Here is a 57,671-nt window from a genome sequence, read left to right as displayed (position 1 = left end):
GTAGGCGGTTGAAGACTTGCAATGACACCGCCCGTGCGGCATTTTCTGAGACACGGAAAAATACAATCTCGCGCAATTCATTAAACAGTGTCATCGACACACGCAACGCCCCATAAGCCAGCAGCAACATGATGGGCGCAAGCAGTGCCACCTGCAGTGTTGGATTGGGTGTCATGCCATCAACGATTTGTTTGAGCACAACAGGAATGCCTAAGTTGGCGACTTTCGCTAATGTGAGCGCCACGAATGCGAGCATCACGCGGTATTTGCTTTGCCAAATGTAGGGCCAAAGGCTTTTGATGGTTTGCCAGTCTGAGCGGTGGGTGGTGTTGGTCATTTTTATTTTGTGTGGTTAAACAAGAGAGACGCGAATCACCACGTCTCTCAAAATAATGAGTGGTTTAGTGTCCTGCTTGAGCCACGGCACCTTTGACAGGTTTGGCGATGAATACACAGAACATCATGATGATAAATAACCCTGCTGATAAATACAGAACATCCAGAGTGCCTTTGGTTGCTGCTTGTTGACTCACCAGCCCTTCGAGCATTTGATAGCTGGCTTCAAGACTGCTTCCGCTTGCTTTGGCATTGGCCATTAATTGATCGTACATTGGGTTGCCAGGGTGAAGCTCTTCGGTCAGTCGGGCATGGTGAAACGAGGTGCGGCGTGACCACAGTGTGACAAAAATTGCTGTACCCATCGCGCCACCCAATGTGCGAAGGAAGTTTGATAGGCCAGCAGCATTGACCAGATCGTCGCCTTCCATGCCTTGCATCATCAAACTCGATAACGGGATGAAGAAGAATGGAATGCCCAAACCAAACAGGAAGCGTCCCAACATCACGTCAGTGATGGTTGAATCGGGTGTGAGTAAACTACTGTGCCAAGCACCATAGGCAAACAGACCAAAACCGATAAAAATCAACCAACGCAAATCAACGCGGTGCATATTCATCCCAATGACGGGAGAGAAGAAAATCGCAAACAATGCCACAGGTGCTGTCGCCAAGCCAGAGTGGAACGCGTCGTAGCCCATGACGGTTTGTAACCATAGCGGAATCACCACCACATTGCCAAAGAAAATGGTGAAACCGACGGTTTGCAAAATCGTGCCGACCGTGAAATTACGGACTTTAACGAGCTTCAAGTCCACCACAGGGTGCTTGTCATACCACTCCCAAATCGCCAAGAAAGTTAAGCCCACCACTGCCGCAATCGCCAAACGGACGACGGTTGATGACTCAAACCAGCCCCAGTCATTGCCGTGTTCGAGCATGTACTGAAGTGAGCCTACACCAATGACGAGTAGTACCAAGCCGACCACGTCAATCGGCGCTTTGCTTGAAATCGCGCTTTCGCGGCCTTTGAGCAATGAACGCAGTGCCACCACGCAAAATATACCAATGGGAATGTTGATATAAAAAATCCAAGGCCATGAGTAATTCTCAGTGATGTAACCACCCAACACAGGCCCCATCACAGGTGCAATGACCACAGTCATTGCCCAAAATGCCATGGCGACACCTCGTTTCTCTGGTGGGTAATTGTTCATCATGATGGCTTGTCCGAGCGGAACCATTGGCCCTGACACCAAGCCTTGCATCAAGCGAAAAAACACCAAGGTGTTAAAGTCGGTTGCCAAGCCGCACAACACTGAAAAAAGAGTAAACAAAATGACTGAGAATGTCAGCAATCGCACTTCGCCAATGCGTCGAGCCAACCAGCCGGTGAGCGGCACAGCAATCGCCGCCGCCAATGAATAGGAGCTAATGATGGAGGTACCTTCGCGCGCTGACACGCCCATCGTGCCTGAGATCGTTGGTACGGCGACATTGGCAATCGTGGTGTCGAGCACTTCCATAAACGTGGCTAAAGCGGTTGCCACGGTGAGCATGACCAACGCACCGCCTTTGAGTGGTGCGAGTGTAGTCGTTGATTCGGCGGCTGGTTGGCTGGGTAGATCAGCGGTGGTTGCTGTGGTCATATTATTCGTTCATAAATAGCAAAAGGGAGCAGATGGCCAAACTGTCACAGTGACGATACTTAAGAAAATACGGGAAAAGTCGGGTTTACTTTTTAGAGAAACTTCGTTTTATAAAAGCTTTCTTTCCGTATTTCCTTAGGTATTTTGCAGCGCGTCTGATTCAAAGATATGCAAGCCAGATAAACCCGTTTGTGCTTTTGTGTACAGGGCTTGTGCGACTTGGCGTGCGGCGATGGGGCGGTATTTTTTGAGTGGCCCAATGAATAGAGCATTGAATAACGGCGTCAGTCGCACGCCGAGTCGTTCTAATGGGCGATGTTCTGCTCGTTCGCTCAACAGCAACGAAGGCCGGGCAAACACCGTCGTAGCCAAACCCAATGCGGCGATGAGCTGCTCTGCTTCACCTTTGACACGGTTGTAAAACACGCGTGATTCTGCGTTAGCACCCATGGCGCTGACCATCAAAAACTGCTGCGCACCAAGCCGTTGTGCCCACTGTGCGACATTGAGTGGATAAACACAATCCACTTCGCGAAAGGCTGCTTGAGAACCTGCTGCTTTAATCGTTGTGCCCAAAGCACAAAAAACATCATGAACCTGCACGGACACACCGGGTAAATGATTGAAATCGACCAGAAGTTCTGTGAGTTTCTCGTGCGTGTGTCCAGTCGCACGGCGAGTCAACACAATCACCGATGCATAGTGTGCTGATTCAAGAAGTTGGGAGAGCAGCATTTTTCCCACGAGTCCTGTTGCACCAACGAGTACAGCAGTTTTATGTGCCATGATTGATCCTGCTTATTGATTCGCATTGATGATGGCCATAGCGGCTTCTTCGGCAGCGGCGTCGTCTTGTGTGTAGACAGTCGTTTGCAAGTTGGCTGGGGCTGCTGAGCCATTCACTGAGCCAAGTACTGCGCCGTCTCGGTTGTGGGTATCGACCACCGCCTCAATTGACATGCCAACACGCAAAGGAAATTGCTTGAGTTGCTCCGCGTCAATCAAAATGCGTACGGGTACACGTTGGACGATTTTGATCCAGTTGCCCGTTGCGTTTTGGGCCGGCAATACCGAAAACGCCGAGCCAGTACCGATGGCAATGCCTTGAACTTTGCCTTTGTAGGTCACGGCATTGCCATACATATCGGCTTTGAGTTCGACATCTTGGCCGACACGTAGATTGGCTAATTGAGTTTCTTTGAAGTTCGCATCTACCCAAACTTGGTTGGCTGCCACCAAATTCATGAGGGGCAGGTTTGGCGCAACTGATTGACCGACTTGGACAAAACGTTTGGCGACAATGCCGTCCATCGGGGCGACCACGGCCAAACGTTTGTGGTTGATATAAGCTTCACGAAACGCCGCTTTGGCGCGCTCAACCGTGGGATGGTTAGCCACATCCGTACCGCTCACTTGTGCGGCTGCGGTGTTGTTCTGTGATTTGGCCACTTGCAAGGCGGCTTGGGCGCGAGCCAAGTTGTCTTTGGCGGTGGCCAATTCTTCTTTACTCACAGCACCCGTAGCGACCAGTGGTGCGCGGCGGTTAACGGCATCTTGTGCTGTTTTGACGGCGATTTGTGCTTGCTTGAGCTGGGCGCTGGTGATGCTGGTGTTGTTGAATGCCAGTTTGATTTGGCGTGCCGCATCAGCGAGCTGTGCTGAGGCTTGGGCTAATGCCACATCCGCGTCGGTTGGGGTCAGTTTAACGAGTTCTTGACCTGCTTTGACTTCTTGGTTTTCTTCAGCGAGAACGGCTTCGACAGTACCGCTGGTTTGTGCGTTGACGGCCACAATGCTACCGCCGACATAGGCGTTATCGGTTTTTTCTTCGAAACGCGCGATGAAGAAATAGTACAGCACCCAAGCGATGCCTAAAATCAAAAATACACTGGCGGCGATCAGCATTTTTTTGCGTTTGTTGCTTGCATTGGCTGCATCTTTTTCGGTTTCGATCTCGGTGATGACTGAGGTTTCTGTTTGAGCGGTCATGGTAATCTTTATTTCGTCGATGGTCTCATGGGGTGGCTGTGCCACCGTGTGGTATGGTGGAGGCGGTTTACGGCTTATTCCATAATTCGTCAAATCCTGTGCCTAAACTGGTGGCCAATTTAGCCTCTTGAACTCGGCGTGCCGCATAGGCAGCTTCAAGGCTGTCGCGTTCACGCAGTTGTGCACTTTGCATCATTAAATATTCCATTTGCGGTGAAATGCCTTGGCGATAACGTTCATTGGCCAGTTGGCTCAACTTGCTTTGGCTGGCCAGAATACGTTGTTGCTGACTTAACCGTGCACCGCTTTCGCGATGGCTGGCCAACTGTTGATGTGCGTCAGAAATGGCTTGGTAGACCGTTTGGTTGTATTGTGCGATGGTGCTGTCCAATGTGGCCTGCTTCATGAGCAAGTTGCTGTTGAGCGCTGCGCCACTGAAAATCGGTAGGCTGATCGCTGGTTCAACCGCTGCGAATTGGCTGCTTGATTTGAATAGTCTGTCCAAGCCTAAGGCTTGAAAGCCGACATTGACGTTTAAATTGATGTTGGGATAAAACTCAGCTTTGGCCGCTTTGACGTTTTGTACAGATGCTTCTATCAGATGACGTTGGGCGGCGATGTCGGCGCGCTTCCCCAATAAATCCACAGGAATGGTGCTGGGCAATGTCAGCGTGCGCCAGTCACTGCTGGCCGAAATGTTGGGTAACTGCGCAGGTGTGAGGCCAATCAGTGCGGCGAGCTGTGCACGGCCAATCTCGCGTTGGGCGTTGAGTGTTGCTTGCAGTTGCAATAGTTGGCCAATCACGATGTCGATTTGTAGACTGTTTTGTGTTGCTTGTAGTCCTGCTTGTTCGCGTTCAAGCCAGCGTTGTTTGAGCTGGTTCTGCAGAGCGATTTGTTCACTTAATGTGCTACCTCTGGTTTCTAAGCTGGATAACTGCGCATGCAGTGCGACGATGTTTGACGCAATGGCCAAACGCGCCGCCTCGTACTCAAAGCGAGCCGCGGCGGCTTGTCCCAAAGTGGCTTTGTACTGAGCCCGCTTTTTGCCCCATAAGTCCAAATCCCACGAAAAATTCGCGGCCAGTAAACCTAACTCCTGCCATGTGCCACCGAGGGTCGGTGGGTAAATGTAGTTTTCGGTGTATTGTTGACCGTTCAGAGACAGTTTGACACCACCAGTTGGGTATTGAAGTTTTTTGGTGCCGTCCGCAATGGCATCCGCACTGGCGACGCGCGTGCCAAGCACTTGTAAATTGGGAGAGCCAGTGAAGGCTTGCTCAATCAATTGGTTGAGTGTCTCATCGCTGTAATTGCGCCACCAGCCCTCTTGTGGCCAGCGTGCCAATTCAGTTGTTGATAATGTTGGCAATTCAAGCTGCTCTAAAGTCACTTGGGGTAATGGTTGGTGTCGGCTGGTGACGCTCGCGCAGCTCGATAAGGCCATCACGGCAATGGCCGCTGCGGTGAGGCGACGTGCTTTTTGAAAATGGTTGGAACTCATGTGTACTCGCATGGTTTAAAGTTGGGTGACTTTGAATGCTCGCATGGCTGCTTCGCGAGCGTCATGATTAATGGCTGCCGTGATGAATTTGCCATGTTTTTGAACATGAATCAGCCCAGCTTGTTCCAGTACTTTGACGTGGTGCGATACAGTGGGTGCGCCGATTTTGAGTTTTGCAGCGATGTCACTGATGAGGCACAGGCATTTCTGGGGTGGGACGGATAAACGGTCGTGTTCAATAATCTCTAAATACAGAGCCAGTCGATTTTCATTTGACAGAGCCTTGAGTTGGCGAGCCAGTTGCTTGAAATTATGAGGGGTCATGGGTTTTGTTTCTTCTGTGGTTTGCAGAGATTGTATGATCATAATTCGATAGTTGTCAAATTATAAAATTATCGAATTATTTTTCTTGTAGCAAAAACAACAGAAAACCCGACAAAAGTGTCGGGTTTTGCAAAGCTTAATACAAGCCTGAGTTTAGCGATTGGCTTTTAACTCGGCTTTAGACAGTTTGCCATCTTTGTCCGTGTCTAATTGTTTGAAATTATCCGCAATGTCAGACAAGCCAGCCGCTTGGGCTTCGGCAAGTGTCAACGCGCCGTCGCCGTCTTTATCAGCTTCTGTAAACGTGGCTGCGTGCGCCCCAGCACTGGCCAAAGCCAAAACGATGAGGCTGATGCGAATTTTATGTAATGCGTTCATGGTGTGCTCCAAAGTAACTGCCCTGTGTTGTCCTTAACGCGTTGCATCTGCGTTTGGTTGTCTATATTTTAAACTTTTTTGTGACAAGATGGCTGATTTTGTCGAAACTTTGTGTGTTTCTTATCCCTTATGAGTGTCTCGGTGGTTTTGTCGTCCTGATGTGGACAAAAAATACCACTACCCTGTGCTAAAATTCGTTTTTTGTCTGATTGAGTATAAATTATTATGAGTAATCATCATCCCAAACGGACACCCTTGATGGTGCCCATGCAGCCACGCTCACCCGTTGAAGTTCATCGGGCTTCGACGCCGCTGGAGCTTTTATTTGATTTGGTTTTTGTGGTGGCGGTGGCACTGGCCTCTGCGCGATTGCACCATGGTATTGTTGAAAATCATGTCGGTCATGCGATTGTCTCCTTTGTGATGGTGTTTTTCCCCATCTGGTGGGCGTGGATGAATTTTTCGTGGTTTGCATCTGCTTATGACACGGATGATGTACCGTATCGACTTTTAACGATGTTGCAACTAGCAGGGGCTTTGACACTAGCAGCTGGTGTGCCTTCAGCTTTTGAGACCCAAGATTTTCTCGTGTCTACCCTTGGTTATGTACTAATGCGTATTGCGTTGGTGCTACAGTGGTCTCGGGCATGGCGAGCAGACCCCCCTCGTCGCAAAGTTATTGCGCGTTATATCATTGGCTTGATTCTTGCTCAGTCAGGCTGGTTGGCACTGCTGGTTTTGCCGCCCTCAATCAAAATGATTGGCTTCATTACTCTTGCTACGTTGGAGTTGTTCATCCCTTACTGGGCCGAGTCGGCGGGACAATCGACACCATGGCACCCTGAGCACATCGTCGAGCGCTATGGCCTTTTTACGATCATTGTGCTGGGCGAGTCTATTTTATCCGCTTCTATGGCGATTCAGGCTGCAATGAAGGCTGGTGCATTAGATGCCAAAATGCTGTATTTGATTGCTGGTGGTGTGTTGATTGTTTTTAGTATGTGGTGGTCGTATTTTCAGCAAGTTGAACATAAAATCACTGAGTCTATGCGCAACCTGTTCTTTTGGGGGTACGGGCACTTCTTTATTTTTGCTTCGGCGGCGGCTGTTGGTGCTGGTATAGCGGCCTCAGTGGATGCGGCTTTGGGCTTGACTCAGGCTAGCCAACAAGTGACTAATGCAGCAATCGCATTGCCTGCGGCCATTTTTTCTTTGAGCTTGGGTTTGGTTCACGGTCGCTTGCGTCAGGCTGGGCCTGTGAGGAAGGCTTTTTGCTTGATGATGCTCGCTATTGTATCGACGATTTGGCTCGATTCTGCTGTTTTCTGGATTGGTGTTTCGATGGCAACTTATCTAGGATTTAAGCTGGCGGTAAACCGATCAATTACCGTTTAGCGACCAACAACTCAACGCTTGAGGTGCTGCCTTGAGCGTTTTTCTTTTTTTGTGGCTTTTTTGATTTTTTGATTGATATAGCATGAATACTGTTGCTTCTCGCCTGACTCTCGAAGGAATGACGAAGGCTTATGGCACGATGCGTGCAAATGAGGATATTTACTTATCTGTTGCGCCAGGCGAAATTCATGCGGTCCTGGGCGAGAACGGCGCTGGTAAATCGACATTAATGAAAATGATTTATGGTGTCGTGATGCCAGATGCTGGGCAAGTGTCGTGGAATGGTCAGCCTGTGCAGATCAAAAGCCCAGCCGCTGCACGTGCGTTGGGCATCGGGATGGTGTTTCAGCATTTCTCGTTGTTTGAAACACTGACCGTGGCGGAGAACATTGCGCTGTCCATGGACGAGAAATGCGCGATGGATGCGCTGAGTCGGCGCATTGAGGAAGTATCCGAGCACTATGGTTTACCGATTGCACCCCATCGTCTGGTGCATCATTTGTCGGTTGGTGAGCGTCAGCGGGTTGAAATCGTCCGTGCATTATTGCAAAAACCTCAGTTGCTGATTATGGATGAGCCGACCTCAGTTTTGACACCACAAGCGGTTGAGAAGCTGTTTGTGACCTTGCGTCAACTGGCTTCAGAGGGTTGCAGCATTTTATACATCAGCCACAAACTTGATGAGATTCAATCCCTGTGTGACGGCGCGACCGTGCTGCGTCATGGCAAAGTTTCAGGTGAGTGCAATCCGCGTGAACAAACGGTTGAGTCGTTGGCGCAGATGATGATTGGGCGATCTTTGCCGCATTATGAGCATCCCGATGCGGTGTTGGGTGAAACATGCTTGTCTGTCAATCATTTGTCTCTGGCGACCGATGATCCGTTTGGCGTTGATATTAAAGATGTCTCGTTGTCGGTGCGAGCGGGTGAAATTTTGGGCATCGCGGGTGTGTCGGGCAATGGTCAGGCCGAGCTTTTGGCGGCATTGTCTGGTGAAAGAACGGTTCAAGCCAGCATGATCAACATTTCTGGCGTACAAGCGGGACAGTTGCCTGCTGCGGCACGTCGCCAGTTGGGCATGGGTTTGTGCTTTGTGCCAGAGGAGCGCTTGGGCAAGGGTGCTGTACCGTCAATGACTTTGGCGCAAAATGCCTTGCTTACAGCGTATGGCTCGCCTGAGCTTAAATTGGTCAAAAATGGTTTGAAGCAAAAAGACGCGATGCGCGACTTCGCCAATCGCTGCATCACTGAGTTTAATGTGAAATGCGATGGTCCAGACGCGATGGCCAGTAGCTTGTCTGGCGGCAATCTGCAAAAGTTCATCATGGGGCGTGAAATTTTGCTCGCACCCAAGCTGATGGTGGTGGCGCAGCCGACGTGGGGTGTGGATGTGGGTGCGGCGGCGTTTTTGCGGCAGAAGTTATTGGATTTGGCAGGTGCAGGTGTGGCGATTTTGCTGATTTCTGAAGAGTTGGACGAAATTTTTCAGGTGGCTGACAACATTGCGGTGATTGCCGATGGCCGTCTTTCTCCTATTAAGTCTGTTGATGACACCACACCCGAAGAAATTGGTGTGTGGATGTCGGGTTTGTTCACTGAGGCGACTGTTTAATCTGTCTGTGCCATGAGTGATTGTGGCTTTTAAATCAATTTATTGAGAATCTATGCGATTACCTTTTCAATTAATCCCTAGAAGTGAACCTTCTCGCCGTATGCAATTGCTCGCGCCCGTCGTGGTGACGGTATTGACCTTGTTGGCGGGTTTGATGATTTTCATGGTGCTTGGCGTGAATGCGGCTGATGCCTTTAAGGCGTATTTCATTGAGCCTCTGTCGAGTTTAAATGGCATTTCGGAGCTGTTGCTCAAAGCGCTGCCGCTGTGCTTAATCGGGCTGGGTTTGGGGATTGCTTACCGTGCGAATGTTTGGAACATCGGCGCAGAAGGTCAACTCATCATCGGCGGGATTGCCGCGACGTGGGTGATGGCGACTTACCATGACTCAATCACAGACGCCTTAGTCCCGTTAATGCTATTGGCAGGGGTGGTTGGTGGTGCGTTGTGGGCGAGCTTGGCTGCTTGGATGCGCACGCGCTTTAACGCAAACGAGATTTTGACCACGCTGATGTTGGTTTACATTGCTCAGAGTTTATTGCAATACTTACTCGTGGGTACGGTGAATACACCTGCGTTATTGCAAGATCCACAAGGCACAGGCTTTCCTCAGTCACAGCAGTTCCCTGAAAACGCTTTGATGCTGCAAATGAATCAGTTTTTTGATGTGTTTGTCGGCACGCGTTTGCACGTGGGGATTTTTCTGTTGTTGATTGCGGTACCTTTGGCGTGGTTGTTTGTGTCTCGCTCGTTCACGGGCTTTCAGATGAAAGTTGCAGGTTTGGCGCCTTTGGCGGCGAATTATGCGGGCTTTAAAACGAATCGTTTGATTTGGCTGGCTTTGCTGGTCAGTGGTGCGCTGGCTGGACTGGCTGGGGCTCTGGAAGTGGCGGGGCCAGTCGGCCAGTTGCAAGACTCGTGGCGGCCAGGTTATGGCTTCACCGCGATTATTGTCGCGTTTTTGGGGCGTTTGCATCCTGTAGGGATTTTGCTCGGTGCGTTGCTTATGGCGCTGTTGACGCTGGGTGGTGAGGCGTTGCAATTGGCGATGTCTTTGCCGCAGTCAGTGAGTGGTTTGTTTCAGGGGCTGTTGCTGACGTTTTTATTGAGTGCTGACGTGTTGGTGAATTATCGCGTCGTGCTGCGAAAATAACGATGAATTGATTTTTTACAGGATAAAGCATGGATGCGTTTTTAAGCAGTTTGATTGCCAGCGTGATTCTGGCAGCGATTCCGCTGATTTTGGCTGGCTTGGGGGAGTTAATCACAGAGAAAGCGGGTGTGCTCAACCTCGGCGTTGAGGGCATGATGCTGCTCGGTGCGGTGGCGACTTTTATGGTGTCCTTTGAGAGTGGCAATTTATGGCTTGGGTTGTTGGTCGGTGTGCTGGTCGGTGCGGTTGCAGCGAGTGTGTTTGCCTTTTTGGTGGTGCGTTTGTTGACCAATCAGGTGGCAACGGGATTGGCTCTGACGATTTTGGGTATGGGCTTATCGGCGTTGTTGGGTGTTAAATATGTGGGACAGCCTTTGGCGGGTTTTGAGGTGGTGGCGATTCCGCTGCTTTCTGACATGCCTGTGGTCGGGGCTTTGTTTAGCCAAAGTTTGCCTGCGTATTTGAGCATTGTTTTGGCGGTTGTCTTATCTTTGTTGTTGTATCGCAGTAAGCTCGGTCTTGTCGTGCGCTCGGTCGGTGAGTCGCCTTCGGTGGCGCACAGCATTGGTTATGATGTGGTGACGGTGCGTTATGGCGCGACGATTGTCGGTGGGGCGATGTCGGGTTTGGCGGGCGCATTCACGGTGTTGGTGCAATTTAAAGCGTGGCAAGAAGGCATCACGGGCGGTGTGGGCTGGATTGCGGTCGCGCTGGTAGTGTTTGCGACTTGGCGGCCATCGCGTTTGTTTCTTGGGGCATTGTTGTTTGGTTTGATGCGCTCATTGGGGTTCGCGGCGCAAGCGGCGAGTCAGTCGATTCAGGATTGGTTGGTCAACCAAGCCGATTGGGTGAAAAGTGTGGTGCTGGTGCTGACAAATACCCAGCTGCTTAATGCGTTGCCGTATATTGCGACGATTGTGGTGTTGTGCTGGATTTCCCGCGATTGGCGCAAAATCAAGCTCAATGCACCAGCGTCATTGTCACAGCCATTTTTGCCTTAAAATGGTGCAAAAATTCTTTTAAAAAAACGTACAATATTGTTTTTTGTTGCGCCGCACAAGCGGTATTTTTAACCAAGAGGACACATCATGTTTCTGAAAAAATCATTCGGATGGACAGCAGCATTGGCCACTGCTTTGACGCTCGCCGCTTGCGGTGGTGGCGCGAAGAAGGAGGAAGCTAAACCCGCTGACACTCACCCTACTGCGGCGACATCTGCAGCCAAAGAAGTCAAAGTTGGTTTTGTGTACGTTGGCCCTGTTGGTGACGGTGGCTGGACTTTTGCACATGACAATGGCCGTAAAGCCATGATTGCCAATCTCGAAAAAGAAGGCATTAAAGTCACCACAACCCAAGTTGAGTCAGTCAAAGAAGGCGCTGACGCTGAACGTGTGATTCGTGATTTGGCCACCAAAGGCAATCAAATCATTTTCACCACTTCTTTTGGTTACATGGATCCGACCCTCAAAGTGGCGCAAAGCATGCCGAACGTCAAGTTCTACCACGCAACGGGCTATAAAAATGCCCCAAACATGGGTACTTACGAAGCACGCACTTATGAAGGCGCTTATCTCGCAGGTGTTGTCGCGGGCAAAATGACCAAAAGCAATACACTGGGCTTTGTCGGTTCTATTCAAATTCCAGAAGTCATCCGCAACATCAATGCGTTCACACTCGGTGCGAAAAGCGTGAACCCAGCGATCAAAACCAAAGTGGTATTCACTGGTTCATGGTTTGACATGACCAAAGAAAAACAAGCGGCAGAAAGCTTGATTGGCCAAGGCGCAGATGTGCTGATGCAAAACACTGATTCACCAGCGGTATTGAAAACAGCAGAAGAAAAAGGCAAGTTTGCATTTGGTTGGAACTCAGATATGAGCGCTTACGGCCCGAAAGCCCACTTGGGTTCATCCATCATCAACTGGGGTGATTACTACACTTGGGCGGTCAAAAATGCTTTGTCAGACAAATTTGACAATACCAATAAATGGAATGGCGTTGCTGATAAATGGATTGATTTGACAGCCATTGGCGGTATGGTACCTGCAGATGTGAAAACTTTGGTTGAAACCAAAAAAGCAGAATTGACCAAAGGTGGTAAAGTGTTTGTCGGTCCCTTGAAAGACCAAACAGGCAAAGAAATCGTCGCTAAAGACGCGGCCATGACGGATGAAGAGTTGCTCAAAATGTCGTGGTTGGTTGAGGGCGTTGAAGCGAAGTTGAAATAATGAGTTGTTGATTTTCAACAGCACAACAACAAGCGAGGAGTCATCCTCGCTTTTTTTGTTTATGCCAAATCCATGAGCCGCAAATCACTGTGGAAGCAATGCTCTTTTTCATCCACTGGATCAAAAAAGGCTAAAGAGCTTGCCAATAATTGCAAGGGTTGGCTCATGTTTTCTGTGCGGCCCTGAGGCAGAGGCTCTGGGTAAAGCGTATCGTTCAGTATCGGCATACCCAAACTGGCCATGTGAACGCGCAATTGGTGTTTTTGACCTGTCACAGGTTCGAGTCGATAGCGACTGAGTGCTCCTGCTGATTTGATCAACGTGATGGTAGTTTCGCTGTTCGCTTTGCCATCATGCTCATGCGTCATAAAGAAATACTCAGGATGCTCGCTCAGGCGTGAGCGGTGGGTGAGTGGATAGCTTAAATCGAGGCGTGTAGCGGCGATGGCTTCGTAGGTTTTGTGGATGCGTCGCTCGCTGAATAAGCGGTGATAAATGCTTCGGGTTTCAGGCTGTTTGGAAAACAGCACCAAGCCCGCTGTTTCGCGATCGAGTCGATGCAGTGGGGTGATGGATGGATTGTTGAATCGGTGTCGCAAACGCGTGAGCACGGTTTCGTGCAAAAAGCGTCCACTTGGGGTGACAGGCAAAAAATGCGGTTTGTCCACCACCAGTAAGTGCTCGCTTTCATAAATGATTCGCTCATTAAAGGGAATCGCAGGCTCATCATCAATCACTCGGTAATAAAACAGACACACATTGGCTGGATAATCTGCGTGAACGCCATACACTCGGCCAAACTGGTCGCGAACTTCGCCTGCTGTTAGGCGTTGACGCCATTCTTGCTCGCTGACTTGATTGAAACGATGACACAAAAAAGCCAGTAATGATGGCCACGGTTCAGCGGGCAGCCAGATGTGGCTGGCCGAAACGCCATTTTTGAGCGGAAGGGGGGAGATGGGAGGAGGCATACCGTATTTTACGGGATTATTGGCGTGTTTTGCGTTGTGGAGTGCTTTACAGAGTTTTGGGTGGTATTGGGGTGGGCGTGATACGTCATCATCCATATTGGTGCACGCTCTGGCTTAGTGCGTTGGCTTTTGCGCCTATGTGGGGCGTTTTCGGCTAAAATGGTATTTTTTTGGCACGCCTTTGGGGTGACTATGGTTGGTATACTATTGTTGGCGCACACGCCTTTAGCGGGTGCGTTTTTGGAAGCGGTCAAGCACGTCTATAAAAGCACACCACCTGCGGTGGTGTTCATAGATGTTTTGGCTGATGAGGATGTGGATGATTTGTATGGGCGTGCAATGACGGCGGTACGAGATTTAGACTCCGGCGACGGCGTTTTGGTATTGGCTGATGTATGCGGCGCAACCCCTGCAAACTGTGGTCAGCGTGTGGTTCGCGACTATCCAAATGCCCGTTTGCTGTTTGGTCTGAATTTGCCCATGCTGTTGCGTGCGATTAATTATCGAGACATGTCTCTGAGTCAGGTCGCGCAGAAGGCGGCAGACGGTGGTAAGAATTGCATTGAAACCTTTTCTAATTCACCCACAGACAACAGCAGTATCGGGGCGTAGTCACCTCATCGCTATACTCCAAGCACCTCGTTCAATCATTAAAGAAAGTCGCTCATGGTTCAAGCAGAAACCACTATTATTAATAAATTGGGTTTACACGCACGTGCTTCCGGTGTACTCACACAGACGGCGAGCAAGTTCAAATCCGAAATCTGGGTGACCAAAAATGGTCGCCGCGTCAACGCCAAGTCGATTATGGGCGTCATGATGCTGGCTGCGGGCAAAGGTTCTGTTGTCATGGTTGAGGCAGATGGTGAGGATGAACAGGCAGCATTAGATGCTGTGTTGGCACTGATCGCTACTTATTTCGGTGAGGGAGAATAGTCGCGTGACGTTTTCACTGCACGGCATCGGCGTTAGTGACAAAATCGCCATCGGCAAAGCCCACTTGCTCGCGCATGTGAGCTTGGAGGCGCAGCATTACCTCGTCGGTGTCGATGCGATTGTGTCAGAAACCGCTCGATTTGATGCCGCAGTGAAAAAAGTTCAGAATGAGTTCACAGAGCTTCGTGCAGGATTGGACTCCGATGCGCCACACGAGATGAGCGCCATGCTGGATGTGCACAGCATGATTGCTCATGATGAAATGCTCGTTCAAGCATCTCGCGATTTAATCAGTCAATATCGCTACAACGCTGAGTGGGCGTTGTCTGAGCAGGTTAATGAGCTGGTCGAGCAGTTTGAGGCGTTTGAGGACGACTACCTGCGTGAGCGCAAACAAGATGTGATGCAGGTCGGTACGCGAATCATGCGTGCATTGCGCGAAAAGCATACCCGTGTGTCTGATCAAGCCAAGCCACAAGTATTTGAGCATGACACGATTCTGGTTGCTCACGACATCGCGCCCGCTGATATGCTGCAGTTCAAAGACCGCGCATTGGCGGGTTTCATCACCGATTTGGGCGGCACCACAAGCCACACAGCCATTGTGGCGCGTGGTTTGGGCGTGCCCGCCGTGGTGGCGACAGGGCAAGCGCGCGATTTGATTCGCGAGGATGAGTGGCTTATCATTGATGGTGAAAACGGCGTGGTTTTGGTCAATCCTGATGATTTATTGATGAATCATTATCGCTTACTGCAAGTAGAACAACAAACTCAGCAAGCAGGATTGGCCAATCTCGTCGGACAAAACACCTTAACCAAAGATGGCAGAGAGATTAAACTGTATGCCAACATTGAGTTGCCCAGTGATGTAGACAAAGTGCGCGACGTTGATGCAGATGGTATTGGCTTGTTTCGCAGCGAGTTCTTATTTTTGAACCGCACGCATTTACCCGATGAAAACGAGCAGTTTGAAGCTTATAAATCTGTTGCTTTTGCGCTCAAAGGCAAACCTGTGACCATTCGAACACTTGATATTGGCGCAGACAAAAGTTTGTCCACGGATGATTACGTGGTGTCGCCCAATCCTGCGCTCGGTTTGAGAGCTGTTCGCTACAGTTTAGCGCGTCCTGATATGTTCCTCACTCAGTTGCGCGCGATTTTGCGGGCATCTGCGTATGGGCAAATCAAATTATTGCTGCCGATGATCAGTGGTGTCGAGCAATTGCGCGCAGCACTGGTTTTGATTGAGCAAGCGCGCGAGCAACTGCGCGAGGCGAATATCCCGTTTGATACACGCATGGCGATTGGTGTCATGGTTGAGATTCCATCGGCGGTGTTGGTGTTGTCATCATTGTTGCCTCTGATTGATTTCGTCTCAATCGGTACGAATGATTTGACACAGTACACGCTTGCAGTGGACAGGGCTGATGCGGATGTGGCGCATTTGTATAACGAGACGCATCCTGCGGTATTAGAGCTGATTGCCCGCACGATCATCACCGCGCGTAAAGCCAAAAAATCTGTTTCTGTTTGTGGCGAGATGGCCGGTGATACAAAGTTGACGCGTTTGTTGTTGGGCTTTGGTTTGCGTGAATTCTCGATGCAGCCAGCTCAGATTCTCGCTGTTAAATCGCGGGTCATGAATTCTTCTGCGAAAAAGATGCGTAAGCTAGCGGATGCAGTGCTTGAGTGCTCAGAGCAAGCCGAGATCCGAGCGTGCCTGAAACAAATCAATGCGCTAAATATGTGAGCGGTCAATATTGACGAGTCACAAAACGACTATTGTTCGCGATGAGTGCCGTTTTTTACAGTAGCCCCTTTCACTTTATATTTTTTTATAACCATTCCAATATCTAGTTTAAAAATCACGACATGACAGACACACACATCGAACAAGCTTCTAACTTTATCCGCCAAAAAATCGACGCAGACACAGCAGCTGCCAAATTCAAACGAGCTGGTTTGCCCAGCGTCATCACACGTTTTCCACCTGAGCCGAATGGTTACCTACACATTGGTCACGCCAAAAGTATTTGCCTTAATTTTGGCATGGCGCGTGATTACGGTGGTCGTTGCCATCTGCGTTTTGACGACACAAATCCCGAAAAAGAATCTGTCGAATACGTGAACTCAATCAAAGACACTGTCCAATGGCTGGGTTTTGATTGGCACAGCAATGGTGTCGAGCATTTGCACTATGCCTCTGACTATTTTGAGCAACTGTACCAATTCGCTGAGCGATTGATTCAAGCGGGTCACGCCTACATTGACTCCCAGGATGGCGATACGATTCGATTCCAACGTGGTCAGCTCAATAGCCCAGGTATGAATTCGCCATTTCGTGACCGCCCAGTTGATGAGTCGCTGGATATCTTCCATCGCATGCGCGCGGGCGAATTTGCCGAAGGCACGCATGTATTGCGCGCAAAAATTGACATGGCATCGAGCTTCATGGCCATGCGCGACCCTGTGATTTATCGTATTCGTTACGCGCATCACCACCGCACGGGCGACGCGTGGTGTATTTATCCACTCTATGATTTCACGCACTGTATTTCGGATGCCATAGAGCAAGTGACACACTCGCTGTGCACGCTGGAGTTTGAAAACAACCGCCCACTGTACAACTGGGTGCTCGCACGCCTCGTGGAAGTCGGCGCGCTCGCGCAACCGCTGCCTGAGCAAACTGAGTTCGCTCGTTTAAACTTGACCTACGCCATCACCAGCAAGAGAAAACTGCTTAAACTGGTCGAAGAAAACAAAGTTGATGGCTGGGACGATCCGCGCATGATGACCCTTGTCGGCATTCGTCGTCGTGGCTTCACTCCCGAATCTATTCGTTTGTTTTGTGAGCGCATTGGTGTCTCAAAAGCCGACTCATGGATTGACATGAGCACGCTTGAACAAGCTGTTCGCGATGATTTGGATGAAAAAGCGCCGCGCGCTGTCGCTGTATTAAAACCGCTCAAACTCATCATTGATAATTATCCAGACGGCCAAACCGAACCATGCAAAGCCCCTGTGCATCCGCACCATCCTGAGATGGGCGAGCGTCACTTCGTGTTTTCCAAAGAGTTATGGATTGAGCATGACGACTTTATGGTTGAGCCGATGAAAGGTTTCTTTCGACTGTTCGTCGGCAATAAAGTTCGCCTGCGTCATGGCTTCGTCATCGAATGCACCAGCTATGATAGCGATGAGCATGGTAATGTCACCGCTGTGCACGCCAATTACTACGCAGATTCAAAAAGCGGCACCGAAGGCTCAAATAACTACAAAGTCAAAGGCAACATCCATTGGCTTTCTAACGAATCTGCCGTTTCTGCAGAAATTCGTGTTTATGACCGACTGTTCAGTGACGCTCATCCCGATGCGGGCGATAAAGACTTCCTCGACGCGCTCAACGCAGACTCCAAACACATCTCGCAAGGCTACGTCGAATCAGGCATCGCCAATGTCGCCGCTGAAACGCATTTTCAGTTCGAGCGTCTCGGCTACTTTGTCACCGATCGTGTGGATTCAAAATCGGGTGCGTTGGTGTTTAATCGCATTGTCGGTTTGAAAGACGTTTGGCAGAAAAAGTGATTTAAAAAACTATTGCGGCAATCAAATAATACAATTGGGCTATGTTTATTATTCACGGTACAATCTCTCGTCAAATTTTTTAACCCAACAACAAGGAGCAATACATGAAAACAGTCGGTCAAAAATTAGACGCATTCAGCGTTGATGGCGTCAAGCCAGGCTTTAACCACCACGAAGAAAACGGCGTGTCGGCATTTGAAACCATCACGGAAGCGTCATTCGCAGGCAAATGGAAAATCATTTATTTTTATCCAAAAGACTTCACCTTCGTTTGCCCAACTGAAATCGTTGAGTTCAATAAATTAGCGAAAGACTTCGAAGACCGTGACGCAATTTTGCTCGGTGGTTCGTCTGATAATGAGTTTTGTAAACTCGCATGGCGTCGTGAGCACCCAGACTTGAACAAACTGGGTCACTGGCAGTTCGGTGATGCCAAAGGCTCATTGATTGATATGCTCGGCGTGCGTGATGAGGCTGCTGGCGTGGCTTTGCGTGCGACATTCATCGTTGATCCAGACAACACGATTCAACACGTGTCGGTTAACAACTTAAACGTTGGTCGCAACCCACAAGAAGTTTTGCGTATTTTAGATGGTTTGCAAACCGATGAATTGTGCCCTTGCAACCGAACGGTTGGCGGCGCGACATTATAATTTTTGCGAGCGTAAGCTTAGGCGGCTTGAAATAAAAAGCCCGTGCACTCGCGCGGGTTTTTTATCGCCCAACCAACATAGAGTGTGCAGCACCTGCTCTAAATGCTCGTTATTCACCTATCTGAACAAACATCACCAAAACAGGAGTCACAATTATGGAATGGCTAACAGACATCAAAAATGCAATCCCCGACTATGCCAAAGACATTCGTCTCAATCTTGATGCGACTGTCTCACGCTCCAGCTTAGAAGGCAATGACGCTGTTGGCGTTGCGCTCGCCTCTGCATTCGCCGCGAAAGCGACCAAAATCGTGCATGCCATCAGCCAAGCTCGTGCGCTCACACCGGAGGAAGAAACCGCCGCACTCACCGCCGCTTCACTCATGGGCATGAACAACGCATGGTATCCCTACGTCGAAATGGCCAATGACCCAGACCTCGCCACCCAACGCGCTGAACTGCGTATGAATGCCTACGCGAATCACGGTGGTTTAGACAAACGCCGTTTCGAGATGTACGCACTCGCCGCCTCTGTCGTTGGTAAATGCCATTTTTGCATCAAAAGCCATTATGCACTGCTCAAAGCTGAAGGTATGAGTACCCTGCAACTGCGTGACGTCGGCCGCATTGCCGCGACGATTAACGCGGTCTCGCAAGTGTTGGCGAATGAAGCGTGAGATGGATTTAAATACAAAAAAACGTGGGCAATGCCCACGTTTTTTGTTTGGTGGATTAATTCTGTTTTTTATTTAATTGCTTCATGATGACAAGCACCATGCCCGTGAGCAGCAGCACGCCGCTGATGAGGATGCCCCAGAGTGAGTAGTTCTTGCGGCTGGTGGGTTGGTCTGAGTGCTGTGCTGCGTTGATTAGTTCAGGCTGTGTGTTGAATGTAGTGGTCACGGATTCAGCAGAGATACTGGCCAGTGGGAGTTGGTTGGCGTCGCCTGTTTGGTAGCTCGGCAGTAAGCTGGCGATAGGGCGAGCAGTTGGATTGGTGTCATTTTTATAGCGCAATGTGTAAGGTGTGCTGCCGCTAGCGATGAAGCCGATGCGGTGGATGGGCAGCTCGATGCTGGCTTTGAGGTCAGAGGGAAGTTGTTGGTCTTTGGGGGGGGGAGGATGTTTTTGTTTTTGGGTACAGAGAGGTTGATTCCGCTGTTGGTGAATGTTTGACCGTTCTGTGTTAAACGAAATAAGACGGTTTGTGCGGCGGTTTCGACTGTGACACCATAGGTTTCTTGATATTTGTATCTGAAGCCGATGTTCACAGGCACATTGATGTTGTTGGTTTCGGTGCGTAGTGTGAGTTTGGAGGGGTGATGTTGCAATACAGCAGGCAGGTAGGCCGCGAGTGCACCTGAATCTGCGGAGGTTAGATGTAAATCAATTTTTTGCGTTGTGGCTTGTTGTGTGGTTTGGTTGATGAGCGTGGCATTGGTGAGCGTGACAGCGTTTGACTCAGTCCAACTAATGCGTAGGTATTGTCCGTGTACATCGGTCGCGGGGAGGTCGATACGCGTCGTGGGTGGGGTGTCGGGTAATTGCACAACGGCAGTTTCAGCGAGGGGCTGCCATTGATTTAAATCCGTGCTGCGCTCGATGGTGTGTGGCGTAACGCATCAGCACATCAACGTTTCGGTTTCACGCCACCAATATTGACCACAGGTGATGGTGTGAGTGAGAAAGACGTTTCCGCCAGTGCGGCATTTAATGCCGCTAAATCAACATCATCTCCCTCAACGACCACACGCGGTGGTAACAGTGACACCACAGCAGAAGTGACGCCAGGCACAGAGGATAACGCGGTTTGCACGCGAGCGACGCAGTGCTGGCAGGTCATACCTGCGACGGTGTAGAGTTCAGTCATGTGGGGTTTCCTTTGATGTCTGAGGATGGCTAAGTAGAGGCATTATACCGATAGCGGCACGTGTTCGGTGTCGCAGGCATGGGATAACTTGATACAATGGTGTTTTCAACCTTTTAAGCTGGTTTTTATGATGTCTTCTTTCGCCCCGTTACAAAACGACACTTTTTTACGCGCCTTGCGTCGCCAGAGCACGACGCACACGCCTGTTTGGTTGATGCGCCAAGCAGGACGGTATTTGCCTGAGTATCGCGCGACGCGGGCGCGGGCCGGCAGTTTTATGCAGTTAGCGATGAGTCCTGCGATGGCCACGGAGGTGACGTTGCAGCCGATTGACCGTTATGGGCTGGATGCGGCGATTTTATTCAGCGATATCTTGACCGTGCCTGATGCGATGGGGCTCGGTTTGCGCTTTGTTGAGGGCGAAGGTCCTGTGTTTGACCGTCCATTGCAAGACGAGATGGCGGTACAGCGTCTGGAAGTGCCCGACATGGGCAAGCTCCAGTATGTGTTTGATGCGGTGGCTAAGATTCGTACGTCGTTGCAAGGGCGCGTGCCGTTGATTGGTTTTGCGGGCAGTCCTTACACGATTGCCTGTTATATGGTTGAGGGGGGCTCGTCGAAGGAGTTTCGCACGATTAAGACCATGATGTATCGCCGCCCTGACTTATTGCATCATATTTTGATGGTCAATGCGCGTGCAACCACGGCGTATCTGAATGCCCAAATCGCTGCTGGGGCGCAAGCCGTGATGATTTTTGATACATGGGGTGGTTCGCTGTCTGGCAGCAGTTATGAGGCATTTTCGCTGGCGTATATGCGTCAGGTGATGGCGGGGTTAAACCGCGAGCACAATGGTGAACAGATTCCAGTGATTGTGTTCACCAAAGGTGGCGGTCAGTGGCTCGAGCAGATGGCTGACAGTGGTGCGGATGCTTTGGGGCTGGATTGGGCAACCGATATTGCCCAAGCGAGGGCACGGGTCGGGCACAAAGTGGCTTTACAGGGCAATTTAGACCCATCTGTTTTGTTTGGTTCAGAGAAAAATCTTCGTGCAGAGGTGCAGCGTGTGCTCGATGGTTTCGGACCGCATGTGGGGCATGTGTTTAATTTAGGTCATGGTATTTCCCAATTCACCGATCCTGAGGCAGTGAAAATTTTGGTGGACGAAGTGCACACTTACAGCCGAAGCTCGCGTGTGGCGACTCCCCTATAAGCCATGATGCTTTGCTGTGAGATTTTTTATGATTTTATGAAAAATACATCATAAAATTCATAAAAGAATGCTTGACTTACCCACAGTTTCCCGCAGGCAGCGCAACGGTGGGCTTTGGCGAGTGATGAGCCTCCTTGATGGCCGTTTTAGATTGTAAGTTATTGATAAATAAGCTTTTTCGTAATTGTGTAAAATTTGAGCACTCTAAGAAAATGCCTGATTTGACGCGGTTTACCCCACTTTTTCACGGCTTATGCACACAGTTATCCACAGGTTTTGTGGGTAACGCAAAAAGTCCTTATAAAACGGGTACTTAAGTGAATTAGTTAAATTGAGATTCAACAAGTCAGGCTAACTTGGCTGCGGTTGTCCACCACGAAATGTCACCCATCTTAAAATCCACCTCATCCCAATGGGTGCTGCAAGTCGCCCTTGATGTCCCTGTCTCTGTATCAAATACGGGCGTGTTTGATTACGCCCCTTGCGAAGTCGAGTGGTCATCTCCCGATGATTGGCTTGGCCGTGCCGTTTTGGTTTCTTTTGGCCGTCAACAGGTGGTTGGTTGGGTGGTTGGTCATGCCGCACAGACGGATGTGCCTGCTGACAAACTCAAAGCCATTAGTGCTGTTTTGGCATTCGTGCCACGTGCGGATGGTATGTGGCTGCAGTTGATACGGTTTATGGCGCGGTATTATCAGCGTGGCTTGGGTGAGGTTGCCCTGCCTGCGCTGCCGACAGCACTGCGCACAGCGAGTCAATTTCAGGAGGTTGACGGTAGATTGAGCCTTGGTGTGGGTAAGCAAGCATGGAAAAAATGGCAAGCGATGTCTGTTGCGCCTGCGCCATTGAGTTTGTCCGCAGGGTTGTTGCTCTCTGAGGAGCAAGAGCGTGTTTTGGCGCAATTGACTCAAGCGGCCCAAGCACCACGCCAATCGCCGCAACTTTTATTTGGCATTACGGGCAGTGGTAAAACTGAGATTTATTTGCAATACCTTGCGGGGGTTCTTGCCAATCATCCTGACGCACAAGTCCTTGTGCTCGTCCCTGAGATTAACCTCACGCCACAGTTTTATGCTCGATTGACGGCTCGTTTTGGTGATGATGCGGTGGTGAGTCTACACAGCAAACTCAACGAATCGACGAGGCTGGTTAATTTCTGGCGTGCCAGTAGCGGGCATGCACGGGTGATCTTGGGCACACGACTGTCGATTTTGACCCAATTACCGAATTTGGCGGCCATCGTTGTGGACGAAGAGCACGACAGCTCCTATCGTCAGCAAGAAGGGGTGCGTTATTCTGCGCGTGATGTTGCCATCTATCGTGCGCATCAGCTCAACATCCCCATCATTCTTGGCAGCGCGACGCCCTCTCTTGAAACATGGCATGCCGCACAAACAGGCAAATACGGCTTGCATATCCTACGTCAGCGCGCCATCAGCGGTGCGAAACCACCTGCGGTGCAATTGGTGGATACCAACAAAACCATCATGATGGACGGTTTATCCACAGCGCTGAGAAGCGTGATTGACAAAACCCTTGCCGCAGGAAAAACCTCTCTGTTGTTCCAAAATCGACGTGGTTACGCGCCTGTGCTTTACTGCGGCCATTGCGGTGCGGTCAATGATTGCACCGCCTGCTCCGCGCACATGGTCTATCATCAAACCACGCGTCTCCTGCACTGCCACCACTGTGGCACACAAAAGCGTGTACCGAAAGCCTGCGCCAGTTGCGGCAATGCAGATTTACTTCCCGTAGGTCAAGGCACGCAGCGTCTCGAAGAAACTGTACAAAATCACTGGAAAGCCGCTCGCGTGCGTCGCATCGACGCCGACATCACCCGCAAAAAGGGACAATTAGAAACCCAGCTTGCCGACATCGCAGCAGGTGAAGTGGACATCATCATCGGTACGCAAATGCTTGCCAAGGGGCACGACTGGCCAAACCTCACCACGGTCGGTGTCCTCGACGTCGATGGCGGCCTATTTGCCCAAGACTACCGCGCGCCTGAGCGACTTTTCGCCCAGCTGCAGCAAGTCATCGGTCGTGCAGGCCGTGGCCAACACGCAGGCCACGTCATCATCCAAACCACCTTCCCTGAGCACCCACTTTGGCGACACATTTTGGCCCACGATTATGAATCTTTTGCTGCTGACGAGCTCGCTGTGCGCGCCCAGCTTGGTTTGCCCCCATTCGCGGCCCATGCTCTCTTACAAGTGGCCGCTCCTCGTATCAAGGATGCGTTAGAGTTCGCCAACGCTGCTCGCACCGCTGCTCTTAACATCATCGATGAGCATGGGTTCGACACCCTCACCATCAACGCTGCCGTCCCCATGCAAATGATGCGAAAAAATGCCCAAGAACGCGCCCAACTCCTCATTGAATCCCCGCAACGCAGCAAACTGCAGGCTTTTTTGCCGCATTGGCAGGCTGCGTTGACACAGCTCAAAAGCCGATTAACATGGTTTGTTGAGGTTGACCCCGCTGAAATTTAAAATCCATCCATTCCAATCAAAAGGGAGGCTTTTTCCATATAAGCTAGTGTCCCGTCGTGCGTCAGTGATTGCGGTTACTGAGTTTCAGTCTCTGCATACCCATACAAGGCCAACAAGCTGATGTTTCCCCAACAAAACGCCCACCTCAATTAAGGTGGGCGTTTTATTAAAGAACAATAAGACAATTTGGTTTGATACTGCTTAAAACCCCTCATTATCACCCAAATAGCGCCACTGCCCCGTTGGTAAATCACCGAGCAAGACTTGACCGATGCGGATGCGTTTGAGGCCAACGACGTGTAATCCGACGAGTTCGCACATGCGGCGGATTTGGCGTTTTTTACCTTCGGTGAGAACGAAGCGCAGTTGATCTTCGTTTTGCCAGCTGACTTTGGCTGGGCGCAGTGGCACACCGTCGAGCAAGAGGCCGTGATTGAGTAAGCGCAGCCCTTCGTCTGATAATGAGCCTTCGACGCGCACAAGGTACTCTTTGTCCACATCGCTTTTGTCGCCGATCAGGGTTTTGGCGACGCGACCGTCTTGGGTGAGGACGAGCAGACCAACAGAATCAATATCCAGGCGTCCAGCGGGCGCTAAGCCACGTAGGTGTTTGGGTTCAAACAACAATCCGCTGCTGTCACCTGCCCAATGATTCTCGGGCGTGATGAGTGAAGCGGCAGGTGCGTAGCCGTCTTCAGCTTGGCCTGAGACAAGCCCGACGGGTTTGTTGATGAGAATGGTCACGCGTGATTCTTGGGCGCGTTGTGCTTGTTTGGCAACTTGGATTTTGTCTGTTGGTGTGATGCGCTGGCCGAGAGTGGCGCGTTGACCATTCACTGTAACCCAGCCTTTTTCAATAAACTCGTCAGCTTCTCTGCGTGAGCAAAGGCCTTGGTCTGAGAGGTGTTTGGACAGGCGGATGCCAGCGTCGGCGGGAGCCAAGCGCGGCGCAACTTTCCGAATCGGACGACCTTGTTCATCACGCATTTTGCCGTGTCGACGTGGTTCTTGAAAGCTTTTACTCGGGTTTGGGGTGCTGCTACGGCTGGTGGTAGTGCGTGTCAAAGGTGTGCCCCAAGGGGTAGTGTCGTTGGCATTGCTTTGCTGCGATTTCTCGCCAAAGTCACGTTTTGGTTTGTCATCAAAGCTGCGGCGCGGACGGTCTGAGAAGTCATGCGGTTTGCCACCATCGCGTCGAGGTGGTTTGTCGCTAAAGTTACGTTTTGGTTTGTCATCAAAGCTGCGGCGCGGACGTTCTGAGAAGTCACGCGGCTTGTCACCATCGCGCCGAGGTGGCTTGTCGCCAAAATCTCGCTTTGGCTTGTCGTCGAAGCTGCGGCGTGGACGGTCTGAGAAGTTACGTGGTTTATCACCGTCGCGTCTCGGAGGCTTGTTGCTTGTATGGCGGTTGCTTTTTTTGTGTGGTTCTGTTGGGCTGATGCGTGCGTTGGCGGCAGCTTGGTTGTTTCTGTTTTTGCCGCGCAGGGGTTGGCGAGTGGTTTGGCCGGTGCTCGGGGTGATTTTTAAGGTTTTTCTCATGGCGGCTTTTAGGCTGTTTGGGAATAGCGCCCATTATATAGAAATATAGAAGCTTGGCGTATGGTTCGTGATTGGCGGATGCTTGTGACAAAAAAAAGCCCCAAGTCCAAGGACTTGGGGAATAACGTCATTATGAATGACCACCCTGCTTAGGGAGGAAAAGCAGGGGAGGCGATACGCCTGACTTGTATTATACGCGTTTTGGTTTTAATGTCAACATTTAGTGGTAATTACTTAAGTATTGTCAATTAATCAAGCTTTTTTAGACTTAGCCGAATATGCCTGTGTGCACACCAAGCCCATTGTTCCAAACGATCGTTTACTGTGCGGCGCTGGTGCTGTCTGTGGCCGTTTCATCCTTTGGTTCTTCGAAGCTGCCGCCAGATTTGTTGGCCATGTAAACGATGGCACGTTTGATTTCTAAGTCAGATAGGTTGGGGTTGCCACCGCGAGCGGGCATTTGGTTAAAGCCTTCGGTCGCATGCTTGAATAAGGTATCAAAACCTTTGCCTATGCGTGGTGCCCAGTCGGCAGATCCAACTTTTGGTGCGCCACTGGTTCCTGTTGCGTGGCAGCTGGTGCACAGACTTTCATAGACTTGTTGACCTGTTTGTGGGCCTTTGGGTTTGGGCACGAGTACAAAGCCGCCGACTGCCTGTAAGCGCTGGGCGATGTTTTCGGGATTCATTGGGTCATCGGGGCCTGGGTTGCTGTCTGCCATTGATTTTGCCAGCAAAATTAGCAAAATCAACGGGCCTGCAGCCAAACCCAACGCCACGCCAAGCATGGTTAAGGCACTTTTTTGTGTTAGCTGCTCTGTTTCGTCATTGATAGGGGTGGTGTTTGTGTCGGTCATTTGGATTCCTGTGGTGAGGCTTGCGGACGAGCCGCATCAAAACACGCTATTAATAAATAAATTCAAGTGGTATTGTAAACGCAAAACTCTGATAAATAAAGTCTGTCCTGTAGGCTTGTGTAAATTGTCGGTTGAGGGTTTGATGAGTTCTCGTGTTTTTGTGCTGCACCAGTGGTTGATGATGGTTAGACGTGCAGAGAGGGACGTGGTTGGTTGTAGACTTGGTAAATAATATTCTGTCACCAATTAAATAGCGCCTGTGGTTTATGAGTGGTTTAAATAAAAGCTGACCCCAATTAAAACTTATTGTGCTCCGCAGTAAAAAGCCTTATAGTCGCTGCACAAAACAGCAAGACTTACTAAAAAACTGTTTATTGCGCCTCAGGCGATTAGATACACACCGAAACACCACTGGAATCTCACCATGACCGAGTATTTACAACCCGAAATTGCATTAGACTTGCGCGCTGACGCCACCAAAAACGGTTTATATAGCGCGACCAATGAGCGCGATGCGTGCGGTGTTGGCTTTGTTACTCACATCAAAGGGCAGCGCAGCCACGCGATTGTCCAACAGGGTTTGCTGATTTTGTATAACCTTGACCATCGTGGTGCGGTGGGTGCCGATGCGCTGATGGGCGATGGTGCGGGAATCTTGATTCAGATTCCAGATGCGCTGTATCGCGAAGAAATGGCCAAGCAAGGTGTGATGTTACCGCCAGCGGGTGAGTACGGCGTGGGTATGATATTTTTGCCGAAAGAAGAAGCCTCGCGTCTGGCCTGCCAACAAGAATTAGAGCGCACCGTCAAAGCCGAAGGCCAAGTGGTGCTCGGCTGGCGTGATGTGCCGATTGACAGTCAGATGGAGATGTCGCCTGTGGTGCGTGCGACTGAGCCTGTGATTCGCCAAATTTTCATCGGGCGTGGTCCTGATGTGATGGTGACGGATGCGTTGGAGCGTAAACTGTATGTGATTCGTAAAACCGCATCGCACCGCATTCAGTCGTTAAAATTACAACATGGCAAGGAATACTTTGTGCCCTCGATGAGCGCACGCACAGTGGTCTATAAAGGTTTATTGCTCTGCGACCAAGTGGGTCGTTACTTCAAAGACTTGGCTGACAATCGCACGATTTCAGCGATTGCGCTTGTGCATCAACGCTTTTCGACCAACACATTCCCTGCATGGGAGCTGGCACATCCTTACCGATTCATTGCGCACAATGGCGAAATCAACACCGTCAAAGGCAATGTGAACTGGATTAAAGCCCGTCAAAAAGCCATCTCCAGTGCAGTGCTCGGTGATGATTTACACAAACTTTGGCCGCTGATTTATCCCGGTCAGTCTGATACGGCCTCATTTGACAACTGTCTCGAACTGCTCGTGATGGCTGGTTACCCACTCTCGCATGCCATGATGATGATGGTGCCTGAAGCGTGGGAGCAGCATGAACAAATGGATCAAACGCGCCGTGCGTTTTACGAATACCACGCAGCCTTGATGGAACCATGGGATGGCCCTGCGGCGTTGTGCTTCACCGATGGCCGTCAAATCGGTGCGACACTTGATCGCAATGGTTTGCGTCCAGCGCGCTTTGTCGTCACCGACGATGACCTCGTGGTGCTCGCGTCTGAATCTGGCGTATTGCCGATTCCTGATTCTAAGATTAAGCAAAAATGGCGTTTGCAGCCGGGCAAAATGCTGCTCATCGACACTGAGCAAGGTCGTATCATTTCTGATGAAGAAATCAAAAACAGCCTTGCCAACGCGCGTCCTTACAAAGAATGGAACGCTCGCCTCTCGCTCAAGCTCGAACATGTTTTGACGCCGATTGAAGAGCGTCCTGTGCCAAAATCTGAGCTGCTTGACCGTCAACAAGCCTTCGGCTACACGCAAGAAGACATCAAGTTCATTCTGCAAGCCATGGGGCAAAGCGCCGAAGAAGCCATAGGATCTATGGGCAATGACACGCCGATGGCCGTGTTGTCAAAAAAGAACAAATCGTTTTACCAGTATTTCCGTCAGTTGTTCGCGCAAGTAACCAACCCGCCGATTGACCCGATTCGTGAGCAAATGGTCATGTCGCTCGTCTCATTCATCGGTCCAAAACCAAACTTGCTCGACATCAACAACACCAACCCGCCGATGCGTTTGGAAGTCTCGCAACCTGTATTGAATTACGATGAAATGGCGAAAATTCGCTACATCGAGAAATACACCAATGGCAAGTTCAAGAGCCACATATTGGACATCAAATACCCCGCTGCTTGGGGGCCAGATGGCATCGAGGCGCAACTCGCGTCGTTGTGCGCGCAAGCCGTCGATGCGGTGAAGTCTGGGCACAACATTTTGGTGCTGTCAGACCGAGGCGTGGACAAAAATTTATTACCGATTCCTGCATTGCTCGCGACATCTGCCATTCATCAACATCTGGTGGAAGCGGGTTTGCGCACATCCACAGGTTTGGTGGTCGAGACAGGCAGTGCGCGTGAAGTCCATCATTTTGCTTTGCTTGGCGGTTTTGGAGCTGAAGCGGTACATCCGTATCTTGCTTTTGCGACATTGACGGACATGGTTCAGCATGGTTTGATTCCAAACAAGCGTCCCTCAGAAGCGATTGCGTATTTCATCAAAGCGATTGGTAAAGGCTTAAATAAAGTCATGTCGAAGATGGGCATTTCGACTTATATGTCTTACACGGGCTCTCAGATTTTTGAAGCGGTGGGTCTGAAAAAAGAACTGGTTGATAAATATTTTAGGGGCACGCCGACCGCTATTGAAGGCATGGGTTTATTTGAAGTCGCCCAAGAAGCTTATATGATGCATAAACATGCATTCGGCGCGAAACATGCCTTGCAAGACAAGTTGGCTACAGGTGGTGAATATGCATGGCGTGTCCGTGGTGAAGAGCACATGTGGACACCTGATGCGATTGCGAAATTACAACACTCAACGCGTCAAAACAATTACCAAACCTATAAAGAATACGCCCAGATCATCAATGATCAATCGAAACGTCACATGACGTTCCGTGGTTTGTTTGAGTTCAAAATCGATCCCAAAAAAGCCATTTCGATTGATGAGGTAGAGCCTGCCACAGAAATTGTCAAACGTTTTGCTACGGGTGCCATGAGTCTTGGCTCGATTTCATCCGAAGCACACGCCACACTCGCTGTGGCCATGAACCGCATTGGCGGTAAGTCTAATACGGGTGAGGGTGGAGAGGATCCTCTGCGTTATCGTGCAGAAATGCAAAATGGCGATGCTGGCATCACAGATGGTCAAACCATCGGCGACATCATCGGTCATGACCGAGTCGTTGCGACGATTCCTCTGAAAAAAGGCGATTCGCTGCGCTCAAGAATCAAGCAAGTGGCTTCGGGTCGTTTTGGTGTCAGTGCTGAATATCTGTCATCTGCTGACCAGATTCAAATCAAAATGGCACAGGGCGCAAAACCTGGTGAAGGTGGCCAACTTCCTGGTGGTAAAGTTTCCGAATACATCGGCGCATTGCGTTACTCTGTGCCGGGCGTGGGCTTGATTTCGCCACCGCCACACCATGATATTTATTCGATTGAGGATTTGGCACAGTTGATTCACGATTTGAAAAACGTCAACCCGTCGTCGTCTATTTCGGTGAAACTCGTCGCTGAAAATGGCGTTGGTACAGTCGCCGCAGGCGTGGCGAAAGCCAAAGCTGACCACATCGTCATCGCGGGTCATGACGGCGGCACGGGTGCATCGCCCGTCTCATCGATTAAACACGCAGGTGCGCCGTGGGAGCTAGGCCTTGCTGAAACCCAGCAAACATTGGTATTAAATCGCTTGCGTTCTCGCGTGCGTGTGCAGGTCGATGGCCAGATCAAAACGGGCCGTGATGTCGTCATCGGTGCATTGCTCGGTGCGGAGGAATTTGGTTTTGCCACTGCACCGCTTGTGGTGCAGGGCTGCATCATGATGCGCAAATGTCACTTAAATACTTGCCCCGTCGGTGTGGCGACACAAGACCCAGTGCTGCGCAAAAAATTCACAGGTCAGCCTGAGCACGTTGTGAACTACTTCTTCTTCATCGCAGAGGAAGTGCGCGAACTCATGGCACAGATGGGCGTGCGCACGTTTGAGGAATTAATTGGCCGTGCTGATTTACTCGATATGCGCCAAGGTATTACCCACTGGAAAGCCCAAGGTTTGGATTTTTCTAAAGTTTTCTACCTAGTACCGAATGCAGCAGGTGACACATCATTCCAAACGCTCACGCAAGACCATGGTTTGGATCATGCGCTCGACAAACAACTCATTGCTCAGTGCGAACCTGCACTGACAGAAGGCAAACCCGTTTCATTCATTCAAAACGTGCGCAACTTAAACCGCTCCATTGGCGCCATGCTCTCGGGTCAAGTGGCTCGTCGCTACGGTCACGCAGGTTTGTCCGATGACACGATTCACATTCAGATGAATGGCACGGCGGGACAAAGCTTCGGCGCGTTTCTTGCCCATGGCGTGACATTTGACTTGGTCGGCGAGGCGAATGACTATGTGGGTAAAGGCTTGTCCGGTGGTCGTATTATTGTTCGCCCCAATAATTCATTCCGTGGTGCGTCACATGAGAACATCATTGTGGGCAACACGGTCTTGTACGGCGCGATTGCTGGCTCGGCATTTTTCAGTGGCGTTGCGGGTGAACGCTTCGCGGTGCGCAACTCAGGTGCCGCATGCGTCGTCGAAGGCACCGGTGACCATGGTTGCGAATACATGACTGGCGGCACCGTCGTCGTGCTCGGCGCGACAGGTCGCAACTTCGCGGCGGGCATGAGCGGTGGTGTCGCTTACGTGTACGACCCCGCAGGTCAGTTCGAGCCACGTTGCAACACCAGCATGGTGGCCTTGTCTCATGTGACGAGCGAAAAAGAGCAAACAGACGCTGTCTGGCACGCCGTGAACTTTGATGTCCAGCCTGCTTCGGATGAAGCCAATCTGAAATCATTGATTGAACAGCATTTTAAATTCACAGGTTCAGAGCGTGCCCGTGAAATTTTGGATAACTGGAATGTGTCACTCAAATTGTTTGTTAAAGTCATGCCGACAGATTATCGGAAAGTCTTGGAAGAACGATTGAGCGCGACACAAGCAGCGTAAAAAACTAACTAGTCTGTCGCAATGCTGAAGTTTCAAATAACAATGGAAAACCCAAATACACCACGTCACATTTGGGTTTTTAAGGAGTAAATGATGGGTAAAATCACTGGGTTCTTAGAGCAAGAGCGTTTAACCCCCACCTATGAAGCACCGGAGTCGCGCGTTAAACACTACAAAGAGTTTCTCTACGCGCTGTCGGACAGCGATGCCGCCAAGCAAGGGTCGCGTTGTATGGATTGTGGGATCCCGTTTTGTCATAATGGTTGTCCGATTAACAACATCATCCCTGACTTTAATGACCTCGTGTATCAGCAGGACTGGCAAGCAGCGCTCGCTGTATTGTCACTGACCAACAACTTCCCCGAGTTCACTGGACGTATTTGCCCTGCACCATGTGAGGCCGCCTGCACACTCAATATCAACAACGATCCTGTCGGCATCAAATCCATTGAACACGCCATCATTGATAAGGGCTGGGCGAACGGCTGGATTACCCCGGAAATCCCCGCGAAAAAAACAGGCAAAAAAGTTGCTGTCGTCGGCTCAGGCCCCGCAGGTTTAGCCTGTGCACAGCAGCTTGCACGTGCAGGCCACGACGTCACGGTTTATGAGAAAAATTCGCGCATTGGTGGTTTGCTGCGCTACGGCATCCCTGATTTTAAACTCGAAAAATGGCTCATTGACCGCCGTATGGGGCAAATGCAGGCCGAAGGCGTGACATTCAAAACAGGCGTCGCCATCGCCACAGGTGACTATCCACAAGGCTGCGCCAACGACGCCAAAACCGTTGTCACAGCCGATGAATTGAAAAAAAAATACGATGCAGTGGTGCTCGCTATCGGTTCTGAAACGCCGCGTGACTTGCCCGCACCAGGACGCGATCTCAAAGGCATTCACTTCGCCCTCGAATGGCTCATTCCACAAAACAAAACCAACGCAGGCGACGGAGACAACCCGATTAACGCCGCAGGCAAACACGTTGTCGTCATCGGCGGCGGTGATACAGGCTCAGACTGCGTCGGTACTGCTAATCGTCATGGTGCGAAATCCATCACGCAGTTTGAAGTCATGCCGCGTCCGCGCGATGTGGAGGACAAGTCAGTCACATCGGTTTGGCCATATTGGCCGATGAAAATGCGCACCTCATCGTCACACGACGAAGGCGTAGAACGTGATTGGTCAGTCAACACCAAAGCCTTCATCGGCAAAAATGGCAAAATCGAGAAACTCCAGTGCGTTCGCATTGAGTTTGTCGGTGGAAAGATGGTTGAAGCTGAAGGCTCCGAGTTTGACGTCAAAGCAGACTTGGTTTTGTTGGCGATGGGCTTTGTGCATCCTGCACAAGCTGTGTTAGACGCGTTTGGCGTGGATAAAGACGCGCGTAACAATGCTAACGCACTAACCGTCGGTGACACCGCTTACCACTCTAATGTTGATAAAGTATTTGTTGCGGGTGATGTGCGTCGTGGGCAGTCTTTGGTTGTTTGGGCGATTAAAGAGGGTCGCCAAGCCGCGTATGAAGTGGATAAAACGTTGATGGGTAGCAGCAACTTACCTTGGTAGGCCAAGAAGGTTGGTTTGGAGGGTTTTAAAACAGTTACTTTGTGTGATTCGGGTCGCCTTCGGGTGACCCTTTTTTTGATGTGCTTTAAGCGAAAAGCCACACTTTAGTGCATAAATGATTGCCAAAATCCATCGGGTATCCACAGCAGTGCAGCGGTCATGACCACGAAACGAATGAACTTGCCCACGCTCATCCAAAGCAAAACACCGCGCCAAGGTAGCTTGAGCCAGCCTGCCATGGCGCACAGTGCATCGCCAATCAAAGGCACCCATGACAGCAGCAGAACGGGGGCACCCAATCGTTGCAACCAGCGCAAATGAATCACGGGCTTTTCCTTGGCGAAGGCTTTTTTGGCACCGTAGCCCATGAAATAGGTGACCATGCCACCCATGGTGTTACCCGTCGTAGCCACAAGAATGGCCAGCCAAAATTGATCTGGGTTGAGTTTGACGAAGCCAAACAGCACAGGCTCTGTCACCATGGGTAAAACGGTCGCTGATAAAAATGAAACGGCAAAAATCGCAGGCAAGCCCACTTGTGGTAGAGAAAAATAGGTGAGTGTGGTGGCGAGCCATTCGGGCATGTGAGATCCTTGTATTGTGCGGGCGCTTGAGCGCGTGGCTTGAACCTGTTACTCTACGGGTTCGGTCAAAACGAGTTAAATGTACCCTACTATTTGTAGAGAATGCGAATCATGCCACAAACTGATTATTTAAAAAAAATATTGACTGCCCGTGTCTATGACATCGTACAGGAAACCCCTTTAGAAAAAGCCCCTCAATTGTCGCGTCGCATGGGTAACCACATTTACTTGAAGCGCGAAGATTACCACGAAGTATTTTCATACAAAATCCGTGGCGCGTACAATAAAATGGCACAGTTAACCCATGAGCAAATCAAGCAGGGTGTGATTACAGCTTCAGCGGGCAACCATGCACAAGGTGTGGCGTTTTGCGCCTCTCACCTCAAATGTAAAGCGATTATCGTCGTGCCAGAAACCACACCTGCGGTCAAAATTGACGCCATTAAGCGCTTTGGTGGTGAGTACATTAGCATTGTGCTGCACGGCGGTTCGTACACTGATGCCTATGATCATGCGATGACGTTACAAAAACAAAATAAACTCACCTTTGTGCATCCTTACGATGACCCCGATGTCATTGCAGGACAGGGCACGATGGCGATGGAGATTTTGCGCCAGCACAGCGAGCGGCTTGATGCTGTATTTGTTCCGATTGGCGGCGGTGGTGCGATTGCAGGGATTGCATCGTATATCAAAGCGATTCATCCTGAGATCAAAGTATACGGTGTGCAGTCAGTGGACTCGGACGCGATGGCGCAGTCTGTCAAAGCAGGCAAGCGCGTTACGCTCAAAGATGTCGGGATTTTTGCTGATGGCACAGCAGTCAAACAACCAGGTAAAGAAACATTCAGACTGGTACAGCAGTACGTCGATGGCATCATCCTTGTTGATACCGACGCGATTTGCACCGCGATTCGCGATGTGTTTCAAGACACGCGCGACATTCTCGAGCCGTCGGGTGCGCTCGGTTTGGCAGGTTTGAAAGCCTATATTGAAAAAACAGGTGCGAAAAACGAGCACCTTGTCACCATTGCTTCAGGTGCGAATACCAACTTTAATCGCCTGCGCTTTGTTGCCGATCGTGCGGAAATGGGCGAGGCGCGCGAGGCGTTGTTTGCCATCACCATTCCAGAGGCGCGTGGTTCTTTCAAAAAGCTTTGTGATTTACTGGGTGAGCATCGCAGTATCACTGAGTTCAACTATCGAATGAACAGCACGAATGCTGCTCATATCATGGTGGGGATTGCCATCAGCAATCATGGTGATTCGATTAAGATTTCTGATAAGTTGACCAAAAAAGGTTTTCAGCACGTTGACATGACCCACAATGATTTGGCCAAGCAACACGTGCGCAACATGATTGGTGGCGCAGTTTCTGCGCGGGATGAGTTGCTCTATCGTTTCGAGTTCCCTGAGCGGGCTGGGGTTTTGTTTAGCTTCTTAAATTCTGTTTCGCCACACTGGAATATCTCGCTGTTTCAATACCGCAACCAAGGCGGTGATTTTTCGAGCATATTGGTGGGGATTCAAGTGCCATCTGATGAGCGAGCAAAATTTAAAAAATTCATCCCGACGCTGGGTTATCGGTTTTGGGATGAGACAGACAATGCGGCTTATCGGTTGTTTTTGAATTGAGCCAATCAAGTAGTTTTTTAATGTGCAAAGATGCGTCAGTAATTGCGGACTTGAGCCGCAATCACTTTGGGTGATTTCATGTCCTACTACCTACTATAATGACTGAACCAACCATGCCATAATGGTCTAAATGAAAAAAGGTGAGTGATGCTCACCTTAAAACCCCATCACTTTAGATTAGCACTCCACCATGTTCACCGCCAATCCGCCCTTGGCGGTTTCTTTGTATTTATTTTTCATGTCTGCCCCTGTGTCGCGCATGGTTTTGATGACCATGTCGAGTGAGACGTGGTGTGTGCCGTCGCCGCGCATGGCCATGCGGGTGGCGTTGACGGCTTTGATGGCGCCCATGGCGTTGCGTTCGATACAGGGAATTTGCACGAGGCCGCCGACAGGGTCACACGTCAACCCTAAGTTGTGTTCCATACCGATTTCAGCGGCATTCTCGATTTGGGCATTACTCGCGCCGAGTGCTGCGGCGAGACCGCCTGCAGCCATGGAGCAGGCGACGCCGACTTCGCCTTGGCAGCCAACCTCTGCACCTGAGATCGAGGCGTTTAGCTTATAGAGGATGCCGATGGCGCCTGCGGTCAGGAGGAATGTGATGATGCCCTCATATGAAGCGTTTGGGACGAATCGGTCGTAGTAGTGCATGACGGCGGGGACGACACCCGCTGCGCCGTTGGTTGGGGCAGTGACGACGCGCCCGCCTGCGGCGTTTTCTTCGTTAGTGGCAATTGCGTATAGGCTGACCCAGTCTATGACGGTGAGCGGGTCGGCGAGTGAACGTTCGGCGTTTTGGGTTAACTGGCGGTATAGCTCAGCGGCGCGGCGTTTGACATTCAGCCCGCCTGGTAGATAGCCTGTCGCGTCGGGGTTGTCAATACCGCAACCCCGTGAGACACAACTTTGCATGATTTGCCAAATACTCAGAAGTTGTGTTCTGACTTCTGTCTCCGTGCGCCAAGTGCGTTCGTTGGCCATCATGAGTTGGGCGATGGTTAGGTTGTGGGTTTTGCACAACTCAATGAGTTCTTTGGCACTGTGAAATGGGTATTGGACGTCGTTGAATGCCTCCAACACAGGTGAGGCGTCCATGCCGACTGAGACGACAAAGCCACCGCCGACGGAGAGGTATTTTTTTTCAATCAACAAGTTGCCCACCTCATCGTATGCTGAGAATTTCATGCCGTTTGGGTGTTCGGCCAAGGCTTGACGGCGGTGCATGATGAGGTCATTTTTGATGCGAAATTCGACGGGGTGTTTGTGCAGCAGACTGATTTTTTGGTCAAGGGCGATGGTGTCCAGCTCGTCTTGTACTTGCTCAATCGGCACTGAATCGGGAGCGTAACCCAGTAGGCCAAGCAACACACCTTTGTCTGTGCCGTGGCCCACGCCTGTCAGACCCAGAGAGCCATACATTTGCGCGCAGATGCGGTGTGTTTGTGGCAGCATATCGTCTTTGTCGAGAAGCTCGGCAAACATCTTGGACGCGCGCATGGGGCCAACGGTGTGTGAGCTTGATGGGCCGATGCCGATTTTGAATAAATCAAATACCGATACTGCCATGATTGGTCTCCTGATGGCTGTAGGCCATATTGATTATCTATGGCTCATCATAAAACAAAAGTTGATTGATGAATACACGGTTTTTTGGCTGAAAACAGGATTTTTTGGTGAAAATCGCTGTAGTTTGTTTGGCGACAATCAAAGGTCGCTCGTGTATGATGGCGCATCATTTTTGATTAACTTTTGTTGTTTTGTGATTACCACATGCGCGTCTTACTCATTCATCAAAATTTCCCAGGTCAATTTCGACGAATCGCCAAACAATGGGCGGCTGATTCTAATATGGACGTTTTTGGAGTAGGGCATCGCAATGCATTAGGGCTTGACGGAGTCAAATGGATTCGTTATGACTTGCACCGAGATGCTAAAGTTGAACATACGCACCCTTATTTGGTTCAAATGGAGCGAGCGGTTCTGCGGGGGCAGGCCGTTCCCGTGTATTGTTACAACTCAAGCAAAAAGGTTATGAGCCTGATGTGATTTTTGCACACCCGGGTTGGGGCGAGACGTTGTATGTGAAAAATGTGTTTCCTAAAGCACGCTTGATACACTTTTGTGAGTGGTATTACCGCTCACAGGGCGCTGATATGAACTTTGATGCGGAGTTCCCTGATGACTTTAATGCGGGTGCACGGGTAGAGACATGGAATGCGTTACATGCCCTCAATCTTGTAAACTGCGACGCCGCAGTGACGCCAACGCAATGGCAGTTGAAACAACACCCTGAGATTTTTCATTCAAAAATCAAAGTGATTCACGAGGGAGTCGATATGAGTGTTTTGTATCCTGATGCTCAAGCTGAATTGACTCTGCCAGATGGTTTTCATGCGAGGGCAGGTATGCCCATCATCACTTATGTGGCGCGGCAGTTAGAGCCATACCGTGGTTTTCACAGCTTTATGCGCGCATTGTCGATCATTCAGAAAGTACTGCCTGACTGCCACACCATCATCATTGGTGGCGATGATGTGAGTTATGGAAGTAAACCCCGTGATGCGGCCAACTTTCGAGAGAAGATGCTCAAAGAGGTTCGTATTGATGCATCACGCACGCATTTCTTAGGTCAGGTCCCTTATGACATGTATCGAAAAGTGTTGCAAGTCTCACGAGTTCACACGTATTTGACCTATCCGTTTGTTTTGTCGTGGTCTATGCTCGAAGCGATGGCGATGGGTTGCTTGGTCGTCGGTTCACGCACATCGCCCGTCGAGGAGGTGATTCGAGATGGGGAAAACGGCTTGTTGGCGGATTTTTTTGATCCACAGGATATTGCTGAAAAAGTCGTGTTGTGCTTGCGAGAGCCGATGAGCGAGTTGCGTGCCCAAGCGCGAGCTGATGTTTTGGCGCGATATGACTTCGCACAAGCCGAGCCTGCGTTTCGCGCATTGCTTTCGGGCTGAAAAATAGCGGCTTCTTATCGCGCATTTTACAAACGACTGTGCGCTAAATGGCGCTCACTCAACCCTATAATAGCCTTACGGCTTAAAAATAATTATTGTAAAATCGCCAAATTTTGTAAAATTATCACGCCGTTCTCGCGGTACGTCTCCACAACCATCACAACAATATTTTAAGAGAGCTGGTATGACCCAAGAGCATAAACAAGAACAACATCTTACCGTAGAGCCATGGGGAATTGCCGAGCCGCTGTTTGACTCCGCCATGGGCGCTTTGCATGAAACCTTGTTCACACTGGGCAATGGCAACATTGGCGTGCGCGGCGCACATGACGAGGGTGATGTGTGGGCAGGCACGATGCAAAACGATGTATTTCTGAACGGATTTTATGAATCCGAGCCGATTGTCTACCCTGAGTCGGCCTATGCGTTTGCTAAGACCAATCAGTTCATTGTCCGCGTGCCTAATGTTACGGGCATGAGTTTTTTGGTCGATGGCGTCGCGTTTGATCCAAACTCTGGCCAACTGTCGGATTACCAGCGCCGCTTGGATTTTGTGACAGGCGTGCTCACGCGTGAGTTCACATGGACTTCGCCCACAGGTCAGCAAGTGCGCGTGCGCTCTGAGCGGTTGGTCAGTCAAACCCATCAAGCCGTTTTAGCAGTGCGTTACAGCGTGACGCCGCTGAATTTTTCAGGTGTCATTGCCATCACCTCAACCATCAGCAACAAAGAACGCACGCTCAAAGCGGGGGACGATCCGCGTGTTGGCGCATCGCTCGGTGGGCGGCTGAACTATGTGGTATTTGAGACGACAGAAAACTTCTCTGCTTATACGCACTCTACACACCACAGCGGTTTGTTTGTGGTCAGCAGTGTCGCGCATGAGGCGCCTGTTGCGGCGACGGTGAAACACTGCGAGCAACAGGCGACGCATACTTTCACACAAAACGTTGTACAAGGTGAGGCGTTCACCGTGACCAAATTTGCCGCTTACATCAGCACGCAAACCACGGCGCAAAGCCGGCTCCTCAGCAGTGCAAAAAGTGCGTTGATGACCGCGCAAACATTGGGCTTTGATGGTTTACTTGCCGAACAAACGGATTATCTCGCCGAGTTTTGGCGAAATGCGACGGTTGAAATTGGCGGTGACGAGTCGTTGCAACAAGGTATGCGCTTTTCAGAGTTTCATTTACTGCAATCCGCAGGGCGAGATGGCAAAACCAATATTGCCGCCAAAGGTGTGACGGGTGCTGGCTATGATGGGCATTACTTCTGGGACACCGAAATTTACGTGCTACCATTTTTCTTACACACGCGTCCCGAAATCGCTCGAAAGCTCCTCGAATCGCGAGCCAGCATGCTGCCCGCAGCGCGCACACGTGCGCTGGAGATGGCGCACCCAAAAGGCGCATTGTATCCATGGCGCACCATCACTGGGCCTGAGTGCTCATCGTATTTTCCCGCAGGTACAGCGCAGTATCACATCAATGCGGACATTGCTTACTCAATCGCGCAGTACACGGATGTGACGGGAGACAAGAGCTTTTTATTGGAGCAGGGCGCGGAAGTGGTTTTTGAAACCGCACGCATTTGGCCAGATTTGGGACAGTTTGACGCGAATGGCCGCTTCGGTATTTATACGGTCACGGGGCCTGATGAATACACTGCCATCGTCAACAATAATTTATTCACCAACGTCATGGCGCGCCATCACCTGCGGTTCGCGGCGAAAACAGCTACGTGGTTACAAAGTGAGCACCCCGCTGCTTACGCTGAGCTTGCGACGAAAATCGGCTTAACCACTGATGAAATCGCCACATGGCAGCGCGCTGCAGATCACATGATTTTGCCCTACGATAAGACACGCGGTATTCATGCACAGGATGACACCTTCCTCGATAAGCCCGTTTGGGATTTCGCCAACGCCCCACGTGATAAATACCCGTTGTTGCTGCACTATCACCCACTGGTGATTTACCGTCATCAAGTTTGTAAGCAGCCTGACGTCGTGTTGGCTTTGCTGTTGCTTGGTCATGAGTTTACTGCCGAAGAAAAAAAACGCAATTACGATTACTACGAAGCCATCACTACCCATGACTCATCGTTGTCCTCGTGCATTTTTTCCATCATGGCTGCTGATGTGGGTTACACCGAAAAAGCCTATGATTATTTCATGCAAACAGCGCGTTTGGACATCGACAACTTGCACCACAACACAGAGCATGGCGTACACGCCGCAGCCCTCGCAGGTTCGTGGATGTCGGTGGTTTACGGTCTTGCGGGTTTGCGCAGCTTCGGCGGTGTGATTCAATTTGCCCCGTTTTTACCCAAACAATGGACGCACTATCAATTTGTCGTACGGATTGGACAGGCCTTGCTGCAAGTGCGTGTTGAATCAGAACAAGTACATTACAGTTTGCTCGACGGTACGAGACTTGAGGTGCGTCACCGTGGGCAAAGTTTGACGATTGTGGCAGGCCAAGTTAGCAGCATCACCATTTGATTTTGAGTATCTGCTCAACCAATTCATATTTAAAAGACAGAGAGAAGACTATGAGCCAAATTCAAGCATTTGTTTTTGACCTTGACGGTGTCATCACGGACACTGCGAAGTTTCACTTTATCGCATGGCAAAAGCTTGCCCAGCGTTTGGGCTTCGATATTGATCATGAGTTTAACGAACGACTTAAAGGCGTTGGCCGCATGGATTCACTCAATTTGATTCTTCAGCACGGTGGCGTGATACTGACGGACGAGCAAAAAGACAAAGAAGCCGCGCAAAAAAATGATGAGTACGTTGAGCTCATCGCTGACATGAGTGCTGCTGACTTGCTGCCGGGCGCACGCGAAGCATTAGAATCTGTGCGCGGTGCGGGTTTAAAGACAGCGCTGGCTTCAGCCAGTAAAAATGCCCCTGCTATTTTGGCGCGTTTGGGCATCAGTGATTTATTTGACACCGTCGTTGACGCGAATCTTGTCGTCAATGGCAAGCCAGACCCCGAGATTTTCCTCAAAGCCGCCGCACAACTTGGTGTATCGCCGAATGCGTGCATCGGTGTGGAAGATGCTGTGGCGGGTGTGCAATCAATCAAAAATGCTGGTATGTATGCCATCGGTATCGGTGATGCGCGCGTCCTCACACGCGCAGACGCGGTCATTGATGGTTTGCATCAATTCGATGTGAATCGGTTTATTGTCAAAGATTGATGAAGTATTGCCACAGTCTAACAATGACAATGAACGTGAAACAAAAAACCACAGCCAACAGCCGTTTGGTAGAATGGCGGGCTCAGTGCTAAATTGAACATTTGATTTTCAAATGAAGTTTAATACTAAAATGAAAGTAAGTGCTTCAAAATCCGCCACTTTGACGTCCTCCCGCAAGTGTATTCAGTTTAAGTTAGAAACTTCAAGCGGCATATTCAAGTTTTAGGTTAAACTTGCCATTAATACGTGTTTGTTCGCCATTTTTATGCCTCTGGTGTTCACTCGCTTCATATTTGCCTGCAAGCTTAAAAAACAGACAGCTGAAAAAATGCTGTGAAAAACACCAAAACGACGTGTCGCTGGCACGTCGTTTTGCATTGGCGTACAATGCGCTCGTATTGGTGGATTCATGAAGCCCTGCGTGAATCTGGGTTTTAATCCACATTAATAAAGCATTAGGCGACTGACCATGAATGATTTTCTCACGACTTCTGTTAAAGATTTGCGCCGTGCGCCTATGGATATTCGCACGGTGGCGTTGGCTGGCCGTGTGCAAAATGACACCTCACCTGAGCCACTGTTGCAAATTGTGCAGTCGGTGCTGGGTCTGGGTAAGGCGGTGTTGATTGAGGAAAAAACCTCGGCACATTTTGGATTGACCCAATTCCCAAGTGTTTCTTTGCGTGACATTGGTAACTCTGCCGATGTCATGATTGCTGTGGGTGGCGATGGCACCATGCTGGGTGTGGCTCGCCGTGTGGCGCCGTATCATGTGCCATTGATTGGTGTGAATCAGGGGCATTTGGGTTTTATCACTGACATTGCTTTGGAACATGCGCCATCGGCATTGCGCGAAATTTTGCTCGATCAATCCTATGATGTGGAAGAGCGTGATTTGCTGCATGCACAAGTTTTGCGTCATGGTGAAGTGATTCACGAAGGCACCGCACTCAACGATGTGGTGGTTGGGCGCAGCGGCTTAGATGGCATGTTGGAGTTAAATGTCGCGGTCAATGAACAATTCATGTATGCACAACGCGCCGACGCGCTGATTATTGCCACACCGACTGGCTCGACAGCTTACGCGTTGGCGGCAAATGGGCCGATTTTGCATCCTCAGTTAGCGGGTGTGACACTGGTACCTGTCGCGCCACAGTCATTGTCCAATCGCCCGATTGTCTTGCCGAGCGACTCAGTGATTGATATTGAACTGATTTCTAATCGCGGAGCCGTTGTGCATTTTGATGTTCATTCGTATGCAGAGGTTCGTCAGGGCGACGTGATTCGTATTTCACAAGCACCTTATAAAAGCGTGTTTTGGCACCCCAAGTCTTATAACTACTATGCAACGCTGCGCCAAAAACTCAACTGGAACCTTAACCCAGCGCGCCCCTCAACCGAATCTGTCTGAAGTCACTATGCTGCAACATTTATCTCTACGCCATTTCATTATTGTGCAACGCCTTGACCTTGACATCCGTCAAGGTTTTACCGTTTTGACCGGTGAAACAGGCGCTGGCAAGTCGATTTTGCTTGATGCGCTTGGTCTGTTGCTCGGTGATAGAGCGGATGCGGGCATGGTCGCACAAGGCATGGACAAAGCGGAAATCAGCGGCCAGTTTGGCCTCAATCCTGCGATAAAAGCATGGTTGGCCGAGCAAGCCTTTGAGACAGAAGATGACGTCTTGCTGCTGCGTCGGGTCATCGATAAAGAGGGGAAAAGTCGTGCTTTTATCAATGGCAGCGCCGCCACGCTCACACAATTGCGCGAGTTGAGCGAATACCTGATTCACATTCATGGCCAACACGCGCATCAACAACTCCTCAAAACCAATTTGCAACGCGATTTGCTCGATGAGTACGCGCAGTTATCCAACGAGCGTGCCGCCGTCAAACAGGCCTATCAAACATGGCACACCGCAAAAGCACAACTGGAACTAGCCAAAACCGACAATGCCAAAATGACCGAGCGACTAGAAGAGCTCACATGGCAATTGGATGACATCAACGCATTATCCCCTCGTGAAAACGAGTGGGACGAGTTATCCGCGCAGCACGCGCGACTGGCCAACGCAGCAGAGCTTATCCAAGGTTGTGGTCAGGTTGCCCAGAGGCTTGATGGCGATGACCATGACATTGCCAGCATGTTGCGTGAGCAGATTCAGACGCTCACCAACATTGTTGGTTTTGACGAACGAATCAATGAGTATATTGAGCTGCTTGAGTCAGCGGTCATTCATGTGCAGGAAGCAGGTCATGGCCTGAACAATTACGTGCAACGTGCTTCTGATGATGAGCACGATTTCGCCAGTCTTGATGAGCGTGTCACATTGTGGCACAACCTATCTCGAAAATTGCGAGTCGCCTCAGACGAATTGCCCGCCCATTGGCAAGCCCTACAGGCTGAGTTTGAGCGATTACAAAATGGCATGGATTTAGAGGTACTTGAGGCGCAGTGCAAAATCGCAGAGCAGCAGTACAAAACTGTGGCCAAAAAGCTCACCGACACCAGAACCCGTGCTGCCAAAAAACTCGCTCAGCTTGTCAGCGAGAGTATGCAAACGCTCAATATGACCGGTGGTCAATTCGCGGTGGACATCAAACCAGTCACGCCATCAAGCTCTGGTAATGACGCTGTGGAGTTCATGGTGGCTGCTCATGTGGGTGTGCCGCTGCAGCCGCTTGCTAAAGTTGCTTCAGGTGGTGAGTTGGCGCGTATCTCGCTCGCCATTGCAGTCATTACCAGCCATGCCAATCCTGTGCAAACATTGATTTTTGATGAGGTTGATAGTGGCATTGGTGGGTCGGTTGCGCAGGTGGTCGGTCAGCTCCTGCGCCAACTTGGTCATAATCGCCAAGTTTTGTGTGTGACCCATTTGCCCCAAGTGGCCGCACAGGGTGAGCACCACTGGCGCGTCAAAAAACTCAGTGAAAAAGGCCATACGACCTCTCACATCGATGTGCTTGAATCGGATGAGCGTGTCGACGAAATTGCCCGTATGCTCGGCGGTGTCGAATTGACGGATACCACGCGAGCACATGCACGTGAGATGTTGGCGATTTAGTCCATTCATGGGCTCCGTGCCTAAAAAAGCCGCTCGAGATGAGCGGCTTTTTTTGTGGTGATAACACTCAACGCGTTGTGACAAACAACGTATAGTGAAAGAGCACAGGTGCTGCGTATAAAATAGCATCGAGTCGGTCTAATACACCCTGTTGTCCACCTGTTAAGTCAGCCCAGTCACGCACGCCCAAACTGCGTGTGATGCCCCTCATTACCAAACGACCAAAAACCGATGAAACAGAAATCAAGCTGCCAGCAATCGCTGCTTGCCAAACCGTAAATGGTGTAATCCAGACAAACGCAGCCGCAATGAGGGCGTTGGCGATGGCGCTGATGAGTAGTCCATTCCACGTCATACGGCTGTGGATTTCGTGGGCAATTCGGTTCACGCGGTTGCGCATGAGGTAGTCGGCGATGTGTTGCCAAAGCATGGCACAGCGGACTAAGACGAGGAAAAACAGCAGAAATAGTGTTTTTTCATGAGGCGAATATTTGTCCAGCGCCGCGATTTGCAAAATCGCGACAGTATGGCTCAAACAATACACAGCAATCATTAAGCCCCATTGTAATGATGCTTTGCGCGAAAGAAATTTTTCGGTGTCTTGGCGAACGATTGAAAAAATCGGTAAGAGCAAAAACGCATACACGGGAATCAGCACCGTGAAAAAGCCGAACTCCGAAAAAGCAATCAGCACGTACTGTAACGGCAAAAAGACAAAAAAGGCGAATGACAACGCACGGTGGTCACCGATTTTCACAGGCGAGAGTGTGACGAATTCGCGCAATCCCAGAAACGAAATCACAGCACAGACAATCAGAGCGCCCGTGATGCCAAACACACTGACCAGCGCCGATACCAAAAACACCCACCAAAATGCACTCAGATGACGCTGACAGCGCAACAAAAACGCACGACGCACTTTGAGTGAATTGGCCGTGGCTTTGTTCAGCAATACATAAACCACAATGTGCGCTATACCGACCAGCAGCACCATACCAATGAGTGCAATCCAAAAACGCTCATAATCATCCCAATCCATCCAGTTCATACTGCCGCCTTTGTTTGTGTGGGTTTCGTGTCTTGTTGATAGTTCGCACGGCTGTCAATCACAGCTTGTCGTGCGCGTGCGAGAAAGGCGTCTTTGCCTTCATTCTCAAGTAGCTGTATGGGTTTGCCAAAGCGGGCGGTGCAGACCAATGGCACAGGCCAAAACTCACCTTTTGGCATGATGCGGTTGAGATTTTCGAGGTAAACGGGAATGAGTTCGACATCTGGGTGACGTAGTGCGAGGTGATAAATCCCTGATTTGAAAGGCAACGGCAAGTCTTCTTTATTGCGTGTGCCTTCTGGGAAAATAATTAGAGAGTCGCCTGCCGTCAGTGTGTCGTACAAAGGCTGGAGTGGATCGTCCTCCGTGCGGTCTTCTTTGGCGCGTTTGATAAAAATCGCGTTGAGTCCGCGCGTGACGATGTAGTGCTTCCACTTGGATTTACCCCAATAATCAAACGCTGCCACAGGGTGCGTGGTTTTTTGTAAATCAGGCGGTAGTGCTGCCCAAATCGCCACGGTATCAATGTGACTGGTGTGATTGGCAAAATAAATACGCTGTTTGGTGCTGGGTTTACAACCTATCCAGCGTGGATACGCGCCGATGAGCAGGCGAACGATGAGTTGGAGAAGGTAAGAAATCCACATGGTTTGTCTTGGTTATAAATTAATCAATTTTTCTAAAATTTTATGGGTTGACTGTTTTAGCACAAACTACTTATTGAGTTCAACAACTACCTCATTTTCTCGTCTAATTGGGAATGACGCGGTTTTTATTTTGCGTTGCATGCTATTGTTTTTTCGCTTTCAGCAGTGGCCCCAAATACTGCCCCGTTACACTCGCTTTATTTTTTGCCACGGCTTCGGGCGTGCCTTCGGCGATGATTTGACCGCCGCCTGCGCCGCCTTCGGGGCCCATGTCAATAATCCAGTCAGCAGTTTTGATGACGTCTAAATTGTGTTCGATGATGACGATGGTGTTGCCGTGTTCAGACAGTTTATTAATCACGCCCAACAGTAATTCAATGTCGGCAAAGTGTAAACCCGTGGTCGGCTCGTCGAGGATGTACAGCGTCCGCCCCGTATCGCGTTTGGATAGTTCGAGTGCAAGCTTGACGCGCTGTGCTTCGCCGCCTGATAGTGTGGTGGCTGATTGGCCGAGGGTGATGTAGCCCAATCCGACATCGAGCAGCGTTTTGAGTTTGCGCGCAATCGTTGGTACGGCATTGAAAAATTCGTGGGCGACCTCAACCGTCATAGCGAGGACTTCGTTGATATTTTTGCCTTTGTATTGCACATCAAGGGTTTCGCGGTTGTAGCGTTTGCCGTGGCAGACGTCGCACGGCACATAGACGTCGGGCAAAAAGTGCATTTCAACTTTAATCATGCCGTCGCCTTGGCAGGCTTCGCAGCGACCGCCTTTGACGTTGAATGAGAATCGACCAGGTTGATAGCCGCGTTCTTTGGCCGTTGGCACTTCGGCAAATAACTCACGCACAGGTGTGAATAGACCTGTGTATGTGGCGGGGTTCGAGCGCGGTGTGCGGCCAATCGGTGCTTGGTCCACATTAACGACTTTGTCAAAGTGCTCCAAACCTGTGATTTTTTCGTGGGCAGCAGGCTCTTCGGAGGCGCGGTTGATTTTTTGCGCAGCGGCAAGATAAAGCGTTTCGTTAATCAGGGTTGATTTGCCTGAACCTGATACACCTGTGACGCAAGTCATCAAACCGACGGGTAAATGCAGGTCAACCCCTTTGAGGTTATTTCCTGTTGCACCGTGGATCACGAGTTCTTTGTCGGTTTTTTCGCGGCGTTTGGCAGGGACTTCGATGCGGCGTTTGCCTGATAAGAAGTGACCTGTCGCGGAGGTCTTATGATTTTCAATTTCATAAGGTGTGCCATGGGCGACGATGGTGCCACCGTGTTCGCCCGCACCAGGGCCCATATCCACGACGTAATCAGACGCACGAATCATGTCTTCGTCGTGTTCCACTACGATGACGGAATTGTCCAAGTCGCGTAAGTGTTTGAGTGTGTCGATCAAACGATCATTGTCGCGTTGATGCAAGCCGATGGATGGTTCATCCAATACATACATCACCCCTGTTAAGCCGGAACCAATTTGTGAGGCGAGTCGAATGCGTTGAGACTCGCCACCAGACAGCGTGTCTGCACTGCGCTCCAAAGATAAGTAATCCAGTCCCACATTGTTGAGGAACGACAAACGCGCGACGATTTCCTTAATAACACGGTCGGCGATTTCCTTTTTTGCTCCTTTGAATTTGATGTCGGAGAAATACTGCAACGCGTGACCGAGCGATAGATGAGAGACCTCATGGAGTGTACGTGCACTTTTTCCATCACCAATACGTACGTTGCGAGCAGATTCACGCAGACGTGTACCGTGGCATGAGGGGCAGGATTGCACGTTTTGGAGTTTGGCCAACTCTTCACGCACGGTCATCGAGTCGGTTTCTTTGTAGCGACGTTCAAGGTTCGGGATAACGCCTTCAAAGGTGTGTTCGCGAACAATCGCACGGCCTTTGTCTGACAGGTAGGTAAATGGCAACACTTGGCGGCCTGAGCCGTATAGCACTTTTTGGCGAGCGTCCTCAGATAACTCGTCAAATGGTGTGTCCACGTCGAAGTTGTAAAACGACGCGAGGCTTTGCATCATCGAAAACAGATAGGTGTTGCGTTTATCCCAGCTTTTAATCGCGCCGCTGCTGATGGATAGGTTGGGAAATGCGACCACGCGCTTAGGGTCAAAAAACGTCTCTACACCCAAACCATCACAATTCGGGCATGCGCCCATCGGATTGTTGAACGAAAACAAGCGTGGCTCAAGTTCGGCAATCGCGTAATCGCAACCATTCACTGGGCAAGCGAATTTTGCACTAAACAGTTGTTCTGCATTCGTGTCCATATCCACCGTCAACGCGCGACCATCGGCCAATCGCAGCGCGGTCTCAAAGCTCTCGGCCAAGCGTTGTTTCAGGTCTGCTTTGACCTTGATACGATCCACAACCACCTCAATCGTGTGCTTTTCGGTTTTTTTCAACGTCGGAATGCTGTCGATGTCAAAAATCTGTGCAGCATTTGTATTGGTTGTGCCGCCGCCTGAACGAATGCGAAAACGCACGAAGCCCTGTGCTTGCATCTGTGCGAATAACTCTTCATGCGTGCCTTTGCGATTCGCCACCACAGGCGCGAGTATCATGAGTTTAGTGTCTTCGGGTAATGCTAAAACCGCGTCAACCATCTGTGAGACAGTCTGTGATGCCAATGGGACTTCGTGGTGTGGACAATACGGAGTGCCGACGCGGGCAAACAATAAACGAAGGTAATCGTGAATTTCGGTGACCGTCCCCACGGTTGAGCGCGGGTTGTGGCTAGTGGCTTTTTGCTCAATCGAAATGGCAGGTGACAACCCTTCGATTAAATCGACATCGGGCTTTTCCATGAGTTGTAAGAACTGACGGGCATACGCCGATAAGCTTTCAACATAACGACGCTGACCTTCTGCGTACAGCGTGTCAAATGCCAAACTTGATTTGCCTGAGCCTGACAAACCCGTGATGACCACGAGTTTTTGGCGGGGTAAATCAATTGAGATGTTTTTAAGGTTGTGCGTTCGTGCGCCGCGGATTTTGATTTCGCTGTTGTTCATGGTGTTTTCTGATAAGTGAAGTGCAGGTGCGTCGCTGTGCTACCGCTTTGGATGCACCAAACCTGTTACTATAATGGTTTTCCTTAAACTGTGCCACGCTGATGTGTGCTTGTTTTCGGTGCGCTTGATTGAATGCTTGTTTTTGCCTGTGGGCGCACACTGTCTTGGATTGTATGAGTTCTCAAGTAAATTTTTTCCCCGCCGAGCGTTCGGCCAGCATGCGTCTTGCGCTGATTTTTGCCTTGCGCATGTTTGGTTTGTTTATTGTGTTGCCGATTTTCGTGCCGTTTGCCCACACATTGCCTGACGGAGGTGATGTGACATTGGTTGGGTTGGCGATGGGGGCGTATGGATTGACGCAGGCTTTGCTCTACATTCCTTATGGCTTATTGTCTGATAGACTGGGGCGTAAGCCTCTGATTACCATCGGTTTGCTGATTTTTGCAGCGGGCGCTTTTTGGGCGGCACACGCGACGACAGTACATGAACTGGTTTGGGCGCGTGCGTTGCAGGGCGCAGGTGCTGTGAGTAGCGTGGTGGTCGCGATGGTGTCTGACGTGACGCGTGAGCAAGTCCGAACGCGAGCGATGGCGATGGTCGGGATGAGTATTGCGCTGACATTTGCTGTCTCACTTGTCACTGCGCCGTTGTTGTACGACTATATTGGCATGGGTGGTGTTTTTTATTTGATTACTGCACTGGCTCTTTTGGCCATAGGGATTGTGTGGTCTATTCCATTGGTCCGTTTGCCAAATGTAGTGACTCATAGGCAGACGATGGGTTTGTTGTTGGATGTCTTGCGCGATAAAAAACAATGGCAGTTGAATATCGGTGTGTTCGTCCTGCATGCTGTACAGATGGCGATGTGGGTTGTCGTACCGTCGCGTTTGATTGATAGTGGTTTGAGTCATGGTGACAGCGCATTGGTGTATCTGACGGTCATTGTGTTGTCGATGGCCGCCATGGTGCCGCTCATCATCCGTGCAGAAAAGTGCGGGCGAATGTTTGAAGTGATGCGTGCATCAATTGTGCTGATTGGTGTGGCGCAGCTGGTTCTTGCGGCGCATTTCGGTGGTGTTTGGGTTGTGTGTGTGGCATTGTTACTGTTTTTTGTTGGATTTAATGTACTTGAAGCCACACAGCCATCACTGCTCTCAAAAATCAGCGCGCCACAAGCAAAGGGTGCTGCAGCGGGGGTGTACAATACGGTTCAGGCGCTTGGCTTATTTGTGGGTGCTATCGTTGGTGCGTGGTTGAATGCTCGCTCTAGTTCTGTTGTGCTATTTGGTGCTTGTGCTGTATTGGTAGGTTTCTGGTTGCTCAATCACCAATTGAATAGAGCCAAAAATGGTCATGTCGTTATTGAAAAAACAGTACAATAACCCCCAATTTGTGTTCAAAAAATATTTAATTAAGAGGATTCATTATGGCATCAGTCAATAAAGTCATTATCGTCGGCAATCTTGGCCGTGACCCTGAAGTGCGTTACATGCCCAGCGGTGACGCTGTGACCAATATCGCTGTGGCGACCACTGAGCGATACAAAGACAAGCAGTCTGGCGAACAAAAAGAAATCACTGAGTGGCATCGCATCGTGTTTTTCAACCGCTTGGCTGAAGTGGCTGGTGAGTACCTCAAAAAAGGCTCAGCAGTGTACGTCGAAGGTCGTTTGGCGACACGTAAATGGACAGACAAAGACGGCATCGAGCGTTACACCACCGAAATCAAAGCCGACAGCATGCAGATGCTCGGTGGTCGTGCTTCAGTGGGTGGCGGTAGTGAGCCTTATGATGCGCCTGCCGCATCACGCCCTGCTTCGGCACCTGCTGCACGCAAACCTGCCCCTGCTGCGATGGATGATTTGGATGATGACATCCCGTTCTAATTGGCTCGTTTCACACACTACGTTATCAAAAATCACATGACAAAATAAGGCACAGCATTTCGCGTGCCTTATTGTTATTTAGAGTCTCACATGAAAATACTCATCATCAAAATGTCGTCGATGGGCGACGTGATTCACGCGTTGCCTGTGTTAAGCGATATTCTGCAGCATTACCCCAATGCGCAAATTGATTGGGTGGTGGAGCAGAGTTTTGCAGACTTGGTGCGGGCGAATGCACCACTGGTGCGCCGTGTCATCCCGATTCGCTTGCGAGCCTGGCGGAAAACATGGCGTGAGGCGCAGACGAGGAAAGAGTGGCGTGCGTTTAAAAGTGCATTGCAGTCAGAGGCTTATGATGTGGTGATTGATTGTCAGGGGTTGTTTAAAAGCGCGGTGGTGGCGCGCCTGGCGCGACTGATGCCCAATGGTCGTCGTGTCGGTTATGACACACGCAGTATTCGCGAGTCGATCGCGAGTTGGTTTTATCAGGACAAATGTGCAGTCTCACTTGAATTGCCCGCTGTGCTGCGTAATCGGACTTTGGTCTCGCGGGCCTTGGGTTATTCGTTGGATGGTTGTGTGCCAAGGGTTGAGTTTCCAACGCTGGCACAATACCTGGCTGCGCGCGATGATTGGCAAAATCCCGATACTCCTTATGCCGTGCTGGTACCCAATGCCTCTCGTGTTGAAAAACGCTGGGCAGATGCTCATTGGCGTGCTGTCGCTGCGCAGTGCCATGCGGTGGGTTTGCACACATTGTGGTTCTGGGGCGGAGCGGACGAATGTGTTTATACAGAGCATTTGTTGGCTGGTTTGCCTGAAGCTGAGCGTGCGTTCGCGCTGCTACCGCCTTTTCTGACGATTCCTCAGGCGGCGCAGTGTATGCAAAGCGCGCGCTGTGTGATTGGTTTGGACAGCGGCTTGACACATTTGTCGGCAGCACTTGGACGACCGACGTTGGGGATTTATTGTGACCACGACGCCGCGCTGGCGCCGATGACGGCGCACACGCAGGGAGCCGATTTTGTCGCTAGTTTGGGTGGCGTGGGGCAGCCGCCGTCGCTTGAGTCTGTGCAAGCCGTTCTCGCACGGTGGTTGTCCGAATGAGCTGGCGCCGTGCACTTTACTCGGTGCTGCTGTACATCGTGTCACCACTTGTGCCGCTGTATCTGCTTTGGCGGGCGCGTCGTCAGCCTGAGTATGCACGTGGTTGGGGCGAACGGTTTGCGTGGCGCTATGGCTGTTCTAAACGGTCAACGGCGACGCGACGTGTTTGGCTGCATGCGGTGTCGCTCGGTGAGACGCGGGCGGCCAAGCCGTTGATTGATGCGTTGTTTGCGTGTGATGAGGTGGTGCATGTGACTTTGACGCATACCACGCCGACGGGGCGTGCTGCAGGTCAAGAGCTATTTGCATCATATCTCGCTAGCGGTCGCATGACGCAGGTCTATGTGCCGTACGACTTGCCCGATGTGGTGGCGCGGTTTTTGCGACGGTTTGCGCCGACGGATTGTTGGTTGATGGAAACAGAGATTTGGCCAAATACGATTGCCGCGTGTGTTAAACGTGGTATTTCAGTTTCTTTGTTGAATGGTCGATTGTCTGATAAAACATTGCAAAAGACGTTAAAAAACGGATTTTTTGCGAAATTGTTCAAGCAGGCTTATGGCCAACTGTCGAACGTGTGTGCTCAGTCGGTGGCTGATGGCGATCGGTACGAGCAGCTGGGCGTGTCACAGGCGCGTTTGACATTGACGGGCAATTTGAAATTTGACATGAGTACGCCGCATGAGCAAGTGGTGGCGGGTCTGCGTTGGCGCGCTTCGCTGTCTGATGCTCGTCGCATCGTGTTATTGGCGAGTACACGCGAGGGCGAGGAGCAGCTGTGGGTTGATGCTTTGCACTCTAAGGCATTTGATGGCGTGTTTGATGATGTGCAGTGGTGGCTTGTGCCTCGTCATCCCCAGAGATTCAGTGAGGTTGAAAACTTGTTGCGCGAATCGGGTTTTGCCCATGAGGCGTTGGTGCGAAAAACGATGCTGGACTCGTTGGCTGAAACGCGGCTCGGCGAATCATTGAGCCAGGTTAAGGTGGTGCTTGGTGACACCATGGGCGAAATGTTTGCCTACTACGCCGCTGCTGATGTGGTGCTGATGGGCGGTGCATGGCAGCCACTCGGCGGGCAAAATTTCTTAGAGCCGCTGTCCATCGGCAAGCCCACCATCATCGGCCCGCATACTTATAATTTCGTGCAAGCAGCTCAGGACGCGGTCGCGGCGAGTGCATTGATTCAGGTGACAGATATTTCTGATGCCTTGCATGAGGCTCAGCGTCTGTTGGCTCAAGATGATGAGCGAGAGCGGTATGGTGCTAATGCACAAGCATTTGTGGTACAACATCAAGGTGCCGTGGCTCGGACATTGAATCGAGTTTTATGCCAGCCAAACACTCGTTAGTAGTTAATTGATTCCTGTATCGCCGAGACCAAGATGGTCGAGGCTGCATCACCGTGCAGATTGGGGGTGAATGTATTGTTAGGGTTGCAGCGGCTTTGAAATGTATGCGATGAGATTATTGTTAAAAATGACACAAAATCAATGGTTTATCACGGGGTTGGCGCACGCGGTCGTTGACCCCTTGTCATATGTGGCGTATGATAGCGAGTTCATCGGAGTGGGTTGTTGCGTTTGTCATTAATACACTTTGCTGAAAAATCGTGTTTAATCAGTAACTTAACGACATGTCTCGTTGGCGTGTTGTGGGTGAAAAGTGTGGTTTTGGTTTCAAAACTGCCGTGATTAAATGAATGAAGTTTATATTTTTGGATAATAACAATGCCAACTATCAATCAATTGGTACGCAAACCACGTACCGTCTTGCGCGAAGCTTCAAAAAGCCCAGCGTTGGAAAACTGCCCACAAAAACGTGGCGTGTGTACTCGTGTTTACACGACAACACCTAAAAAACCTAACTCTGCGATGCGTAAAGTGGCCAAAGTTCGTTTGACGAACGGCTTCGAAGTGATTTCGTACATCGGCGGTGAAGGTCATAACTTGCAGGAGCACAGCGTTGTTTTGATTCGCGGTGGTCGTGTAAAGGATTTACCGGGTGTTCGTTACCATATCGTCCGTGGTTCACTTGACTTGCAAGGTGTTAAAGACCGTAAGCAATCGCGTTCTAAATATGGTGCGAAACGTCCTAAAGCGAAGTAATTCGTTTTTAGCGTTATTCGTTACGGTCATTTGTGACTCGTTACAAAAAAGAATTTATTTTTTAATAGCACGGTCATCTAAGTGTTGTCAAATAGAGACCGAGTAAGTTTGGGCATAGCCCAACTGAAGAAAGGAAGATGAGATGCCTCGTCGTCGTGAAGTCCCCAAGCGTGATATTTTGCCGGATCCAAAATTCGGAAGTGTTGATTTAGCCAAATTCATGAACGTTATCATGTTATCTGGCAAAAAAGCTGTAGCCGAAGGCATTGCCTACGGTGCATTGGAGCAAATTGCTACCAAAACGGGTAAAGACCCATTAGAAGTATTCACCACTGCTTTGAATAATGCAAAGCCATTGGTTGAAGTGAAAAGTCGCCGTGTCGGTGGTGCGAACTATCAAGTTCCTGTCGAAGTGCGCCCATCGCGTCGCATGGCATTGTCAATGCGTTGGTTGCGTGAAGCAGCAAAGAAACGTGGAGAAAAAACCATGGCTTTGCGTTTGGCAGGTGAGTTGATCGATGCGGCTGAAGGCCGTGGCGGTGCGATGAAAAAGCGTGATGAAGTTCACCGCATGGCTGAAGCGAATAAAGCGTTTAGCCACTTCCGTTTCTAAACGCGCTGCTTTTATAGTATTTACTTCAAAATTTTCACGGGTTTCCCGTGAAAATTTTCTAACTTATAACTTGAGAAAAGTAGGTTTTTACTTTTCTTAAAAGGAAATCAAATGGCTCGCAAGACCCCTATTGAGCGCTATCGTAATATTGGTATTTCTGCACACATTGACGCAGGTAAAACCACAACGACTGAGCGCGTATTGTTTTACACCGGTGTGAACCACAAGATTGGTGAAGTTCATGACGGCGCAGCAACGATGGACTGGATGGAGCAAGAGCAAGAGCGTGGTATCACGATTACCTCTGCTGCGACCACCACGTTCTGGAAAGGTATGGCTGGTAACTACCCAGAGCACCGCATCAATATCATTGACACCCCAGGTCACGTTGACTTCACGATTGAAGTGGAACGTTCTATGCGTGTTTTGGATGGCGCGTGCATGGTTTACTGTGCAGTCGGTGGCGTTCAACCACAATCTGAAACGGTTTGGCGTCAAGCCAACAAATACCAAGTACCTCGCTTGGCGTTTGTGAACAAAATGGATCGTACAGGTGCAAACTTCTTCAAAGTCGTTGAAGGCATGAAGTTGCGTTTGCGCGCGAATCCAGTACCGATTCAAATTCCAATTGGTGCGGAAGAAAATTTCCAAGGCGTAGTTGACTTGATCAAAATGAAAGCCATTATTTGGGATGAAAAATCTCAAGGTACTAAGTTTGAATACGGTGACATTCCTGCTGACTTGCAAGCAACTGCGCAAGAATGGCGCGAAAAAATGGTTGAGTCAGCGGCAGAAGCCTCTGAAGATTTGATGAACAAATACCTCGAAGAGGGCGATTTGTCAGAAGACGAAATCAAACAAGCTTTGCGTACACGCACATTGGCTTGTGAAATCCAGCCGATGTTGTGCGGTTCTGCTTTCAAAAACAAAGGCGTACAAGCGATGTTGGACGCGGTTCTCGACTTCATGCCATCACCAACAGACGTTAAAGCGATTACTGGTGAAGACGAAGACGGCAATCCTGTGACACGTAAAGCAGATGACAAAGAGAAGTTCTCTGCGCTGGCGTTCAAATTGATGACGGATCCGTTCGTTGGTCAATTGACGTTCGTGCGCGTTTACTCAGGCGTGTTGAAAGCGGGCGAAACTGTATTGAATGCAGTCAAAGATCGTAAAGAACGTGTGGGTCGTATCGTACAAATGCATGCGAATACTCGTGAGCCAGTTGAGGAAGTTTTGGCAGGCGACATCGCTGCTTGTATCGGCTTGAAAGATGTGACAACTGGTGAAACTTTGTGTGATCCATCTGCGCCAATTATCTTGGAGCGCATGGTATTCCCAGAACCTGTGATTTCACAAGCGGTTGAGCCCAAAACCAAAGCCGACCAAGAAAAAATGGGCTTGGCTTTAAACCGCTTGGCGCAAGAAGATCCATCATTCCGTGTATCGACTGATGAAGAATCAGGTCAAACGATTATCGGCGGTATGGGTGAGTTGCACTTAGAGATTATCGTTGACCGCATGAAACGTGAATTCAACGTCGAAGCGAACGTGGGTAAGCCACAAGTGGCGTACCGTGAAACCATTCGTGAAACGGTTGAAAATGCTGAAGCGAAATTCGTCAAGCAATCAGGTGGTCGCGGTCAATATGGTCACTGCGTATTGAAACTTGAGCCACAAGAAGCGGGTAAAGGTTTTGAATTCGTAGACGAAATCAAAGGTGGTGTGATTCCTCGTGAATTCATCCCTGCGGTTGCTAAAGGTGTTGAAGAAACATTGAAATCAGGCGTCATCGCTGGTTACCCAGTGGTTGACGTGAAAGTCACTGTTCACTTCGGTTCATACCATGATGTTGACTCGAATGAAAATGCGTTCCGCATGGCAGGCTCTATGGCGTTTAAAGAAGGTATGCGTAAAGGTAAACCTGTATTGCTCGAACCAATGATGCACGTGGTTGTTGAGACGCCTGAAGAATACACGGGTACAGTGATGGGCGATTTGTCATCACGCCGTGGTATGGTTCAAGGTATGGACGACATGATCGGCGGCGGTAAAGAAATTAAAGCCGAAGTACCATTGTCAGAAATGTTTGGTTACTCAACCGACTTGCGTTCAGCGACTCAAGGTCGTGCGACTTACTCAATGGAATTCAAACACTACGCAGAAGCACCGCGTAATGTGGTTGAAGCTGTTATGAGCGCACGCGCAAAATAAATTTTTTAAATAAAACGGGCGGTCCAATTGAATCGCCCACAATTACACGATAGGAAATATATCATGGCAAAAGGTAAGTTTGAACGGACCAAACCGCACGTCAACGTCGGCACGATTGGTCACGTTGATCACGGTAAAACGACATTGACAGCAGCGATTACGACTGTATTGACGAAGAAGTTCGGCG

The 57,671-nt window shown here is 50.1% G+C and carries 49 protein-coding genes (1 of these 49 running past the window's edge); 30 read left to right on the top strand and 19 right to left on the bottom strand.

Translation table 11 applies throughout. The annotated features are described in order from the left end of the window. From IE082_RS05420 to IE082_RS05390, 7 genes are all read right to left on the bottom strand, one after another. Positions 1-337: the start of an ABCB family ABC transporter ATP-binding protein/permease gene (locus IE082_RS05420; RefSeq protein ID WP_189492725.1), read on the bottom strand. The gene continues 1,445 nt to the left of window position 1, outside the view; 337 of the gene's 1,782 nt are visible here — the first part of the coding sequence; the start codon lies at positions 335-337; its stop codon lies off the left edge, out of view. Positions 338-401: 64 nt separating this feature from the next. Next, on the bottom strand, positions 402-1,985 hold the full coding sequence (locus IE082_RS05415; protein WP_189492722.1) for a DHA2 family efflux MFS transporter permease subunit: 1,584 nt from the start codon (positions 1,983-1,985) through the stop codon (positions 402-404). A gap of 135 nt (positions 1,986-2,120) precedes the next feature. Next, complete coding sequence (locus tag IE082_RS05410) at positions 2,121-2,771, bottom strand: NAD(P)H-binding protein (protein ID WP_189492719.1); 651 nt, start codon at positions 2,769-2,771, stop codon at positions 2,121-2,123. Between the two features lie 12 nt (positions 2,772-2,783). Then, the gene (locus IE082_RS05405; RefSeq protein ID WP_189492716.1) at positions 2,784-3,974 is read right to left on the bottom strand and encodes an HlyD family secretion protein; all 1,191 of its coding nucleotides are present in this window, start codon (positions 3,972-3,974) and stop codon (positions 2,784-2,786) included. A 67-nt stretch (positions 3,975-4,041) separates the two neighbouring features. Next, a complete protein-coding gene (locus tag IE082_RS05400) occupies positions 4,042-5,478 on the bottom strand; it encodes an efflux transporter outer membrane subunit (protein WP_189492713.1) in 1,437 nt (478 codons plus the stop codon). Between the two features lie 15 nt (positions 5,479-5,493). Beyond that, positions 5,494-5,802 carry an ArsR/SmtB family transcription factor gene (locus IE082_RS05395; RefSeq protein WP_189492709.1) on the bottom strand — a complete coding sequence of 103 codons (309 nt, stop codon included), beginning with the start codon at positions 5,800-5,802 and terminating at the stop codon, positions 5,494-5,496. A 153-nt stretch (positions 5,803-5,955) separates the two neighbouring features. After that, on the bottom strand, positions 5,956-6,180 hold the full coding sequence (locus tag IE082_RS05390) for a hypothetical protein (protein ID WP_189492706.1): 225 nt from the start codon (positions 6,178-6,180) through the stop codon (positions 5,956-5,958). Between the two features lie 267 nt (positions 6,181-6,447). Here IE082_RS05390 and IE082_RS05385 point away from each other — a divergent pair, with 267 nt between their 5' ends. From IE082_RS05385 to IE082_RS05365, 5 genes are all read left to right on the top strand, one after another. Continuing rightward, complete coding sequence (locus tag IE082_RS05385; RefSeq protein ID WP_189492703.1) at positions 6,448-7,575, top strand: low temperature requirement protein A; 1,128 nt, start codon at positions 6,448-6,450, stop codon at positions 7,573-7,575. 82 nt (positions 7,576-7,657) lie between these two features. Beyond that, on the top strand, positions 7,658-9,187 hold the full coding sequence (locus IE082_RS05380; RefSeq protein WP_189492700.1) for an ABC transporter ATP-binding protein: 1,530 nt from the start codon (positions 7,658-7,660) through the stop codon (positions 9,185-9,187). A gap of 52 nt (positions 9,188-9,239) precedes the next feature. Next, positions 9,240-10,340 carry an ABC transporter permease gene (locus tag IE082_RS05375; RefSeq protein WP_189492699.1) on the top strand — a complete coding sequence of 367 codons (1,101 nt, stop codon included), beginning with the start codon at positions 9,240-9,242 and terminating at the stop codon, positions 10,338-10,340. Positions 10,341-10,369: 29 nt separating this feature from the next. Continuing rightward, positions 10,370-11,341 (top strand): ABC transporter permease, encoded by a 972-nt coding sequence (locus IE082_RS05370; RefSeq protein ID WP_189492696.1) that lies wholly within the window; start codon positions 10,370-10,372, stop codon positions 11,339-11,341. Between the two features lie 87 nt (positions 11,342-11,428). Next, positions 11,429-12,568: a BMP family ABC transporter substrate-binding protein gene (locus tag IE082_RS05365; RefSeq protein ID WP_189492692.1), complete on the top strand. Its 1,140-nt coding sequence runs from the start codon at positions 11,429-11,431 to the stop codon at positions 12,566-12,568. Between the two features lie 59 nt (positions 12,569-12,627). Here the strand turns inward: IE082_RS05365 and IE082_RS05360 are convergent, their stop codons facing one another. Beyond that, a complete protein-coding gene (locus IE082_RS05360; protein ID WP_189492689.1) occupies positions 12,628-13,539 on the bottom strand; it encodes a pseudouridine synthase in 912 nt (303 codons plus the stop codon). A 192-nt stretch (positions 13,540-13,731) separates the two neighbouring features. Between IE082_RS05360 and IE082_RS05355 the strand changes: the two genes are divergently transcribed. The 6 genes from IE082_RS05355 to IE082_RS05330 all read left to right on the top strand — a co-directional run bounded on the left by IE082_RS05355 (position 13,732) and on the right by IE082_RS05330 (position 19,390). Beyond that, on the top strand, positions 13,732-14,151 hold the full coding sequence (locus IE082_RS05355) for a PTS sugar transporter subunit IIA (protein WP_189492686.1): 420 nt from the start codon (positions 13,732-13,734) through the stop codon (positions 14,149-14,151). A 54-nt stretch (positions 14,152-14,205) separates the two neighbouring features. After that, positions 14,206-14,475 (top strand): HPr family phosphocarrier protein, encoded by a 270-nt coding sequence (locus IE082_RS05350; RefSeq protein WP_189492683.1) that lies wholly within the window; start codon positions 14,206-14,208, stop codon positions 14,473-14,475. A gap of 4 nt (positions 14,476-14,479) precedes the next feature. Further along, positions 14,480-16,225 (top strand): phosphoenolpyruvate--protein phosphotransferase, encoded by a 1,746-nt coding sequence (ptsP, locus tag IE082_RS05345; protein ID WP_189492681.1) that lies wholly within the window; start codon positions 14,480-14,482, stop codon positions 16,223-16,225. A 122-nt stretch (positions 16,226-16,347) separates the two neighbouring features. After that, a complete protein-coding gene (locus IE082_RS05340) occupies positions 16,348-18,060 on the top strand; it encodes a glutamine--tRNA ligase/YqeY domain fusion protein (RefSeq protein WP_189492678.1) in 1,713 nt (570 codons plus the stop codon). Between the two features lie 104 nt (positions 18,061-18,164). Continuing rightward, positions 18,165-18,713 carry a peroxiredoxin gene (locus tag IE082_RS05335; protein ID WP_189492675.1) on the top strand — a complete coding sequence of 183 codons (549 nt, stop codon included), beginning with the start codon at positions 18,165-18,167 and terminating at the stop codon, positions 18,711-18,713. A 155-nt stretch (positions 18,714-18,868) separates the two neighbouring features. Further along, on the top strand, positions 18,869-19,390 hold the full coding sequence (locus IE082_RS05330) for a carboxymuconolactone decarboxylase family protein (RefSeq protein WP_189492673.1): 522 nt from the start codon (positions 18,869-18,871) through the stop codon (positions 19,388-19,390). A gap of 55 nt (positions 19,391-19,445) precedes the next feature. Here IE082_RS05330 and IE082_RS11330 read toward each other — a convergent pair whose 3' ends face one another. From IE082_RS11330 to IE082_RS05315, 3 genes are read right to left on the bottom strand one after another with little or no spacing between them, the layout of a single operon-like run. Continuing rightward, a complete protein-coding gene (locus IE082_RS11330) occupies positions 19,446-19,730 on the bottom strand; it encodes a hypothetical protein (protein WP_268244680.1) in 285 nt (94 codons plus the stop codon). Beyond that, complete coding sequence (locus tag IE082_RS11245; RefSeq protein WP_268244684.1) at positions 19,613-20,317, bottom strand: DUF3999 family protein; 705 nt, start codon at positions 20,315-20,317, stop codon at positions 19,613-19,615. The genes IE082_RS11330 and IE082_RS11245 overlap by 118 nt, the downstream gene beginning before the upstream one ends. 26 nt (positions 20,318-20,343) lie before the next feature. Further along, the gene (locus tag IE082_RS05315; RefSeq protein ID WP_189492670.1) at positions 20,344-20,583 is read right to left on the bottom strand and encodes a heavy-metal-associated domain-containing protein; all 240 of its coding nucleotides are present in this window, start codon (positions 20,581-20,583) and stop codon (positions 20,344-20,346) included. A 127-nt stretch (positions 20,584-20,710) separates the two neighbouring features. Here IE082_RS05315 and hemE point away from each other — a divergent pair, with 127 nt between their 5' ends. Then, positions 20,711-21,796: a uroporphyrinogen decarboxylase gene (hemE, locus tag IE082_RS05310; RefSeq protein WP_189492668.1), complete on the top strand. Its 1,086-nt coding sequence runs from the start codon at positions 20,711-20,713 to the stop codon at positions 21,794-21,796. Between the two features lie 380 nt (positions 21,797-22,176). Continuing rightward, positions 22,177-24,288 carry a replication restart helicase PriA gene (priA, locus tag IE082_RS05305; protein ID WP_189492665.1) on the top strand — a complete coding sequence of 704 codons (2,112 nt, stop codon included), beginning with the start codon at positions 22,177-22,179 and terminating at the stop codon, positions 24,286-24,288. A gap of 201 nt (positions 24,289-24,489) precedes the next feature. Here priA and IE082_RS05300 read toward each other — a convergent pair whose 3' ends face one another. Both IE082_RS05300 and IE082_RS05295 read right to left on the bottom strand, forming a co-directional pair. Beyond that, complete coding sequence (locus IE082_RS05300; RefSeq protein WP_189492662.1) at positions 24,490-25,827, bottom strand: pseudouridine synthase; 1,338 nt, start codon at positions 25,825-25,827, stop codon at positions 24,490-24,492. A 319-nt stretch (positions 25,828-26,146) separates the two neighbouring features. After that, on the bottom strand, positions 26,147-26,683 hold the full coding sequence (locus IE082_RS05295; protein ID WP_189492659.1) for a c-type cytochrome: 537 nt from the start codon (positions 26,681-26,683) through the stop codon (positions 26,147-26,149). Positions 26,684-27,107: 424 nt separating this feature from the next. On the opposite strand from IE082_RS05295, the gene IE082_RS05290 reads away from it, so the two are divergent. Both IE082_RS05290 and IE082_RS05285 read left to right on the top strand, forming a co-directional pair. Next, a complete protein-coding gene (locus IE082_RS05290; protein ID WP_189492656.1) occupies positions 27,108-31,820 on the top strand; it encodes a glutamate synthase-related protein in 4,713 nt (1,570 codons plus the stop codon). A 93-nt stretch (positions 31,821-31,913) separates the two neighbouring features. Beyond that, entirely contained in the window at positions 31,914-33,383 is a 1,470-nt protein-coding gene (locus tag IE082_RS05285) for a glutamate synthase subunit beta (protein ID WP_189493054.1), read from the top strand. Between the two features lie 104 nt (positions 33,384-33,487). On the opposite strand, the gene IE082_RS05280 is transcribed toward IE082_RS05285, so the two are convergent. After that, positions 33,488-33,967, bottom strand: a complete 480-nt coding sequence (locus IE082_RS05280; protein ID WP_189492653.1) for a YqaA family protein — start codon at positions 33,965-33,967, stop codon at positions 33,488-33,490. A gap of 111 nt (positions 33,968-34,078) precedes the next feature. Here IE082_RS05280 and ilvA point away from each other — a divergent pair, with 111 nt between their 5' ends. Continuing rightward, the gene (gene ilvA / locus IE082_RS05275; RefSeq protein ID WP_189492650.1) at positions 34,079-35,602 is read left to right on the top strand and encodes a threonine ammonia-lyase, biosynthetic; all 1,524 of its coding nucleotides are present in this window, start codon (positions 34,079-34,081) and stop codon (positions 35,600-35,602) included. Positions 35,603-35,779: 177 nt separating this feature from the next. Here ilvA and IE082_RS05270 read toward each other — a convergent pair whose 3' ends face one another. Next, on the bottom strand, positions 35,780-37,171 hold the full coding sequence (locus IE082_RS05270) for an L-serine ammonia-lyase (protein ID WP_189492647.1): 1,392 nt from the start codon (positions 37,169-37,171) through the stop codon (positions 35,780-35,782). A 204-nt stretch (positions 37,172-37,375) separates the two neighbouring features. Here IE082_RS05270 and IE082_RS05265 point away from each other — a divergent pair, with 204 nt between their 5' ends. The 4 genes from IE082_RS05265 to pgmB all read left to right on the top strand — a co-directional run bounded on the left by IE082_RS05265 (position 37,376) and on the right by pgmB (position 41,778). Beyond that, positions 37,376-37,651 (top strand): hypothetical protein, encoded by a 276-nt coding sequence (locus IE082_RS05265; protein ID WP_189492644.1) that lies wholly within the window; start codon positions 37,376-37,378, stop codon positions 37,649-37,651. Next, positions 37,648-38,571 carry a glycosyltransferase gene (locus IE082_RS05260; RefSeq protein ID WP_189492642.1) on the top strand — a complete coding sequence of 308 codons (924 nt, stop codon included), beginning with the start codon at positions 37,648-37,650 and terminating at the stop codon, positions 38,569-38,571. Before IE082_RS05265 ends, IE082_RS05260 begins: the two co-directional genes overlap by 4 nt. A 184-nt stretch (positions 38,572-38,755) precedes the next feature. Further along, on the top strand, positions 38,756-41,074 hold the full coding sequence (locus IE082_RS05255) for a glycoside hydrolase family 65 protein (RefSeq protein ID WP_229809738.1): 2,319 nt from the start codon (positions 38,756-38,758) through the stop codon (positions 41,072-41,074). A gap of 50 nt (positions 41,075-41,124) precedes the next feature. Further along, positions 41,125-41,778 (top strand): beta-phosphoglucomutase, encoded by a 654-nt coding sequence (pgmB, locus tag IE082_RS05250; protein WP_189492639.1) that lies wholly within the window; start codon positions 41,125-41,127, stop codon positions 41,776-41,778. Between the two features lie 202 nt (positions 41,779-41,980). On the opposite strand, the gene IE082_RS11240 is transcribed toward pgmB, so the two are convergent. Further along, positions 41,981-42,223 (bottom strand): hypothetical protein, encoded by a 243-nt coding sequence (locus IE082_RS11240; protein WP_229809737.1) that lies wholly within the window; start codon positions 42,221-42,223, stop codon positions 41,981-41,983. A gap of 24 nt (positions 42,224-42,247) precedes the next feature. Between IE082_RS11240 and IE082_RS05245 the strand changes: the two genes are divergently transcribed. Then, entirely contained in the window at positions 42,248-43,189 is a 942-nt protein-coding gene (locus tag IE082_RS05245; RefSeq protein ID WP_229809736.1) for an NAD kinase, read from the top strand. Between the two features lie 7 nt (positions 43,190-43,196). Then, complete coding sequence (gene recN, locus IE082_RS05240) at positions 43,197-44,843, top strand: DNA repair protein RecN (protein WP_189492636.1); 1,647 nt, start codon at positions 43,197-43,199, stop codon at positions 44,841-44,843. A 67-nt stretch (positions 44,844-44,910) separates the two neighbouring features. On the opposite strand, the gene IE082_RS05235 is transcribed toward recN, so the two are convergent. The 3 genes from IE082_RS05235 to uvrA form a co-directional block, all read right to left on the bottom strand. Then, a complete protein-coding gene (locus IE082_RS05235) occupies positions 44,911-45,891 on the bottom strand; it encodes a phosphatidate cytidylyltransferase (protein WP_189492633.1) in 981 nt (326 codons plus the stop codon). Continuing rightward, positions 45,888-46,538 (bottom strand): lysophospholipid acyltransferase family protein, encoded by a 651-nt coding sequence (locus IE082_RS05230; protein WP_189492630.1) that lies wholly within the window; start codon positions 46,536-46,538, stop codon positions 45,888-45,890. The genes IE082_RS05235 and IE082_RS05230 overlap by 4 nt, the downstream gene beginning before the upstream one ends. A 142-nt stretch (positions 46,539-46,680) precedes the next feature. After that, positions 46,681-49,560, bottom strand: a complete 2,880-nt coding sequence (uvrA, locus tag IE082_RS05225; RefSeq protein ID WP_189492627.1) for an excinuclease ABC subunit UvrA — start codon at positions 49,558-49,560, stop codon at positions 46,681-46,683. A 173-nt stretch (positions 49,561-49,733) separates the two neighbouring features. Between uvrA and IE082_RS05220 the strand changes: the two genes are divergently transcribed. From IE082_RS05220 to IE082_RS05185, 8 genes are all read left to right on the top strand, one after another. Further along, entirely contained in the window at positions 49,734-50,942 is a 1,209-nt protein-coding gene (locus tag IE082_RS05220) for an MFS transporter (RefSeq protein WP_189492624.1), read from the top strand. A 44-nt stretch (positions 50,943-50,986) separates the two neighbouring features. Next, complete coding sequence (ssb, locus tag IE082_RS05215; RefSeq protein WP_189492620.1) at positions 50,987-51,445, top strand: single-stranded DNA-binding protein; 459 nt, start codon at positions 50,987-50,989, stop codon at positions 51,443-51,445. 90 nt (positions 51,446-51,535) lie between these two features. Continuing rightward, entirely contained in the window at positions 51,536-52,552 is a 1,017-nt protein-coding gene (waaC, locus tag IE082_RS05210) for a lipopolysaccharide heptosyltransferase I (RefSeq protein ID WP_189492617.1), read from the top strand. Then, entirely contained in the window at positions 52,549-53,901 is a 1,353-nt protein-coding gene (locus IE082_RS05205; protein WP_189492614.1) for a 3-deoxy-D-manno-octulosonic acid transferase, read from the top strand. The genes waaC and IE082_RS05205 overlap by 4 nt, the downstream gene beginning before the upstream one ends. 378 nt (positions 53,902-54,279) lie before the next feature. Beyond that, the gene (gene rpsL / locus IE082_RS05200; RefSeq protein WP_189492610.1) at positions 54,280-54,657 is read left to right on the top strand and encodes a 30S ribosomal protein S12; all 378 of its coding nucleotides are present in this window, start codon (positions 54,280-54,282) and stop codon (positions 54,655-54,657) included. Between the two features lie 142 nt (positions 54,658-54,799). Beyond that, positions 54,800-55,270: a 30S ribosomal protein S7 gene (gene rpsG / locus IE082_RS05195; protein WP_189492607.1), complete on the top strand. Its 471-nt coding sequence runs from the start codon at positions 54,800-54,802 to the stop codon at positions 55,268-55,270. A gap of 111 nt (positions 55,271-55,381) precedes the next feature. Continuing rightward, positions 55,382-57,484: an elongation factor G gene (fusA, locus tag IE082_RS05190; RefSeq protein ID WP_189492603.1), complete on the top strand. Its 2,103-nt coding sequence runs from the start codon at positions 55,382-55,384 to the stop codon at positions 57,482-57,484. Between the two features lie 63 nt (positions 57,485-57,547). Beyond that, on the top strand, positions 57,548-57,671 hold a 124-nt coding region (locus tag IE082_RS05185), incomplete at its 3' end, for a GTP-binding protein (protein ID WP_229809745.1).

Origin of the sequence: Formosimonas limnophila, from assembly GCF_014652675.1 — a bacterium.
In the GTDB taxonomy this organism is placed as follows: Bacteria; Pseudomonadota; Gammaproteobacteria; order Burkholderiales; family Burkholderiaceae; genus Hydromonas; species Hydromonas limnophila.
Note: the sequence above shows the minus strand (reverse complement) of the source record. Positions and strands in the feature narration are given on the sequence as shown.

What these genes read in the sequence shown, in the direction of transcription:
- IE082_RS05415 (WP_189492722.1), bottom strand. Translation starts at nt 1,985, where the DNA reads ATGACCACAGCAACCACCGCTGATCTACCCAGCCAACCAGCCGCCGAA.
- IE082_RS05410 (WP_189492719.1), bottom strand. Translation starts at nt 2,771, where the DNA reads ATGGCACATAAAACTGCTGTACTCGTTGGTGCAACAGGACTCGTGGGA.
- IE082_RS05405 (WP_189492716.1), bottom strand. Translation starts at nt 3,974, where the DNA reads ATGACCGCTCAAACAGAAACCTCAGTCATCACCGAGATCGAAACCGAA.
- IE082_RS05400 (WP_189492713.1), bottom strand. Translation starts at nt 5,478, where the DNA reads ATGAGTTCCAACCATTTTCAAAAAGCACGTCGCCTCACCGCAGCGGCC.
- IE082_RS05395 (WP_189492709.1), bottom strand. Translation starts at nt 5,802, where the DNA reads ATGACCCCTCATAATTTCAAGCAACTGGCTCGCCAACTCAAGGCTCTG.
- IE082_RS05390 (WP_189492706.1), bottom strand. Translation starts at nt 6,180, where the DNA reads ATGAACGCATTACATAAAATTCGCATCAGCCTCATCGTTTTGGCTTTG.
- IE082_RS05385 (WP_189492703.1), top strand. Translation starts at nt 6,448, where the DNA reads ATGCAGCCACGCTCACCCGTTGAAGTTCATCGGGCTTCGACGCCGCTG.
- IE082_RS05380 (WP_189492700.1), top strand. Translation starts at nt 7,658, where the DNA reads ATGAATACTGTTGCTTCTCGCCTGACTCTCGAAGGAATGACGAAGGCT.
- IE082_RS05375 (WP_189492699.1), top strand. Translation starts at nt 9,240, where the DNA reads ATGCGATTACCTTTTCAATTAATCCCTAGAAGTGAACCTTCTCGCCGT.
- IE082_RS05370 (WP_189492696.1), top strand. Translation starts at nt 10,370, where the DNA reads ATGGATGCGTTTTTAAGCAGTTTGATTGCCAGCGTGATTCTGGCAGCG.
- IE082_RS05365 (WP_189492692.1), top strand. Translation starts at nt 11,429, where the DNA reads ATGTTTCTGAAAAAATCATTCGGATGGACAGCAGCATTGGCCACTGCT.
- IE082_RS05360 (WP_189492689.1), bottom strand. Translation starts at nt 13,539, where the DNA reads ATGCCTCCTCCCATCTCCCCCCTTCCGCTCAAAAATGGCGTTTCGGCC.
- IE082_RS05355 (WP_189492686.1), top strand. Translation starts at nt 13,732, where the DNA reads ATGGTTGGTATACTATTGTTGGCGCACACGCCTTTAGCGGGTGCGTTT.
- IE082_RS05350 (WP_189492683.1), top strand. Translation starts at nt 14,206, where the DNA reads ATGGTTCAAGCAGAAACCACTATTATTAATAAATTGGGTTTACACGCA.
- IE082_RS05340 (WP_189492678.1), top strand. Translation starts at nt 16,348, where the DNA reads ATGACAGACACACACATCGAACAAGCTTCTAACTTTATCCGCCAAAAA.
- IE082_RS05335 (WP_189492675.1), top strand. Translation starts at nt 18,165, where the DNA reads ATGAAAACAGTCGGTCAAAAATTAGACGCATTCAGCGTTGATGGCGTC.
- IE082_RS05330 (WP_189492673.1), top strand. Translation starts at nt 18,869, where the DNA reads ATGGAATGGCTAACAGACATCAAAAATGCAATCCCCGACTATGCCAAA.
- IE082_RS05315 (WP_189492670.1), bottom strand. Translation starts at nt 20,583, where the DNA reads ATGACTGAACTCTACACCGTCGCAGGTATGACCTGCCAGCACTGCGTC.
- hemE (WP_189492668.1), top strand. Translation starts at nt 20,711, where the DNA reads ATGATGTCTTCTTTCGCCCCGTTACAAAACGACACTTTTTTACGCGCC.
- priA (WP_189492665.1), top strand. Translation starts at nt 22,177, where the DNA reads ATGTCACCCATCTTAAAATCCACCTCATCCCAATGGGTGCTGCAAGTC.
- IE082_RS05300 (WP_189492662.1), bottom strand. Translation starts at nt 25,827, where the DNA reads ATGAGAAAAACCTTAAAAATCACCCCGAGCACCGGCCAAACCACTCGC.
- IE082_RS05295 (WP_189492659.1), bottom strand. Translation starts at nt 26,683, where the DNA reads ATGACCGACACAAACACCACCCCTATCAATGACGAAACAGAGCAGCTA.
- IE082_RS05290 (WP_189492656.1), top strand. Translation starts at nt 27,108, where the DNA reads ATGACCGAGTATTTACAACCCGAAATTGCATTAGACTTGCGCGCTGAC.
- IE082_RS05285 (WP_189493054.1), top strand. Translation starts at nt 31,914, where the DNA reads ATGGGTAAAATCACTGGGTTCTTAGAGCAAGAGCGTTTAACCCCCACC.
- IE082_RS05280 (WP_189492653.1), bottom strand. Translation starts at nt 33,967, where the DNA reads ATGCCCGAATGGCTCGCCACCACACTCACCTATTTTTCTCTACCACAA.
- ilvA (WP_189492650.1), top strand. Translation starts at nt 34,079, where the DNA reads ATGCCACAAACTGATTATTTAAAAAAAATATTGACTGCCCGTGTCTAT.
- IE082_RS05270 (WP_189492647.1), bottom strand. Translation starts at nt 37,171, where the DNA reads ATGGCAGTATCGGTATTTGATTTATTCAAAATCGGCATCGGCCCATCA.
- IE082_RS05265 (WP_189492644.1), top strand. Translation starts at nt 37,376, where the DNA reads ATGCGCGTCTTACTCATTCATCAAAATTTCCCAGGTCAATTTCGACGA.
- IE082_RS05255 (WP_229809738.1), top strand. Translation starts at nt 38,756, where the DNA reads ATGACCCAAGAGCATAAACAAGAACAACATCTTACCGTAGAGCCATGG.
- pgmB (WP_189492639.1), top strand. Translation starts at nt 41,125, where the DNA reads ATGAGCCAAATTCAAGCATTTGTTTTTGACCTTGACGGTGTCATCACG.
- IE082_RS11240 (WP_229809737.1), bottom strand. Translation starts at nt 42,223, where the DNA reads ATGTGGATTAAAACCCAGATTCACGCAGGGCTTCATGAATCCACCAAT.
- IE082_RS05245 (WP_229809736.1), top strand. Translation starts at nt 42,248, where the DNA reads ATGAATGATTTTCTCACGACTTCTGTTAAAGATTTGCGCCGTGCGCCT.
- recN (WP_189492636.1), top strand. Translation starts at nt 43,197, where the DNA reads ATGCTGCAACATTTATCTCTACGCCATTTCATTATTGTGCAACGCCTT.
- IE082_RS05235 (WP_189492633.1), bottom strand. Translation starts at nt 45,891, where the DNA reads ATGAACTGGATGGATTGGGATGATTATGAGCGTTTTTGGATTGCACTC.
- IE082_RS05230 (WP_189492630.1), bottom strand. Translation starts at nt 46,538, where the DNA reads ATGTGGATTTCTTACCTTCTCCAACTCATCGTTCGCCTGCTCATCGGC.
- uvrA (WP_189492627.1), bottom strand. Translation starts at nt 49,560, where the DNA reads ATGAACAACAGCGAAATCAAAATCCGCGGCGCACGAACGCACAACCTT.
- IE082_RS05220 (WP_189492624.1), top strand. Translation starts at nt 49,734, where the DNA reads ATGAGTTCTCAAGTAAATTTTTTCCCCGCCGAGCGTTCGGCCAGCATG.
- ssb (WP_189492620.1), top strand. Translation starts at nt 50,987, where the DNA reads ATGGCATCAGTCAATAAAGTCATTATCGTCGGCAATCTTGGCCGTGAC.
- waaC (WP_189492617.1), top strand. Translation starts at nt 51,536, where the DNA reads ATGAAAATACTCATCATCAAAATGTCGTCGATGGGCGACGTGATTCAC.
- IE082_RS05205 (WP_189492614.1), top strand. Translation starts at nt 52,549, where the DNA reads ATGAGCTGGCGCCGTGCACTTTACTCGGTGCTGCTGTACATCGTGTCA.
- rpsL (WP_189492610.1), top strand. Translation starts at nt 54,280, where the DNA reads ATGCCAACTATCAATCAATTGGTACGCAAACCACGTACCGTCTTGCGC.
- rpsG (WP_189492607.1), top strand. Translation starts at nt 54,800, where the DNA reads ATGCCTCGTCGTCGTGAAGTCCCCAAGCGTGATATTTTGCCGGATCCA.
- fusA (WP_189492603.1), top strand. Translation starts at nt 55,382, where the DNA reads ATGGCTCGCAAGACCCCTATTGAGCGCTATCGTAATATTGGTATTTCT.